A 56,385-nucleotide genomic window follows, 5' to 3' on the forward strand; every position below is an offset into this window, starting at 1 on the left:
CGATTCGCGGCGTGGCGGCGGGGTCGAGGGTGACAGGGGGGCGTGGGGGGGGCCCCCCCGCGACCCCCGGGGCGCCGCCGGCCGGGGGAGAACCGGGGGCCGGGGGGCGCCCGCCGAGGGCGACCCCGGCGGGGAAGGCGGGGCCTCCCCCCCTCCCCCCCGGGGGGGGGGGGGGGGGGGGGGGGGGGGGGGCCAGTGCCGCTCGGCGGGACGATGCCGGACAGAGCCCCGGCTTTGCGGCCCCCCACCCCAGCCCTCCCCACCGCAAGCGGGGGGAGGGGGAAGTAAGCACTCTCGTTAGGCAGTTCCGCCGGCTTTCGGGCGGCTGGTGCCGGCGGGCTTGAGGGGCAGCGGCAGCGGTGCGACCGGCCGATCGGTGCGGTACTGCCCGCGCGCAATGGCGCCGAACATCAGCACGACCGAGGTGAGCGTCATCAGCCACCAGGGCTGCAAGGTCGCAAAGCCCAGCGCGCTGAGCGCAAAGGCGGTGGTGAAGGCTGCAACGCCGCCGGCCGCCAGCGCGCCGGGCATCCGTCCCGCCGCGCGGATTGCGAAATACAGGCAAAACGAGGCAGCCGCCGCGCCGACGATACCCAGTTCATACCATGTCTCGAACAGCAGCGTCGTCGGCGTCGGTTGCGGCAGGGCGCCGATCATCCGGCCACGCAGCACCGTATCGAGCCCGTTTCCGGTGATGAGGCGGAAGGGTTCGCGGCTGACGACATCGGCCCAGATCGCCAGCGACTGCGCAAACTCGCTCGACCCCTGCGGAAAGCGCGAGACGATCGGCATCAGCAGGAAAGGCAGAAGCGGCGCGATCAGCATCAGCCCCGCGATGATTGCGGCGATGAGGCGCGAAGCCGTCTCGCGATTAGCGCTGACCGCCCCGAAGGCGATGGCCCCGCAGATCATCGCGACGGCCTCGCCATCCTCGAAACGCGTCAGCGCCAGCAGGCCGACGACGACCGCGAGCCCGACCGCGCTCAGGCCGCGCTCGCGCGACAAAAGCCAGGCCAGAGCCGGCCAGGCCATGATCAGGATGACGCTGATGCCGCGCTCGACGCTGCTGACCTCGGTGTCGGCATGACGAAGCGCGCTGACCACGAGCAGCGCCAGTGCGAAGGCGCCCGCGATGCCGGTGCCCAGCGCTACGAGGTTGAGGTTCGAGGCACGCATGCGCTCCGGCAGCGCCGCATTGCCGCAAAAGCCGAGCACGACGGCGAGCACGAGATTGCCGGCCTTTTCCGTCGCCGAGGCGGTGAAGGGGCTCCAGACCAGGGACAGGACCGCCCAGCCGGCCAGGCCGATCAGGATCATGCCCGGCAGGCTTAAAAGCGAGCGCTTCAGCAGCGAGACGAACCCGCCCGGGTCCTCGATCAGGGCCGCGATGATCAGCAGCACGACCCCGATCGGCGCCAGCACGACGGCGGCTCGGCGCGAGACCAGCGACGCGATCGGCAGGACGAGCGCCAGCGTGCCGAAGCCGATGCGGCGCAGCAGCAGGGCCGCGTCGGCGGCGGGGTCGAGCGGGGCCTGGGCGTGACGATGAGGCATGGACTGAAAGACCGGACGGGGCTCTCCACCGGAAAACCGCCGGAGTGAGGACGGTTTTACCGTAACCGGCCGGCGCGGGCGCGACTGTAGGGCGCGCGCAACACTGCGCCGGCATCTCGAAGGGCCTGCCTGCGACGAAAGCACTCCGGCTGCTGGCAAAAGTCACGCCCAATTCACTTTGCAGGCGCGTCGCTTTCATGGGATGACGGCGTCATGACGCTGTTGGCCGCCATTCCCTACACCTCCGGGTTCCAGATCGACGGCTTCATGGCCGCTCTCGCGGCGCGCCTGAAGGCGCGCGGCCTGAGGCTGGGCGGCGTCGTGCAGCACAATGACGGTGCCTGCGAGCAGGGCTGCCTGTCGATGGCGCTGGAGGATCTCGCCAGCGGGCACCGCTTTCCGATCAGCGAGAACCGCGGCGCCGCGTCCAGCGGATGCAGGCTCGATGCCAGCGGCCTCGCCGCCGCCGGCGGCGCGCTGACAGCGGCGCTCGCCAGCGGAGCCGACCTCGTCATCGTCAACAAGTTCGGCCGCCAGGAAATGCTGGGCCAGGGCCTGCGCCAGGAGATCGCTGCGGCGCTTATGGCCGGCGTGCCCCTGCTGATTGCGGTCAGGCTGGATTTCCTGGCCGCCTGGCGCGACTTCGCTGGCGACGACTGGACCGAGCTCCCCGGCGAGCCGGAGCGGATCGAGGCCTGGGCTCTGTCTCTGGCGCGCGCTGCCGCCTGATCGCCGCCTTCGGGAGCTGCCATCATGGCGCAGGATATGAGCTTTCTCGACGATTATCTCGTCCGGCCGGACCCGCAGGCGGCCCGCCTGGGCGCGACTGTCTCGGGTATCGACCAGACCGGTGCGACCGTCGAGACCCGCGTCGTCACCGAGCGCGCGCTGACGTTGTATCTCAACGCGCAGGAGATCGTCACGATGATGACGATCGGCGACCATCCCGACGCGCTGGCGCTGGGCTATCTCCTGAACCAGAACATGCTCAAGCGCGGCGATGTCGTCGACGCCGTGGACTATGACGAGGAACTCGAGGTCGTCGTCGTCCGCACGCCGGAGCGCACCAATTTCGAGGAGAAGCTCAAGAAGAAGACGCTGACCTCCGGCTGCGCGCAAGGCACGGCCTTCGGCGATCTCATGGAGGCGATCGACGAGATCGAACTGCCGAAGGCGGAGCTTCGGACGAGCTGGCTCTATGCCCTGACCAGGAAGATCAACACCACGCCCTCGCTGTATCTGGAGGCCGGCGCGATCCATGGCTGCGTGCTCTGCGAGGCCGACAAGCCCTTGGTCTATATGGAGGATGTCGGCCGCCATAACGCCGTCGACAAGGTCGCGGGCTGGATGTTCCGGCACGATGTCGATCCCGCCCGGATGATCTTCTACACCACCGGCCGGCTGACCTCGGAGATGGTCATCAAGACCGTTCGCATGGGCATCCCCGTGCTGGTCTCGCGCTCGGGCTTCACCGAATGGGGCGTCGAACTGGCGCGCAAGGCCGGGCTGACCCTGATCGGCCGCGCACGCGGAAAGCGTTTCGTGGCGCTGGCGGGAGAGGAGAACATCGTCTTCGATCAGGACCCCGACACGGTCGAGGAGGAGGGCGGCAGGAGCCGGCGCAAGGGGGCTGGGGGCGACGAATGAGCGGCCTTGTGCCCCGAGCGGATTTGCCGTGTCCCACGCATCTGCTTGATACCGGCGAACAGGCAATCTGGTGGGGTCGGCCTGATCCTTGGCGCTATGCCATACGCCTATCGTGGTGGAGGCTCACATTAGGTTTCATCATCGCGGTCACGATCGCATTTGTCGTCGGCCGCGCCCTGAAGTTTGAAACCACATACGATATGCTGCTGCTCATAGCCCTGCTGGTGGTTGGAGTGGCTTCGATCAGCCTGCCCTTTCGACGCTATGCCGAGGCCAAGATCGTCATCTATCTGCTGACAGACAAACGAGCTGTCGTCGTCAAGAAATATGCCGAAATGAGCACCCGTCTCGAACGCATTGCCCTCGTCGAATGGCGCGCGGCGGGTCGAAATCTCGGCGATGTGCTGTTCATGGATCACGAATTCACCACAGAGAATGGCGAACGTCGTATCGCCCGCGACGGCTTTGTCGGCATCGCCAACTCAAAAGAGATCGCCCAGGAAATGCGCCGCCTGCAGGCCGCTGCCTCATGATACCCCCAACCCTCGGCCTCCTTCTCGCCGGCGGCCTCGCCCGGCGCATGGGTGGCGGTGACAAGCCGCTGCGGCTGATTGCGGGGCGCACCATCCTCGCCCATGTCATCGAGCGCCTGGCGCCCCAATGCGAGAGCCTGCTGGTCAACGCCAATGGCGATCCCGCCCGCTTCGCGGCTTACGGCCTGCCGGTCGTCGCCGACAGCGTGCCGGATTTCGCCGGGCCGCTGGCCGGCATCCTTGCCGGGCTCGACTGGATGGCGGCGAACCGGCCTGAGCTGGAATGGCTGGTCAGCGTCGCCGCCGACACGCCCTTCATTCCGCATGATCTCGTCGCCCGCCTGCATGCGGCGCGCGAGGCGCAAAACGTGCCGCTGGCCTGCGCGGCGTCTGGCGGCTGGACGCATCCTGTGATCGGGCTTTGGCCGGTTCGCTTACGCGAGGCGTTGCGCCACGCCCTGACGGTGGAGGACGAGCGCAAGATCGACCGCTGGACCGCCCGCCATGGCTGCGCGAGCGCGGAATGGCCGACCGTGCCGGTCGATCCCTTCTTCAACGCGAACAAGCCCGATGATCTCGCCGAGGCGGAGCGCCTGTCCGCCAGCCTGCCGCCGGCTTGATCCCGCGCGCGCCCGTCGCTATCTCAGAGATAAGGGCAGGTTATCGCCGGGAAAAATCTGGGGGAACATCATGAAGTCATTCGTCGTCGCCATCTGCGTCGCCGCCATCCTCGCCTTCAGCGCGAGCGTCGTGCTCAACGATGTCTTCCAGAAGCCGGTCGAGGTTGCCTTCTCGACGGGTGGCGTCAGGCTCTGAGGTCTCGGCCTTCGGAGATCCGCAGGAGTCATCCCGGACAAGCGGCGAAGCCGCGCCGATCCGGGATCCATTCCTGAACCTCGCCTGCAGCGTTCCGGAATGGATCCCGGGTCTCCGCTCCGCTGCGCCCGGGATGACCGTCGCGGGTTTTCAGACGATAGCCCTCACTCAATGACGATGCGCGGCGCAGCCCTGACCGTCCCGCCTGCGAGTGAGGCCATCACCTGCCGCGCGATCGTGAGATAGGCCTTGGCATGGGCCGAGTCCGGATCGCTGGCGACGATCGGACGCCCCCCATCGGAGGTCTCGCGGATCGACATCGCCAACGGCACCTCGCCGAGGAACGGCACGCCCAGCCGTTCCGCCTCGTGCCGCGCGCCGCCATGGGCGAAGATATCCGACCGGTGGCCGCATTCCGGGCAGATGAAATAGCTCATGTTCTCGACGATGCCGAGGATCGGCACCTCGACCTTCTTGAACATCGCCACGCCGCGCCGCGCATCGAGCAGCGCCAGATCCTGCGGGGTCGAGACGATGACGGCGCCCGCCAGCGGCGTCTGCTGCGCCATGGTCAGCTGCGCGTCGCCGGTGCCGGGCGGCATGTCGACGACGAGCACGTCGAGCTCGCCCCAGGCGACCTCGCGCAGCATCTGGGTGATCGCGGAGATCACCATCGGACCTCGCCAGATCATCGGCGTCTCCTCGTCGATGAGGAAGCCGATCGACATGATCTTCAGCCCATAGGCCTCCATCGGCGCCAGCGTCCGGCCCGAGACCAGCCGCGGCTTGCCGGTGATGCCGAAGATCTTCGGCACGGAGGGGCCATAGATGTCGGCGTCGAGCACGCCGACCTTGAGGCCGAGCGTCGCCAGCGCCACGGCGAGATTGGCCGTGGTGGTCGACTTGCCGACGCCGCCCTTGCCGGAGGCGACCGCGATGATCTGCTTGACGCCGGGAATGCCCGCAGCCTTCGGCGTCGGCCCGCCGGGACCGGCGCCGGGAGAGGACCGCTGCGCCTGTTGGCGCGCCTGCGCGGCGGCGGAGGAGGGCGCCTTGTCTGCGGTCAGCCCGACCAGCACCTGCGTCACCCCTGGCAGGCCGGAAACGGCGCTCTCGGCCGCCTTGCGCACTGGCTCCATCGCGGCGGCCTCGGTCGCGTCGATGCCGATCGCGAAGATCACCTTGCCGCCGTCGATCAGGATATCGGTGACGCGGCCGGTGGCGGCGAGCGATTGCCCGCTCGCCGGCAGCTTCACCAGTTCGAGCGCGCGCAGGATGTCGGCTTGGGTCAGGGCCATGATGGCGCCTCCGGTGCTGCGGCTCAGGCCGTGGCTGCTTGCGGGGTGGCCTTGCGGATATGGAAGACGAGCAGGTCGCCCTCCCGGCCATGATGCTCGATCGCGTCTCCGGTCTCGCGCATCAGGTTGGGAATGTCGATCGCCGCCATCGGATCGGTGCATTCGACCAACAGCAAGGCGCCGGCCTCGGCGGATTTCAATGCCTTGCGAACGCGCAGCGCGGGCAGGGGGCATTTCAGGCCGCGCAGGTTGAGCGAGATCGAAGAGGTGAGAAAGGAAGACATGGGCCGCTTCGGTTCGAGTCCGGTCCGCTTCATATGATGGCTTTTTCGTCTGCGGCAACTGCGCGCTTTACCCTTCTCCCCTAGGGGGAGAAGGTGACGCCGCGAAGCCGGGTCGGATGAGGGAAGGATGGCTGTGCGGCGTTTATGTTTCCTGCTGGCCCTGGCGCTGATCTCTCCCGCCCCCGCCCAGGAATTGCGCGGACATGGCGGGCCGGTGCGCGCTGTCGCGGTCTCGGCCGATGGCCGCTTTGCCATGACGGGCTCCTTCGACCAGTCGGCGATTCTCTGGAGCCTCGCCGATGGCACGGCCGATGCCGTGCTGCGCTTCCATCAGGGCGCGGTGAATGCGGTCGTCGCCGTCCCCGGCCTCGGATTCGCGACCGGCGCCGAGGATGGCCGCATCGCGCTCTGGCGAGGCGAGGGCGCCGAACCGCTGCGCGTTCTGGAAGGGCATAAGGGGCCGATCGCGGCGCTCGCCGCATCGCTGGATGGCGGCCTGCTGGCGTCCGCCTCCTGGGACGAGACGGTCCGCGTGACCTCGCTGGCCGACGGCACCGCGCGCGTGCTGGAAGGCCATAAGGGACCGGTCAACGGCGTCGCTGTCCTGCCGGGCGGGAGCATCGTCAGCGCCGGCTACGACGCGACGCTGCGCATCTGGCCGGTGGATTCCGGCCCTGAACGCATCATCGCCCTGCCGACGCCGCTCAACGGCGTGGTCGTCGCACCCGATGGCGAAATCGCTGTCGCGGCCGCCGATGGCCGCTTGCGGCTGTTTGGCCCCGATGGCGAGGCGAGGGGCGAGATCGCGGTCGGCGAGACGCCGCTGATCGCGCTGGCGATCTCCGCGGACGGTGCGACGATCGCGGCCGGTGGCTTGCGCGGCCAGGTCGCTTTGGTCGACCGCAGGACGCGCGGCATCCGCGCGACGCTGGTCGGGCCGGGCCTGCCGGTCTGGTCGCTCGCCTTCCTGCCGGATGGCCGGCAGATGCTCTCGGGCGGGGCCGATCGGCTGGTCCGGCGCTGGAACGCGCTCACGGGCGAGCATGTCGGCACGGTCGTGCCGCGCGCGGGCACGGATGTGCTGGCGGCCTTCCAGGGCGAGCGGGGCGCAGAAATCTACCGCGCCTGCGCCGCCTGCCATACCTTGACGCCCTCCGATGGCAACCGCGCCGGGCCGACCCTGCACGGCCTCTTCGGCCGCAGGATCGCCAGCGCGCCGGGCTACGCCTATTCCGATGCCTTCAAGGCGATGGACATCGTCTGGACGAAGGAAACGGTGGCGAAGCTCTTCGAGATCGGCCCCACCGCCTACACGCCGGGCACCAAGATGCCCGAGCAGACCATCGGCAGCGCGCAGGACCGTCAGGCGCTGGTCGACTGGCTGGAGAAGGTAACGAAATAGGCGTCATTCTCGGGCTTGACCCGAGAATCTCTTCGACCAGATCGCTGGTGTCAGAGATGCTCGGGTCAAGCCCGAGCATGACGTAAGCTACTGCAGCGGGTCTTCCCCGCGTTCCCGGCGCTCGCGCAGGTAATCCTCGGTCGTGCGGACATTCGGGCGCTGTGGCGAGAGATGCGGGTCGAAGCTCTCGTTGACGACGACCTCGACGCGGCAATCCTCGCACATCCGGATCACCGAGATGCGCTTGGCCGCGTCGCCTGAGAACATCCAGTGCTTGTTCTCGAGCTTGGCTGCGATCTTTTCGATCGTGCTGCGGACGCCGAAGGGTTTTGCGCAGGAGATGCAGTGGAACGGCTCCTCCTGCTTCAGCACGCGCCTGCCGCCCTTCCAAGCCTCGAAATCGAGGCGCGGTTCGAGCGTGATGACGTTCTCGGGGCAGGTCGCCTCGCACAGCCCGCACTGCACGCAGAGATCCTCCTGGAAACTCAGAGTCGGCCGCTCGGGATCATCCGACAGCGCCTGCACCGGGCAGGCCGAGACGCAGGCGAGGCAGAGCGTGCAGCCCTCGGTCTCGACATGGACGGTGCCGAACGGCGCCCGCTCCGGCAGCGCCACGGAGGCGACGGGGGAGGGCGCGGCGGCATGGAGTTCGGTCAGCGTCTGGCGCAGCAGCGGGCGTCCGTCGCCCATCGGCCGGAAACGGGCAGGCAGGGGCGAGACGGTGCCGGGCGCGAGACGCGCCAGCGCGGCGGCGAGCTGGTCCGGGTCGTCGGTTTCGATCAGCCCGGCGCTGGTTGAGCCGAATCCGAGCGCGGCTGCCAGCGTGTTGGCATAAGCGAGGTTGCGCTGCAGGCCCGACAGATCGTGCTTCGGGCGGGCGCGCCCGAGCACCTGCACGGAAGCAGCGCCGAACGACAGCGCCGCCGCGAAGGTCTCGAGCCCGATCTGGGTGATCTCGTTGATGCGCAGCGGCAGCACGCGCGCCGGCAACCCGTCGCCGAACCGTGCGAGCGCATCGATCAGCGCCTCGCCATGCTCGCCGTCATGCAGCAGCACGATCGGATCGCGTCCGCCCGCCTCCGCATAGGTCGCCAGCAGCGTGCGCAGGCGGCGCAGCAGCGCGTCGGTCGGCGGCAGGGCATAGGTCACGGCGCCGGTGGGGCAGACGGCCGCGCAGGCGCCGCAGCCGGCGCAGATCTCGGCCGAGATCGCGACATGGTCGCCATTGGGCGTGATGGCGCCGGTCGGGCAGAGTTCGAGGCAGCGCGTGCAGCCGGTCTTCTGCGAGCGCGAATGCGCGCAGAGATCCTCGTTGAGCCTGACATAGGTCGGCTTGTCGAATTCGCCGACGAGATGGCCGGCCTCCGCGATCAGCTTTTCGATCGCCGCCGGGCTGCCGGGGTCGGCACGCAGATAGCCCGCGCGCAATTCGCCCGCCGGAAACAGCGACGTCCCGCCGGATACGTCGATGACGATGTCGCAATGCGAGGTCGCGCCGTTTCGCGGCTCGCCGAAGACGAGCTTCGCCCGCGAGGACGGGGCAGGCGCGGCATAGTCGTCGATCCGTAGCTCGAACGCGCCGAGCCAGCCGGTGGCGCCGGCGATGGTGCCCTTCAGCACCGGCGTCTCGTCGACGCGCGGCGGTGTGATGTCGCCGGGGCGGCTGAGCAGGATCGTGACGTCGAGATGCTCGGCCAGCCGCTTCCCGACCGACAGCGCGATCTCGTCGCGGCCATAGACCAGGGCGACGCCCTTGCTGGTCAGGGTGGTGAAGGAGACCGGCGGCATCGGCTCGGCGGCGGCGGCCAGCAGCGCCGCCATCTTCGGGCCGGCGGCCTTCGCCTCCCGCGCCCAGCCGGCGGTCTCGCGGATATTGGCGAAGGTGATCTCGCCGGCATAGTCGAGATCGGCGGCGATCTCCTCGAAGAGCGGAGCCTCCTGCGTGCAGCCGACGGTGATCTGCGTGCTGTCGCCAAGCGCCCGTGTAAAAAGCTCGGTCTGCGTCCGGCAGAGATGCCGCGCGGTCCGAATGTCGCCGCTCTGGCAGCCGCGCGCCAGCGCGCCCGGATCGAGCGGCATCGTGTCCTCGCACGAGCAGACCATCAGCGTGCGGGTGGCGTCTGGCATGGTGGGCGTGTTCCTCGGCGGGCGGCGTTGTGTCGCCTCTCTTGCGATAATCCATGCATATATGGAATTGGAGGTGTTCAAAAGAAGCGAACGTTGAGCACTTCGTCGCGCCCTTGGAGGATTTTGCGATCATGGCGGTGAGCGCCCAGCGCCCGGACGATCTGCGCCGCGAGCCGGTCCTGCCGCCGGGCTTCTCGCTCGTGGCGTTGCGCGAATCGGGCGACGCCTTCGCCCATGCCTGCAGCATCGCGTCCGAGGCCGGCGCCGCGACGCTGGTCTGGACACGCCGATTCGACATCATCGAGTTCGCCGTCGTGCTGGAGCCGGACAATCCGCTCCGTGAAGCGCGTCTTGCTCATTATCTCGCGATGAATGCGCTTGCCGATGCGCTCGCCGTCCACAGCCCGCCCGAGCGGCCGATCCTGTTCCGCTGGCCCGACGCGCTGATCTACGATCTCGGCCTCATCGGCGGCGGCCGGCTCGCCTGGCCGCAGGTCTGCGGCGAGGACGAGGTGCCAGACTGGATCGTGTTCGGGGCGATGCTGCGCGCGACCACGATGACGCCCTTCTCCCCCGGCGATGTCGGCGTCGGCATGGCCGAGGAGGGGTTCGAGGAGGTCGATGCGGTCGATCTGATCGAGGCCTTCGCCCGCCACCTGATGCTCGGCGTCACGCGCTGGCAGAGCGACGGCGCCAGGGCGACCGCACTGCGCTGGCTCGATCGGCTCGACAAGATCCCCGGCACGCGCCACGGCATCGAGCCCAATGGCGACCTCGTCGCGACCACCCAGGCCGGGACGCAACGCCGCAGTCTGGTCGAGGCGCTGGGCCGGACCGATTGGCTCGATCGCGAGAGCGGCGGGCCGAAGCTGTGAGCACCCGACCGTCATTGCGAGAAGGCGCAGCCGACGAAGCAATCCAGGGGAACGCCGAACGAGTCCTCCTGGATTGCTTCGCTGCGCTCGCAATGACGGGGAGGGCCTGAGTCATGGCCGCCCTGTTGAAACTCCCCCGCGCCATTCGGCTCGACCCCTCCGACACCTTCGTCTTCCGTCGCGCGGCCGAGCCCGGCGAATGGCTGGTCACGGGCTCCTTCCTGTTCGATCCGGCCGCCATCGCCGGGCTCGACGTCAAGGCGCGCACGGCCTTCCGCTCCGGCTTCCTCGGCGTCGGTAGCTTCGGCTGGAGCACGCTGGCGGTGGTGACGGAGGCGAGCGAGGCCGAGCGCGACACGGCCATCGCCCAGCTCGCCGATCAACTCATGGAGAAGCTGGGCGCCCCCGATCTCGCGACGGCCCGTGCGGCGGCAGCCGAGGAGGTCGCCTTCGCCGCCTCGCTCTGCGATCATCCCCCACAGATGCTGCTGGCCCTGCACCGGACGCTGGAGGATGGCGAGATTCGCGAGCGCTTCCGCACCCTGACGCCGCGCGACGCCAGCCAGAGCGAAGGCTTCCGCGCCTTCGAATTCCTCGAGGTCGCGGGCGATGATGACGTGACCGAGGAGGTCGATCTGCTCAGGCTCGGCGATCTCGCACAGACGGATAAGACCCGATGACGCATTTCTGGGCCACCTCCGGCCATCTCTTGTTGGACCGCGAACCCGGCGGCGGCCTTCGCGTCACCGACGATTTTCTGAAAGCCTATCTGGCCCGGCCCGAACTGCTGCCGCCGGAAGAGGCCTGCGCCGCCGAGCGGGCCTTGCATGCCAAGCTGATGGAGGCGCCGCAGGCGCAGATCGCGCCAGCCGAGATCGACGCCATCCTCGACGAGGATGCCCGCGCGAACTGGCTGTTCATGCTGGGCTGGCGCGAGCGCCTGCTGGCGGCGCCGACGCTGGAGGCGGCCTATGCCGGCGTCATCCGCGACGGCGTCAAGGACATCCCGCCTTTGTTCCTCGACCAGCTCGTCCACGTCATCCTGCGCGCGGCGCTGGACGAGGTTGACGACCCCTATGTCGTGCGCGCCGCCGAATGCCTGTTCCGGCCGCAGCGGGTCACCCATCACGAGAACACCATCCTCCTCGCCGATGCCGACATCATCGAGGGTCACGAGGCCGACCGGCACGCCTCGCCGCTGCTCGCCATGCTCGGCGGCCCGGCCGCGACCTCGCTCGACATCCTCAAAGCCTCCAATGCGGACCAGTACTGGCAGCGCTCGGACGGCTTCGACATGGTGCTCGACCTCGGCGGCACGCCCTCGGGTCGCGCCGCGCTCGGCCAGGCGCTGCGCCACTGGATCCGCCAGATCCACGGCTTCGATGTCGCCATCGAGCCGCTGGACAAGGTGAAGGATGCCGACTGGCGCTGGTTCGTCGGGCTCGACGCGCAGGCGACCGCCATCGGTAACGCGCTCTGGACCGGCGAGAGCGTCGGTGAGGAGGCGCTGTCGCGCGTGATCGCGCTCTACACGCTGACACTGCCGGCCGACGTCCCGGTCTTGCCGGCGGCCAGGGGCAAGCCGATCTATCTGGTCATGGCGATGACGCCGGACCGGATGCTGCGGCTGAAACCGCAGAACCTCGTCACCGGCCTGCCGCTCGCGCTCCGCGAAATGGCGAATTGAGGAGGGGGCGATGACCCAAAAGCATATCGAGGTCGGCATCGTCGTCGAGCGCCGCGCGGTCGATTCACCCTGGATCGACCATGCCTGGACGCCGCTCGCCGTCCTGCCCGAACCGCCGCCGCTGCCGCCCTGGACGGAGCTGCCGGGCACGCCCGAGCGGCGCAGCATCTATCTCGGCGCGGCGACGCTGACGCTGCATTCGGTCGATACCGCCCATTTTCGCGAGAACTTCCAGGCCGGCCGCGCCAAGCTCTGGGTTGCGATCCGGCCGACCGGCGTCGAGCCGGAGATCGAGTTCGTCGGCGTCACCGCCGACCCCTTCGAGGGCGAGGTCTATGCCGAGAATGTCGGCGACGTCGTCGAGGCTCTTCCGATGCCTCAGGCGGTCGCCGAGCAGGTGCTGGCCTTCTTCGAGGCAAACCATGTCGAGCGCGAATTCATCAAGCGCAAGCGCCAAGAGCATGATCCGCGCAAGGGCGGCGGGCCACGCCCGGAACCCGGCACGCGCCGGGGCGAGGGCGAGGCATGAGCGCCGGAACGCCCGAGGACGAAGGCTTCCTGAGCCGCTGGTCGCGCCGCAAGCGCGCGCTGGCCGAGCCCGAGGTTGCACCGGTCGAGCCGCCGCGCCCGGTCGAGCTGCCTGCCGAGGCGCAGGCACAGCCAGTCGAGGCACAAATTGCCGAACCCGAGATGGTCGAGCCGCCCTCGCTCGATCTGATCGACAAGGATTTCAACGTCGCGCACTGGCTCAAGCAGAATGTGCCCGAGAGCTGGAAGCTTGCCGCCATGCGGCGGGCCTGGGAGAGCGATCCCGCAATCGCCGGTTTCGAGAATCCGGCACGCGACTACGCCCTCGACTGGAACACGCCCGGCGGCGCCCCGGGCTACGGCCCCCTGACGGAATCGGACGATGTCGCGGCGATGGTGCGGGACATCTTCGGTGAGACGCCCGAGCCTGAAACGACATCGGGTGTGCCTGACGATGCGGCAGGCGACGCAATGTCGCATAAACTTTCGTCGTATGATGAAAGCGATGCCGAGGATGCTGCAGCGCAAGAATCAGGCGCGTCACAGGCGCAACCGGCCGCTGTCAGGTTGAGCGGCGCCGATGAGACCCCCGTGGATACCGGCATCGTCGCAACGGAAACACCTCAGCCGGTTTATGCGGCGGTGCAACATAGTCCCGAGGCGAGGGATGCTTCCGTGCGGATTCGCAAGCGTGGGGGTGGTGCAATTCCAGTCTGAATTCAGATTGGAATGATTGTATTTTTGAGTGATAAGCAGGCATTATCACCGACAGAAGAGGGGGGCGGCCACCTGCCACCTCTCACGAAAGACGATGGCCTGATACGAATGCGTGACGCGGCACTGGAAAAGGCGATCGGCAGCGCAGGCGGCGTCAGGGCCATGGCGCGCAGCCTCGGCATTTCGCAGCCGGCGATTTCCAGCTGGAGGCGCGTCCCGGCCGACCGCGTCCTGTCTGTCGAGGCGATGACGGGCATTCCGCGCAGCGACCTGCGTCCCGATATCTATCCGATCCATGATCAGGCCGTGATCGCTTCGCCTCAGGCGCTCGACGAGATCGACGAGGCGCGGGCTCGCGAGTGCGAGGTGATCGGCGCGCTGCTCTGGCGTGCGCCGACCGCCGACACGCTGGCCGTGCTGCGCAACCTCCAGGGCGATGCCTCGCCGCTGGGCATGGCGCATCTCGCTTTGGCCGAGGCCGCCGAAGAGGCGACGCCCGAGAGTCTGCGCGACGAGTTCTTCGAGCTCTTCATCGGCGTCGGTCGCGGCGAGTTGCTGCCTTACGCCTCCTATTACCTGACCGGCTTCCTGCATGAGCGGCCGCTGGCTCTGGTGCGCGAGGATATGGGCGCGCTCGGCCTGGCGCGCGACGAGCGGGCCGGCGAGCCGGAGGACCATATCGCGGTCCTGCTCGACATCCTGGCCAAGCTGATCCGCGGCGACGTCTCGGGCGAAGGCATCGATGCCGACCGTTTTTATGCCTGCCACATCGAGCCTTGGGGCGAGCGCTTCTTCGCCGATCTCGAGGTCGCGAAGGCGTCTACATTCTACAAGGCCGTCGGCCGGCTCGGCAGCCTGTTCCTGTCGATCGAGACGCAAGCCGCACGGCTGCCGGCATGACGAAGAGTACGACAATGACAATCGCGAACCAGAATACGCGGGAGACGAGGATGTCCAAGCCGACAAGCGAGGCCGGCAAGCCGGCCTTCGATCGCCGCAGCTTCTTCAAGGCGCTCGGCGCCGGAGCCACGCTGGCCGCGACGCCTGCGATGGTGGCGCCGGCAGCCGCCGTCGATCCCGGCAAGGAAGAGAGCAAGGCGCGCTACCGCGAGTCGGAGCACGTCAAGGATTTCTACCGCGTCAACCGTTACTGAGAGGCGGGACACCATGCTGATCAAGCGCAAAACGGCCGATGTGCAACGCGGCCGCCTCCAGTCCGCGATCGCCGGGCTGTCCTCCGGCGTGATGGATCGCCGGGCCTTCCTGCGCCGCTCCGGACTGGTTGCCGGCGGCATCGCCGCAGCCGGCGCTCTCCAGATCGGGTCGGTCCGCAAGGCGGAGGCTGCCGGCCTCGGTCCCGCGACGGGCACCAAGATCATCAAGAACATCTGCACCCATTGCTCGGTCGGCTGCACGGTCAAGGCCGAGGTCGCAAACGGCGTCTGGGTCGGCCAGGAACCCGCCTGGGAGAGCCCGATCAACCGCGGCTCGCATTGCGCCAAGGGCGCCTCGGTGCGCGAGCTCGTCCATGGCGACCGCCGCATCAAATATCCGATGAAGCTGGTCGACGGCCAGTGGCAGCGCATCTCCTGGGACGTCGCGATCAACGAGATCGGCGACAAGATGATGGAAATCCGGGCCAAGTCCGGCGCGGACTCGGTCTACCTGCTCGGCTCGGCCAAGTTCTCCAACGAGGGCTCCTATCTGTTCCGCAAGTTCGCGGCCTTCTGGGGCACCAACAACGTCGATCACCAGGCGCGCATCTGTCACTCGACCACGGTCGCAGGTGTTGCCAACACCTGGGGCTACGGCGCGATGACGAACTCCTACAACGACATCCGCAACTCCAAGACGATCATGTTCATGGGCTCGAATGCGGCGGAAGCCCATCCGGTCTCGATGCAGCATATCCTGTCGGGCAAGGAGCAGAACCGCGCCAATGTCATTGTCTTCGATCCGCGCCTGACCCGGACCGCCGCGCACGCCACCGACTACATCCGCATCCGTTCCGGCACCGACATCGCGGTGATCTGGGGCATGATGTGGCACATCTTCAAGAACGGCTGGGAGGACAGGGACTTCCTCGCCGCGCGCGTCTACGGCATGGACGACGTCCGCAAGGAGGTCGAGAAATACGACCCCAAGACGGTCGAGGACATCACCGGCGTGCCCGAGGCGCAGCTGAAGCGCGCCGCCGAGACCTTCGCCAAGGTCAAGCCCGCGACCTTCATCTGGTGCATGGGCGTGACCCAGCATTCGGTCGGCACAGCCAATGTCCGCGCCATCTGCAACCTGCTGCTCGCCACCGGCAATGTCGGCGGCATGGGCAACGGCGCCAATATCTTCCGCGGCCACTGCAACGTCCAGGGTGCGACCGACTTCGGTCTCGATATCTCGAACCTGCCTTGCTATTACGGCCTGGTCGAGGGCGCCTGGCGCCACTGGGCCCGCGTCTGGGACGTGCCTTACGACTATTTCGTCACCCGCTTCGACGCGGTGCCGGCCAAGGGCGGACGCCCGGCCCGCACGGCCAAGGCCAATATGGAGACCTCGGGTCACACCTCGACCCGCTGGTTTGACGCCGCCAATCTGCCGGCCGAACAGGTCGACCAGAAGGATAACCTCAAGGCCATGTTCGTCATGGGCCATGGCGGCAACACGATCCCGCGCATGCCCGATGCCGTGAAGGGCCTGGAGAAGCTCGATCTGCTGGTCGTCTGCGATCCGCATCCGACCAACTTCGTCTCGCTCGGCCAGCGCAAGAACGGCACCTATCTCCTGCCGATCGGCACGCAGTTCGAGTGCTCCGGCTCGCGCACCTGCTCCAACCGCTCGGTGCAATGGGGCGAGAAGGTCGTGGAGCCGATCTTCGAGGCCGCGAGCGACTATTTCGTCATCTACAAGCTGGCCCAGAAGCTCGGTTTCGCCGACGCGATGCACAAGAACCTGGAGCTGATCCAGGGCAAGTACGGCCCCGAGCCGTCGGCCGAATCCATCCTGAAGGAAATCAACAAGGGCGGCTGGTCGACCGGCTATACCGGGCAGTCGCCCGAGCGCCTGAAGCTGCACATGCAGCACCAGGACAAGTTCGACCTGGTCACTCTGCGCGGCGCCAAGGGCTCGCCTGTCGAGAACGACTTCTACGGCCTGCCCTGGCCGTGCTGGGGCACGCCGGAGCTCAAGCATCCCGGCACCCACATACTCTACAACACCTCGCTCGAGGCCAATAATGGCGGCGGCACCTTCCGTCCGCGCTTCGGCCTGACGCGCGAGCGCACGCTCGCCGATGGCAGCAAGGTCAACGATACGCTGCTGGCCGAGAACGGCTCCTACTCGCTGAACTCGGAGATCAAGGACGGCTATCCCGAGTTCACCATGGGCGTGCTGAAGAAGCTCGGCTGGGATGCCGACCTGACGCCGAAGGAACTCGAGACCATCACCTGGATCGGCGGCAACAACATCGATGCGGTGAACTGGGCCAACGATCTCTCCGGCGGCATCCAGCGTGTCGCGCTCAAGCATGGCTGCGTGCCCTATGGCAACGGCAAGGCCCGGGCGAACGCCTGGAACCTGCCCGACCCGGTTCCGACCCATCGGGAGCCGATCTACTCGCCGCGCGTCGATCTCGTCGCCAAATGGCCGGCGCGTCCCGACGAGCGCACCCTGCGTATCCCCAACCTGCACACCTCGGTCCAGAAGGCCGCGGTCGAGAAGGGCATCGCCAAGTCCTTCCCGATCATCCTGACCTCCGGCCGCCTGGTCGAATACGAGGGCGGCGGCGAGGAGACCCGGTCGAACCGCTGGCTGGCCGAACTCCAGCAGGACATGTTCGTCGAGATCAACCCGGAGGACGCCACCGCGCGCGGCATCAAGGACGGCGCCTTCGTCTGGGTATCGGGCCCCGAGAACAACTCGAAGGCCCGCGTCAAGGCTCTGGTCACCGAGCGCGTCGGCAAGGGCGTGGCCTTCATGCCCTTCCACTTCGGCGGCTTCTACCAGGGCCAGGACCAGCGCGGGAACTACCCGAAGGGGACGGACCCGATCGTGCTGGGCGAGTCGGTCAACATCGTCACCACCTATGGCTACGACCCGGTGACCGCGATGCACGAAGGCAAGGTCACGCTCTGCCAGATCGCAGCGGCGTAAGGGGGAACTGAAATCATGGCACGGATGAAATTCCTCTGCGACGCCGACCGCTGCATCGAATGCAACGCCTGCGTCACCGCCTGCAAGAACGAGAACGAGGTGCCCTGGGGCATCAACCGCCGGCGCGTCGTCACCATCAATGACGGCAAGCCCGGCGAGCGCTCGATCTCGATGGCCTGCATGCATTGTACAGATGCACCTTGCATGGCCGTCTGCCCGGTCGACTGCTTCTACAACACCGCCGACGGCGTGGTCCTGCACAACAAGGATCTCTGCATCGGTTGCGGCTATTGCTTCTACGCCTGCCCCTTCGGCGCGCCGCAATATCCCAAGGTCGGCAACTTCGGTTCGCGCGGCAAGATGGACAAGTGCACCTACTGCTCGGGTGGCCCGGAGGTCGACCTGTCGCCGGCCGAGTTCCAGAAATACGGCTCGAACCGCCTCGCCGAGGGCAAGCTGCCGCTCTGCGCCGAGATGTGCTCGACCAAGTCCCTGCTGGCCGGTGACGGCGACATCATCGCCCAGATCTACAAGGAGCGGGTGGTGAAGCGCGGCTACGGCTCTGGCGCCTGGGGCTGGCAGACCGCCTACAAGGAAACGATCGCGATCTGACGCGGGTCCGGGCGCGCTTCGGTGGCCCGTCATTGCAACGAACTGGCTCCTCGAAAAACGAGAGCCCGGAAAAGGATGCTCGCAATGCGTTTCGGCGCTGTCCTCCGTCTCCTCTTCGCAGCCCTGCTGCTGACATTCGCGGCCGCCTCGCTGGTTCCGGCCTCGGCGCAGCAGGTCAATCCCACCGCCAAGTCGGTGACGGAGCAGCAGTTCCTGGACGCGCTGAAGGGCAACCCCTCAGCCGAGCTGCAGGGACGCATTACCATCCCCGACCAGAAGGCCGCGACCCTGGAGCGGCCTGCCGGCCGCGAGTGGCGCGCCTTCCACCAGGGCACGATGCTGCGCATCGCCGCCATCGCCGTCCTCGGCACGCTGCTTGCGCTCGTCGCGTTCTATCTGATCCGCGGCCGCATCGAGATCGCAGCCGGCCCGGCCGGTCGCACCATCACCCGTTTCAACGGCTTCGAGCGCTTCATGCACTGGCTGACGGCGGCCTGCTTCCTCGTGCTGGCCCTGTCGGGACTGAACGTCACCTTCGGCAAGCTCGTGCTCCTGCCGCTGATCGGTCCGCAGGCCTTCACCAACATCTCGGTGGTGGCGAAGTGGGCGCATAATTTCCTCGCCTGGCCTTTCATGCTCGGCGTCGCCCTGATGTTCGTGGTCTGGATCAAGGACAACATCCCCAGCACGGTCGATCTGCGCTGGTTCGCGGCTGGTGGCGGCATCGTCGGCAAGGGCCATCCCCCGTCGAAACGCTTCAACGGCGGCCAGAAGATCGTGTTCTGGAGCGTCGTCCTCGGCGGTGCCGCACTGTCGGTCTCAGGCTTCTACCTGCTGTTCCCCTTCTATGCGGGGGGCGTCCTGAACCTCCAATTCTGGAACGTCGTGCACGGCATCGTCTCGGTGCTGATGGTCGCGATGATCCTCGGCCACATCTATATCGGCACGATCGGCATGGAAGGCGCCTTCGACGCGATGGGCTCCGGCGAGGTCGATCTCAACTGGGCCAAGGCGCATCATTCGCTCTGGGCTGAGGAGGAAATCCAGAAGGGTGAGGTCAATGGCGGGCCGAGGCTGCAGCCCGCGGAGTGACGTCGAACGCCTGCGTCGCGACGACATGCAGGCTTGACCGCGCCCGCCAATCCGAAAGATGACAGCCGGGCGCCCCTCGCGCCCGGTTTCTTTTTGGCCGGCATTGTTTTGGACAAAGGCTCTCGATGCGCGTGATCGGTTTGGCGGGATGGAGCGGCGCGGGCAAGACCACCGTCGTGACCCGCGTCATTCCCGAACTGGCCAGGCGCGGCGTCTTTGTCTCGACGCTCAAGCACGCCCACCACGCCTTCGATCTCGATACGCCGGGCAAGGATTCCCATGCCCATCGCGAGGCCGGCGCGCGGGAGGTGCTGATCTCGTCGGAGCGCCGCTGGGCGCTGATGCGCGAATTGCGGGAAGAGCCGGAAGCCTCGCTGTCTGAGCTGCTCGCGCGCCTGTCGCCGGTCGATCTCGTCATCATCGAGGGCTTCAAGCGCGAGGCCCATGCCAAGATCGAGATCCATCGCGCCGCCAACGGCAAGCCGCCGCTGCATCCCGGCGATGAGACGATCGTGGCCATCGCGAGCGACATCGCCTTCCCCGAAGCCGGCCGACCCGTCGTCGCCCTCGACGACATCGCGGCCATCGCCGATATCATGCTGGCGCAGGCCCAGCCGCTCGCCGCTGTACTGGCGCGGGCAGGCTCGCAGGAGTGACCGAGCCATGGCGCAACTGAGCCGGGACAGCGAGGCCTTCGGCGGCGCGCTGATGACGCTGGAACAGGCCGGCGAGCGGGTCGTGGCGCTGGTCCAGCCGGTCTCCGGCACGCAGGTCCTGGCGCTCGCCGACGCTGACGGCCGCGTCCTGGCGCAGGATGTCGTCGCCGGGCTCGACCTGCCGCCCTTCGCCAATTCGGCGGTGGATGGCTATGCCGTGCGCTTCGCCGATCTCGCCACCGCAGGCGAGACGCGGCTGCCCGTCGCGGGCCGTGTCGCGGCCGGCGCGGATGCCGGCGGCGTAACGACGAGCGGCGTCGCGGTTCGCGTCTTCACCGGCGCGCCGATGCCTGATGGCGCCGACACCGTCTTCATGCAGGAGGATGTCGCGCTCGACGAGGGCGTCGCGATCCTTCCCGCTGGCCTCGGGTCGGGCGCGAACGCCCGCCCGGCCGGCGAGGACATCGCGCGCGGAACCGTCGCGGCGATGGCAGGCCAGCGCCTGCGCCCGCAGGATCTCGCGCTGCTCTCGGCACTCGGCCTGATCGAGGTCACGGTCCGGCGCAGGCCGCGCGTCGCCGTGTTCTCGACCGGCGACGAGTTGGCGGAGCCGGGCGCGCCGCTGGCGCCGGCGGCGATTTACGATGCCAACCGTGCCTTGCTGCGCGCGATGATCGCCCGTGCGGGCGCGGAGGTGATCGATCTCGGCATCCTGCGCGACGAGCGCGACAGCCTGGCGCAAAATCTGGCGCGCGCGGCGGGCGATTGCGACCTCGTCCTGACCTCGGGCGGCGTCTCGACCGGGGAGGAGGACCACGTCAAGGCAGCCGTCGAGCGCGAGGGTGAACTCGCCTTCTGGCGCATCGGCATCAAGCCCGGCCGTCCGGTGGCGCTGGGTCGGATCGGCGCGACGCCCTTCATCGGACTTCCCGGAAATCCGGTCGCGGTGTTCGTCACCTTCGCCTTCGTGGCAAGGGCGCTGATCGCTCGGCTGGCCGGCACGCAGCCGGTCCGGCCGATGGCGCTGCCGGTCAGGCTCGGCTTCGCCTACCGCAAGAAGGAAGGCCGGCGCGAATATGTCCGCGTCTCGCTGGAGCCCACCGCTGACGGCGTGATGGTCGCGCGCAAGCATCCGCAGGACGGCGCAGGGGTGCTGACCTCGCTGACCCGCACCGACGGCCTCGTCGAATTGGCGGAGAGCCTCACTGCGATCCCCGAAGGCACGGTCGTGCCGTTCCTGGCCTATGGTTCGCTCGTCGGCTGAGCGGGTTTCGCCGTCAGTCCCGCCGGAAGACGACGCTGGCGAGCCAGCCGAGCAGCAGCGCCAGGATCACCGTGACGAGCCCGTAGAGCAGGGGCAGGTCGTGGGCGCCGGACGCGAGGCGCTGTTCCATGCCGCTCTTGACCACCTCGAAATTGGTGCTCTGGCGCGCCAGCGGCACGCCGCCGGCATAGAGCACGATGTCGATCTCGTAGGAGCCGGTCGGCGCGGTTGCGGGCACGTCGATCGGGGCGCTGAACATCGTGTTGGAGAGAAAGGTCACGCCCCGTTCTTCCGACGAATAGAGCCCCTTGTCGGAGAGGATGCGGATCAACCCATCCTGAAAGCGCGCCGTCGTCACGTCGAGATCGAGCGCCGCGTCCTTGCGCTGCTGGGCGTTCTCCAGCCCGATGCGCTCGCGCCGAGCGCTGTCTGCGCTGAGGATGTCGCTGAGCGGCCGGTTGCTCGCGACGGTCAGGAACAGGGAGGAGTCCGGGAAGCGGCGCTGGGTGCGGTTGATCCAGATCGGCCCGAGCCTCTCCTTTTCGCGCACGAGCAGCATGCGTTTTGGCCCGCGGACGGTGACGACGATGTCGTAGGGGTCGCCGCGGGCAACCGTGCGCCCGTCGCGCTCGACCACGCCGAAGACGGTGAGCTGGCTGCCCGTGTAGTTCGAGGTGATCTGGATCTGGTGGCTCGACATCGCCGCGATCAGCGTCTCGGCGTGCGCAGGGGCGGCCGCTCCGATCACGAGCGCCAGCATCGCGATGAACTGCATCAGCCGGTTCATCGCGCGCTGTCCGAGAGGATCACCGAGAACGGCTCGCTCGGCGGAATGAACAGCTCGATCGCGAAACGCAGACCGACGGAGAGGATCAGCAATGCCAGCAGGAGCCGGAAGGATTCGACGTTGAGGTTGCGCGCCGCGCGGCCGCCGAACTGGGCGCCGATGACGCCGCCGAGGAGCAAGAGGATCGCGAGGAGGATATCGACCGACTGGTTGGTCAGCGCGTGCAGGATCGTCGCGCCCGTCATCGTCATCAGGATCTGGAAGAGTGACGTGCCGACGACGACGGCGGTCGGGATGCGGAAGAAGTAGATCAGCGCCGGCACCAGGATGAAGCCGCCGCCGACGCCCAGCACCGCACCGATGAAGCCGATCACGACGGCCAGAAGCGCGATCGGGATCGCGCTGCAATAGAGCTGGGAGCGCGGGAAGCGCATCCGCCAGGGCAGGCCCATCCACCAGGGATGCGTGCCCGCACGGCGTCGCAGCCGTGCCGGCTTGCCGGCCCTGATGCGCAGCATGGCCCGCAGGGCTCCATAGAGCATCAGCCCGCCGATGATGGTGAACAGCGTCACATAGGACAAGGTGATGACGAGCTCGAGCTGGCCCAGCCGCCGCATCGAGTTGAAGAACAGCACGCCGAGCAGCGTGCCCAGAATGCCGCCCGCGACGAGGATGCCGCCGAGCTTGAAGTCGAGCGCCCGTCTTCGCCAGTAGGTCAGGACGCCGGTGGTCGAGGAGCCCGCGACCTGCGCCGCGACGGTCGCGACGGCGACGGCGGGAGGAATGTCGAGGAAGATCAGCAGGGGCGTCAGCAGGAATCCGCCGCCGACGCCGAACAGGCCGGATATGAAACCGACCGCGCCGCTGAGCGCCAGCACCGTGAGGATGCTGATCGGCAGTTCGGCGATCGGGAGGTAGATCTGCACCTCTGCTCCTCATGCGCCGCTGCGCTGGACGACAGGCCGACGGCGGCTGACGCCACTATGCACCGATCCCGTTAAGGCAAGATGCCGAGGCGGAGAGGCGATCGCGAACGCCGGCGACGATAGCTTGTCCTGATGGCGCGCCAACGCGTCGAAACCATGACGGCCGCCCCCGTCGCGAGGCTTGGGTTGCGAACGCCGCGTTGCAGTCGCTTCCCGGCCCGGCCCATCAGCTCCGGGCCGGCTTGGCTGGCTTCTTCACTGCGGCGGTCGGCGTTTCGTCCCAGCCCTTGGCGGGCGGCGTGACCTCGTTGGCGGCGTTGTCCGTTGGCTTCGGCTTCCAGGCGGCGGCCTCGGCCCTGGCTGCGGCGAGGTCGGTGGCGCCGAGCCGCTGGGCGACATCGTCGCGCTTCTTGGCCGCGTCGTCGTCACCCTGGCTCGCGGCGACGGAGAACCAGAGATAGGACTGGGCCAGGTCGGCCGGTGCGCCCAGACCGCGTCCGAGCAGCACCGCGAGGTTATACTGGCTGTCGCGGACGCCGAACTGGGCGGCGCGGCGGAACCATTCCGTCGCCGTCGCATAATCGGGCTTGCCGGAGACGCCCTCGGCATGGAGCACGGCGAGATTGTGCATCGCCTTGGCGTTGCCGCGCTCGGCGGCGCGCGTGTACCAGACGCGGGCCAGCGAGAGGTCGCGGGCGGTGCCGATGCCCTTCTCGAACATGTTGCCGAGGCGGAACTGAGCGGGCGCGAGGCCCGCGACCCCGGCTCGCTCGAACAGCCGCAAGGCGAGCTTGGGGTCGCGCGAGGCGGTCGGGCCGTCGGCGGCGCGGCTGGCGAGTTCGTAGACGGCGCGTGCGTCGCCGTCGAGCGCGGCCTTGCGCAGGCCGGCGCTGCCGAGGCCGGCGGGAAGCTCGCCGAGCTGGGTGACGGCCTGGACGGGATCGGGCACGAGCGGCGCAGCGACAGCAGCGGGCGCAGCGGGCGCAGCGGTTTGCAGCGGCTGGGTGGTCGAGCCGGTGACGTCCGCGGCAGGTGCAGCGGGGGTTGGCGCTGCCTGCAGCGCCGAGGTCTGGTCCTTGGCCGGTGCCTCGGCGGGAGCCTCCTCCTTCGGGACGATCGGGCTCTGCACGGCGTCGCCGGTCGCAGCTGTGCGCGTGCCTTTGAACGCGCCGGTGACGAGATGGGCCGTGCCCATCGCCAGCACGAGCGCGGCCAGGCCGAGCAGCAGCGGCCGCTTCCGCTTCTCCATGATCTCCCTGAGCCGGCTGGTGCCGCTCTTGGCGGCTTCAGGAGTGGCCGCGGGAGCAGCAGACGCCGCCTCGGTGGCGGCCTTGGCAGACCGCCTGGCGGCGGCGATCAGGTTCTGGCGGATCGACTGCTGGTCGTGCCCTCCGGCCAGCACCGCATCGGCACGCGGACGACCTGAGCCCGGCTCGAGCGGCAGATCCAGCGCGGCGTTGATCTGCGCGGTGGCGGTGCCAGCTGCCGGAGCCTCGGCCCTGACAGGCGCACCCGCCTTGGGAGCCGCGCGCTCGGGAGCGGCAATCCGGTCCTCCATCGCCAGGCTCATGGCGGCGGGCATCGCCGGTGGCTTTCCCTTGCTGGGCTCGGCCGCAGCCGCGCGCGGCGGCATCGGGGTGCGGGCCGGGGTCGCGATCGGGGCGCTCTGCCGGTCGGCAGCCAGTTCGGCCTCCAGGCTCGACAGCCGGGAGATGATGGTTTCGAGCGTCTGATGGACGGCGCCGATGGCGTCCTGCGTCTCGCGCCCGGTCGAGGCGTGGCTCTCGTGCAGCCCCGAAAGCAGCGTGCTCAGTTCGGCGATGCCGCTTGCGGGCTGCGCAACCTGGCCGAGATGGTCCGACATCGCGGCGCGTGCCGCCCGCTCGGCGGTTTCCGCCGTTTCCTCGCGCAGCGAGCGCAGATGGACGACGAGGTCTTGCAGCGTGCGTTCCATGCCGGTCTCGGCCGAACGGGTCGCGGCGGCAGCGTCGAGCCGCTGGGCAAGCCCCGAAATCTGCTGTTCGAGCGCATCGAACGCCCCCGAATCAGCGCCGGGGCGGCCCGCCTCGTCGATCTTGTCCGCGAGTTTCCGCAGCATCTCTTCGACAGGACTCAGATCGACCTGTGCGACGGGGGCGAGCTGCGGCGGGACATGGCCGTCGCTGACGAGATGGGCGAGGCTGCTCGAGGCTGCGAGGTTCTCGATGCGCCCTGCCAGAGCCTCGATCTGCCGTGTCACGGCAGTCGGCCCCTTCTCGGCCAGCGTCTCGATGCGGGCCTGCAGCGCGTCGATCCGGTCCTCGATGAAGCTGTTCTGCCTCGGGTCGATCTTGCCTGCCAGGCTTTCGATCTGCTGCGAGAGCGCGGCCAGCGGTTCGAGGTCGGCGAGCCGCGCCTGTCCGCGATCGGCGAGGATGGAGTCGCGGATGTCGTCGACAGCTTGGGTCAGGCTGCGGAGTTCTCGCCCGTCGGGTTGCGTATCGCGGAGCCGGTTGATCTCGAAGGACAGGGCCGAGACCTGCTGCGACAGCTCGCCGAGCCGCGGGTCGCCCGCGCTCGACGCGAGCATGTCGCGCAGCTCGGCGATGTCGCGCTGCACCGGCGCGAGGATCGCGCGGTCGCCGCCGCGGGCGGCAAGGGCATCGACCTTGGCCGCCAGATGCGAGATCTCCAGTTCGAAGCGCTGGTAGCTCTCGCTGGAGCGGTCCTGCGAGAGGCGCGACACCTCCGACTCGATCCGCGCCAGCGGCTTCAGGATCGGCTCCATCCGGTCTCGGTTGTCGAGGCGGTCGAAGCGCCCGGCGAGATCGGCCAGCATGACCTCGATCTGGCGCAGCTGCGGGTCGCGCTCGGCGGGTGCCTGAGGCACAGGCGCCGCTGGCCGCTCGGCACGGGCAGCGGCCACGGGCGCGATCCGGGCAGTGAGCTGGCGCAGATCGTCGCGCAGCGCCGAGATGCGGCTCTCTGCCGTCGCGGGCTGGCGCATGGGCGCGGCTTCGTCGTCGTCGAGCATGCGCTGGCGGGTGCGGATGTCGCTCACCGCGGCGGCGAGACCGTCGCGGCTGAAAGCGAGCCGGGGCGCGTGCTCTGGGCGGACACGGTCCACGTTGAGGGGGGAGGGCGGTGCTTCTCTCGACCTGTTTCCGATCTCCGATTTGCGCTCCAGATCGGATTTTCGTTCCATATCGGATTTGCGCTCGATATCGGCCAGGCGCTCGCCCATCGTCTTGATGGCCTCGACGATGACGCTGGTCGCCCGCTCCTGGCGTTCCGCCGCAGCGCGTTCGCCCGAGCTCATGCGCGTCTCGGCGTTCTCGATCCAGCGCGCGATCGAATCGAGCGCGCCGACGGTCTTGGCACTGGAGTCGCGGGTCAGCCTCTCGATGCTGGCGGCCTGGGCAAGGACGGCGTCGATCTCGCCCCGCGACGGCGCGGGCGCGCTTCCAGGCGCGCTGACGGGCTGCTGCGGTGCCGTGTCCATCTGTCCCTGCGAGAGCCGGGCGAGGCGTTCGGAGAGCGCGGCGATGTCGAGCTGTTCGGGCGGCGCGGACTGCGACGGCTCTTCCTCGCGCAGCTTATGGTCGAGCCATTCGCCGAGCGTCATCCCGGCACGCCTTGCAGCGGCCTTCGCGGCGTCGCGGGTGCGGGGATCGACGCCCTTGACGCTCCAGGGCAAGCTAGTGGCCATATTGACGCTCGCCTACGGGGCTTGTCCTTGGTGGGAAGGCGCAGGCCCCTGAACGCGCTGCCTTCCTCGCGGGCTCGGCGACGCCTGAAGATTGCGTTTCCGTGGTGGCGATGCCGATCCGCAAGCCCGACCTTTTGGCCGGCGTGGTAAACAGCCGGTTAACATCGGAGCGCCATCCGTTAATTTTCTGCGAACGGCCCGCTGGGCCGGCCGTCAGGCCCTCCGTCTAACCGTAACTTACCTAGCGGCGCGTCGGCATTACCTGACGCTAGGACAGGTCAGACGCTATCTCGCCGGCAAGCCATTTTTCGCCGCAAGCATTTTTCGCCGCAAGAATGCCGGCGATGTGTCACACGCTCCTCAAGGATTGAAAACCGATGTCTCGCCAAAGCAATGCTCTGGCGGCCGCTCCGAATCATGACGGCCGTGTTTCCCCATCCGACCCTGCAGCGTCGGAGTCTCCCGCCGGCTTCACCATCAGCGATCTCGCCAGGGATTTCGGCGTCACGCTGCGCACGCTGCGCTTCTATGAATCGCGCGGCCTGATCGCGCCGGCTCGCTCGGGAATGACCCGAATCTATTCGGGCCGTGACCGTGCCCGCCTCGCCCTGATCCTGAAGGGCAAGCAGCTCGGCTTCACCCTGGTCGAGATCCGCGCCATGCTGGCCAATGAAGAGAAGAAGGGCGGTGCCGATGCCGGTTCGGCGTCCGTCGGCGGCCTGCAGCTCAGCCGCGAGCAGGTGGTCGAGCAACTCGAGCTGCTGCGCACCCAGCGCGCCGAGATCGACAGTGCGATCGCCGAACTCGAAGCCTCGGCGGCTCGTTTCCCCAAGGCCTGAGCGTCGCCAAGGCCTGGCCCGTCTCGCAAGGTCTGCCAGCGTCAATCCATCCCAAAACGCCCCGGCTGGAAGCCGGGGCGTTTTGCTTTTGTCGGGTGGCCGCGCGAATGTCATTGTCGTGAGGTGTGTAGGAAAATCCCGCCGACCCCTTTGCAAGACCGGGAATGATAGTTTATATATGAACTATTCGGAGCCCTCGCTGTCAGGCGGGTGGCCTCGCGACGAGAGGGAGGAACGCATGCCGGTTTACAAGGCGCCCGTCGAAGATACGCTTTTCCTGCTGAACGACGTCTTCAACATCGAGCGCTACAACAACCTCCCGGGCTTCGCCGACGCGACCCCCGATGTGGTGGAGGCCGTGCTCGGCGAGGGCGCGAAGCTCTGCGAGGAGGTGCTCCAGCCGCTGAACCATTCCGGCGACCAGGAGGGTTGCACCCGCAACGCCGATGGCAGCGTCACCACGCCCAAGGGCTTCAAGGCCGCGCACAAGGCCTATGCCGAGGGCGGCTGGATCGGCCTTGCCATGGATCCCGAATATGGCGGGCAGGGCCTGCCCTATACGCTGGGCGCCGTGATGAACGAGTTCGCCTCCTCCGCGAACATGGCCTTCGCGATGTATCCGGGCCTGACCATGGGCGCGATCGCCGCGCTCAACGTCCACGGCTCGGACGACCAGAAGCGCACCTATCTGCCCAAGATGATCGAGGGCGTGTGGTCGGGCACGATGAACCTGACCGAGCCGCATTGCGGCACCGATCTCGGCCTGATCAAGACCAAGGCCGTCCCCAATGGCGACGGCTCCTACGCCATCACCGGCACCAAGATCTTCATCTCGGCTGGCGAGCAGGACATCACGGAGAACATCATCCATCTCGTCCTCGCCCGCATCGAGGGTGCTCCCGCCGGCGTCAAGGGCATCTCGCTCTTCGTCGTTCCGCGCAACAGCATCGGCGCGGATGGCTCGGTTGGCGCGAACAACCACGTCTCCTGCGGCTCGATCGAGCACAAGATGGGCATTCACGGCAACGCGACCTGCGTCATGAACTATGACGGTGCCAAGGGCTGGCTCATCGGCACGGAGAACAAGGGCCTCAACGCCATGTTCGTGATGATGAACGAGGCGAGGCTCGGCGTCGCGATCCAGGGGCTGGCCCAGTCCGAGGTCGCCTATCAGAACGCTGTCGCCTACGCCAAGGACCGCGTCCAGGGCCGCTCGCTGACCGGCGCGAAGAGTCCCGACAAGGCCGCCGACCCGATCATCGTCCACCCCGACGTGCGCCGCACGCTGATGTCGATCAAGGCCTTCAACGAGGCGGCGCGCGCCTTTGTCATCTGGAACGCGCTGAAGTCGGACATCGCCCACCGCTCGGGCGACGAAGCCGAGCGCCAGGCCGCAGACGACCAGCTCGGGCTGATGACGCCGGTGCTCAAGGGCGTGCTGACCGATGTCGGCTTCGACAATGCCGTGAAGGCCCAGCAGATGTTCGGCGGCCATGGCTACATCGCCGAATGGGGCATGGAGCAGTTCGTCCGCGATGCCCGCATCGCCATGATCTACGAGGGCGCCAATGGCGTGCAGGCGATGGACCTCGTCGGCCGCAAGCTCGGCCGCGACGGCGGCCGCGCCATCATGGCCTTCTTCAACGAGGTCGGCGGCTTCATCCAGGAGAACGGCGAGGACGAGGCGCTCAAGCCGTTGCTGACGCCGCTTGCCGCCTCGCTCGGCCATCTCCAGCAGGCGACGATGTGGTTCATGAACAACGCCATGGCCAGGCCTGACAATGCCGGCGCCGGCGCGACCGATTTCATGCATCTGCTCGGCCTCGTCTCGCTCGGCTATATGTGGGGCAAGATCGCCAAGGTCGCTCAGGGCAAGCTCAAGGCCGGCGCCAATGGCGCGACCGAGCGGATGAACACCAAGCTGGTCACGGCTCGCTTCTTCATGGAGCGCAGCCTGCCTGAGACGGCGGCGCATCTGGCGCGGATCACCAGCGGCGCGGATTCGACGATGGCGCTGAGCGCGGACCAGTTCTGAAGATGGCGTGTCATGGTCGGGCTTGGCCCGACCATCTCTCGCAGACCTTGCACACACCGCTGGATGACGAGATGGTCGGGTCAAGCCCGACCATGACGTCCGGCACGAAAACGAGCCGCCTCGCTGCGGCCAGCCCGGGAGGCCCCTGATGGCAGACGCATTCATCTACGACCATGTCCGCACGCCGCGCGGCAAGGGCAAGGCCGACGGCTCTCTTTACGAGGTCACGGCGATCGAGCTCGGCACCACGACGCTGCGCGCGATCCGGGACCGCAACGACCTCGACACCGGGCTGGTCGAGGACGTCGTCTTCGGCTGCGTCGATCCGGTCGGGGAGGCCGGCGCCGACATCGCCCGCACCTGCGCCCTCAAGGCCGGCTACGGCAAGGAGGTGCCCGGCATCCAGATCAACCGCTTCTGCGCCTCGGGGCTCGATGCGGTGAACCTTGCCGCCGCGCAGGTCATGTCCGGCCAGAAGGAGATGGCGATCGGCGGTGGCGTCGAGAGCATGAGCCGCGTCGGCATGGGCGCCTCTGGCTTCGGCATCGCCTTCGACCCCTCCGTCGCCATCGACACCTGGTTCATGCCGCAGGGCGTCTCGGCTGATCTGATCGCCACGAAATACGGCTTCTCGCGCGACGACGTCGACGCCTTCGCGGTTCGCTCGCACAAGCGCGCCCATGCCGCCTGGGAGGCCGGGCGCTTCAAGAACTCGGTGATCCCGGTCACCGACGTCAACGGCCTCACCATTCTGGATCGTGACGAGACCATCCGGCCAGGCACCGACATGCAGACGCTGGCCGCGCTCAAGGCCTCCTTCGTCCAGATGGGCGAGATGGGCGGGTTCGATGCGGTCGCGACCGCCGCCCACCCGGATGTCGAGTTCGTCAACCACGTCCACCATGCCGGCAACTCCTCGGGCATCGTCGATGGCGCGGCCGCCGTGCTCATCGGCTCGAAGAAGGGAGGCAAGGCAGCGGGCCTGAAGCCCCGCGCCCGCATCAAGGCCTTCGCCACCATCGGCTCCGATCTCGCGCTGATGCTGACCGGCCCCGTCGATGTCACCGAACTGGTGCTGAAGAAGGCGGGCATGACCACTGGGGATATCGACCTGTTCGAGCTGAACGAGGCGTTTTCCTCGGTCGTGCTGCGCTTCCAGCAGGCTTTCGACATCGACGACGAGATCCTGAACGTGAATGGCGGCGCCATCGCCATGGGCCACCCGCTCGGCGCCACCGGCGCGATGATCCTGGGCACCGTGCTCGACGAGCTGGAGCGCACGGACAAGAACACCGCCCTGGTGACGCTCTGCGTCGCCGCCGGCATGGGCGTCGCCACCATCATCGAGCGGGTTTGAGGAGAACGATCATGGACCTCACCAATTTCCGCTTCGAAACTGATTCCGACGGCATCGCGACCGCGACCTGGGACATGCCCGGCCGCTCGATGAACGTCATCACGCCCGAGCTGATGGCCGAACTCGACGCGATCATCGACACGGTGGCCTCGACCGAGGCCATCAAGGGCTGCGTCATCACCTCCGGCAAGGCGGCCTTTTCGGGCGGCGCTGACCTGACCATGCTGCAGGGGCTGCGCGACCTCTATGTCGGCCTCGCCAAGGAGAAGGGCGAGCAGGTCGCCATGCAGAGCTTCTTCGACGAGAGCCGCAAGCTCAGCCAACTCTACCGCAAGCTCGAGACCTGCGGAAAACCCTTCGCCGCCGCGATCCACGGCGTCTGCCTCGGCGGCGCCTTCGAGCTCGCGCTCGCCTGCCAGTACCGCGTCGTCTCCGACGATGCCTCGACCCGCGTCGGCCTGCCCGAGATCAAGGTCGGGCTGTTCCCCGGCGCTGGCGGCACCCAGCGCGTCGCCCGGCTGCTGCAGACCGGCGACGCCCTGCAGATGATGTTCAAGGGCGAGCAGGTGAAAGCGCTGCCGGCCCGCAACACTGGCCTCGTCCATGCCGTCGCGGCCCGTGCCGACATCGTCCAGAATGCCAAGGACTGGCTCAAGGCCAACCCGACCGCGACCGCGCCCTGGGACCAGAAGGGCTTCAAGCTTCCCTCCAACAAGGTCTATTCGCCGGCCGGCATGCAGATCTGGCCGCCGGCCAACGCGATCTATCGCCGCGAGACCAACGACAACTACCCGGCGGCGCGGGCCATCCTCTCGGCGGTCTATGAGGGGCTTCAGCTCCCGATCGATCTCGGGCTGAAGGTCGAGAGCCGCTACTTCGCCAAGATCCTGCGGACGAAGGAGGCGGCCTCGATGATCCGCTCGCTCTTCGTGTCGATGCAGGAGCTCAACAAGGGCGCACGCCGCCCGGCCGACGTGCCGCCCTCGAAGCTCAAGAAGGTCGGCGTCGTCGGCGCGGGCTTCATGGGCGCCGGCATCGCCTATGTCACGGCGCAGGCCGGCCTCGAGGTCGTGCTGGTCGATCGCGACCAGGAGGCCGCCGACAAGGGCAAGGCCTATTCGCACAAGCTGGTCTCCGACCAGATCATGAAAGGCCGCGCCAAGACCGCCGACCGCGACGCGCTGCTGTCCCGCATTACCGCGACCGCCGACTATGCCGCGCTCAAGGGCTGCGACCTCGTCGTTGAGGCCGTCTTCGAGGATCCCAAGGTCAAAGCCGAGGTCATCGCCAAGGTCGAGGCGGCCGTCGGCCCCAAGACCATCTTCGGCTCCAACACCTCGACGCTGCCGATCACCGGGCTGGCCACCACCAGCCAGCGGCCGCAGAACTTCATCGGCATCCATTTCTTCTCGCCGGTGGAGAAGATGCTGCTGGTCGAGGTCATCATGGCCAGAAAGACCGGCAAGAAGGCGCTCGCCATGGCGCTCGATTTCGTCCGCGCCATCAAGAAGACGCCGATCGTCGTGAATGACACGCGCGGCTTCTACGCCAATCGCTGCGTCGGCAACTATCTGCGCGAAGGCCACCTGATGCTGATGGAGGGTGTGCCCCCGGCGATGATCGAGGCGGCCGGCAAGCAGGCCGGCATGCCGGTCGGCCCGCTCTCGCTCAACGACGAGGTCGCGGTCGATCTCGCCTTCAAGGTGCTGAAGGCGACCAAAGTCCAACTCGGCGATGGCGCAGTGGATCCGGCGCAGGAGAAGCTGCTCTCGGACATGGTCGAGAAGCACGGCCGCCTCGGCCGCAAGAACAAGAAGGGCTTCTACGACTATCCGGAAGCCGGGCCCAAGCGCCTCTGGCCGGGTCTGGCCGATCTCGTCGGCAAGCGTCTGGCGCCGGAACAGGTCGACATGGAGGAGCTGCAGCACCGCCTTCTGGTGACGCAGGCGCTGGAGGCTGCGCGCACCTATGAGGAGGGCGTCGTCACCGATCCGCGCGAGGCCGATGTCGGCTCGATCATCGGCTTCGGCTTCGCGCCCTATTCGGGCGGCACGCTCTCCTTCATCGACAATATGGGTGCGGCTGCCTTCGTGAAGCTCTGCGAGGGTCTCGCCAAGAAGCATGGCGAGCGCTTCAAGCCCAACCGGCAGCTCAAGCGCATGGCCAAGACCGGCGAGAGCTATTACGGCGCAGCGGCGGCCAAAGCCGCCGCCTGAGGCGGCTATGGCGATCCTGCCGATCGTCGCCTATCCCGATCCGCGCCTGCGCGCGGTCGCGGAGCCGGTCGAGCGCTTCGACGCCGATCTGCGGCAGCTCGCCGCCGATCTGCTCGACACGATGCGCGCCGCGCCCGGCGTTGGCATCACCGCACCACATGTCGGCGTGCCGCTCCGCCTTGTCGTGCTGGAGCTGACGCCCGGCGAGGTGCGGACCTATGCCAATCCGCAGATGCTCTGGGCCTCGCCGGAAACCGCCCGCGCCACCGAGGGCAGCGTCTCGATGCCGGGCGTCACCGAGGAGATCGAGCGGCCGGCGAGAGTGCGCGTTGGCTGGCGCGATCTCGACGGCGCCGCCCATGAGGAGGAGGCCGAAGGCTTCCTCGCCACCTGCCACCAGCACGAAATCGATCAGCTCGATGGTGTCTTCTGGCTGCAGCGCCTGTCGCGGCTCAAGCGCGAGCGGGTGATCGCGCGCTATGGGAAGCTGCGGCGGGGCTGAACACTCTCATAGCGAACTTGTCCCATATCTGGTACAAACCGCCCATGAAAGTCGTGACCTACTCCCATCTGCGTGCCAACCTCGCCAAGATCATGGATCAGGCGGCGGATGACCATGACCCGGTCATCGTCACCCGCGCCAACGGCAAGACGGCGGTGCTGCTCTCGCTCGAGGATTTCGGCTCCTATGAGGAGACCCGCTATCTTCACGCCAGCCCAGCGAACGCGAAGGCTCTCGAAGAGTCGATCGCAGAGCTTGATCGGGGCGAGGGGATCACCTTCGAGACGCCTGACGATCTGAAGGTCTTCGTCGAGAAGGCGGTTTCGGGGCGGCAAGACGCTGCCGAATGATAGTCGTCATCTCGCGCCGCGCCATGAGCGAACTCGTGTCGCTGGCGTCTGACGAGCCCAAATTGGCGTTAAAGGCGCTCCAGCTTATCGACGAATGCTGTCGTACGCCCTTCACCGGTCGCGGCAAACCCGAGCCGCTGAAACACGACAAGTCCGGCTGGTGGTCTCGTCGCATCACCGACGAGCACCGTCTGGTTTATCGCGTCATCGAGGACCGGCTCAAGATCGCGCAGTGCCGCTATCACTACTGACCGCAAGGGCCTCGCCGCCGGAAAGGGGCGAGGCCCTTTGGTTCAGTTGGCGACCGCCCTGATCACCCGCCGCGTCTTCTCGACGATCTCGCCGATCTGGTCTTCGGTCACGATCAGCGGCGGGGTCAGGGCGAGCGTGTCGCCGGTCAGGCGCACCATCAGCCCCTCCTCGTGGAAGGCGTGCTCCATCGCGTCATAGCCGCGCTTGCCGACGCCGTCGGGGCGTGACGCGAGGTCGATGCCGGCGACAAGCCCGAGCGTGCGGATGTCGAGCACGTTGGGCTCCTCCTTCAGGTCCATGACGGCATCGGCCCAGATCGGCTCCAGCATCTTGGCCCGCTCGAACAGGCCCTCGTCGCGATAGATGTCGAGCGTCGCCAGCGAGGCCGCCGCCGCCAGCGGATGGCCGGAATAGGTGTAGCCGTGGAACAGCTCGATGGCGTTGTCGGGGCCGTTCATGAAGGCGTCGAAGATCGGCTTGCGCACGATGACGCCGCCCATCGGCACGGCACCCGAGGTCACGCCCTTGGCGAAGGTGATCATGTCGGGCACGACGTCGTAGCGCTCGGCGGCAAATGCGCTGCCCAGCCGCCCGAAGCCGGTGATGACCTCGTCGAAGATCAGCAGGATGTTGTGCTTGGTGCAGATCTCCCGCAGGCGCTTGAGATAGCCCTTGGGCGGCGGCAGCACGCCGGTCGAGCCCGACATCGGCTCGATCATCACGGCGGCGATGGTCGAGGCGTCGTGCAGGGTGACGATGCGCTCGAGCTCGTCGGCGAAATGGGCGCCATACTCCGGCTCGCCCTTGGTGAAGCGCTGCTTCTCGCGGTCATAGGTCGCCGGCATATGGTCGGAGCCGGCCAGCAGCGAGCCGAAGAACTTGCGGTTCGAGACGATGCCGCCGACGGAAATGCCACCGAAGCCGACGCCGTGATAGCCGCGCTCGCGCCCGATCAGCCGGGTCTTCGAGCCCTTGCCGAGCACGTTCCAGTAGGCGATCGCGATCTTCAGCGCGGTGTCGGCGGCTTCCGAACCGGAGCCGGCGAAGAAGACATGGTCGAGATCGCCCGGGGCCAGCGCCGCGATGCGGGCAGCCGCCGCGAAAACCTTGGGATGGCCGAACTGGAAGTTCGGGGCGAAGTCGAGTTCCTCGGCCTGGGCCTGGATAGCCTCGATGATCGGGCGGCGCTTATGGCCGGCATTGCAGCACCACAGGCCCGCCGTGCCGTCCATGATCGGCTTGCCCTCGGGGGTGTAATAATACATCCCGTCCGCCCGCGCGATCATGCGCGGCCGCTTCTTGAAAGCCCGATTCGCCGTGAACGGCATCCAGAAGGCTTCGAGGTCGTTGGGGCTGGCGATCGGGGACGGTGCTGGGGTCATCGGGGCGGTCCTGTGGATTAATCTTCCCTCAACCTAACAGCACGATGCGGGGTGTAAATCTCCACCGCATCGCGGCATCCCTGCGCCGGGCGGGATTCGGCACAACGAGCATCGCGGCAGGTGACCTAGCGTCGCCTTTGGCGTAGGTTGAAAAAGGGGGGCGCAAACTGGACCGGACCCCGATGGACCACAGTAGCGCAGCGTCCGACCGAGCGGAGGGCGAAACCTCCGCAGCGATTCGCGCGGGCCTCGCGCGCGTGCTGGATTCGGACGCTTTTCGTGCCGCTCCGCAATTATCGGCCTTTCTCGGCTTCGTGGTCGAACGCGTTCTCGCGGGGCGTGGGGCGGAGTTGAAGGGTTATACGATCGCCGTCGAAGCGTTCGGCCGCCCGTCCGATTTCGACCCGCAGGCCGACCCCATCGTGCGCGTCGAGGCCGGTCGCCTGCGACGGACACTGGCGCAATATTATGCGGGTGAGGGCGCCAGCGATGCTGTCCGGATCACAATGCCGGTAGGTGCCTATGTCCCGGTCTTCGAGCTGGCCGAGCATGGGCCGGCCGAGACCGCCGCTCCGGTTCGTCCGATGGACGAAAAATCCATGGCGATTCCTTCGCCTACGCCTGGCGGACTGCGCGAGTCGCAGTCGCGGCAGGAGCGTCAGATCGCCAGGCGTTGGCCCGTGATGGCCGGCATGGCCCTTTGCCTCGGATTGCTGTCGCTGACGGCGTGGTATCTAGGCCTGATCCATGGAGCGCCAGGGCCGGGGGCCGGAACCCTGCCTGAGTCGTCGGCGCGCATGGCGGTCATGGGCGCCGGCCCTGCCTTTCAGGACGTGCCGCTGGAGCCGACGGTCGTGGCGGTTTCGATGCCCGACCTGCCCGACGATCCCGCGATCACCGCGCTCGGGCGCCGGTTTTCCGGCGTTCTGGTCGATGCACTGTCGCGCTTTGACGATCTTGTGACCGTCAGGGTCCCCCCTGTCGGCCAGGCCCCACCGGCCAACATCGACTACATCTTCGAAACGATGGGCCAGAGAATCGACGGCAGCATCGAGAGCTTCGGCCGCCTCCGGTCGGTCCGCGATGGCCGCATCGTCTGGTCGGCGTCGTCGACGCGGGCGCTGGCAGCGGAAGACGGCGACCTGCCCGACATCGCCCGGCGCCTGGCGACCCGGCTGGCCGAGCCCTTCGGCATCATCCATGCCGATATCCGCCAGAATCCTACGTCCGGGCCGATGCGGTGCATCTATCAGGCCATTGATGCGCGCAGCACGATGACGTCCGAGGACCATCTCGCGGCCCGCAAATGCGTTCAGGAGCTGATCGACCGGGACCCGACCTTCTATCCCGCCTGGATCCAGATGACCTTCCTCAGCCTGGGCGAATACACCTCCGGCCTCAATCCCCAGGCGGGCTCGCCGCTCGATCGGGCGCTCTCGGCCGCGCTGACGGCGGTCCGTCTGGCTCCGTCGAGCGGCAGGAGCATGCAGGCGATGATGGAGGCGCTTTTCGCGCGCGGCGCGACGGATGAAGCGATCAAGGCCGGGCGCGAGGCCCTGACCCGAAACCCCTTCGATTCCGATATCATGGCCAGCCTCGGTGGACATTACATCCAGCTCAACCGTCCCGCCGAAGGACTGCCGCTTGTGCAGCGAGCGATCGAGCTGAGCGCCGGGCGCCCGCCGGCTTATGATTTCTTCGCTCTCCTCGGCGCGCATCTGCTGGGCGCGCGACAGCTTGCAAATGGGCATGGCGCGTTTCTGGCAGCCGACGAAAACCTTTATGCGCTGCTGGGGCGCGCGATTCAGGGGATGCAGGATGGCAACGAAGCGGGCAAGGCTGAGGCGATCGCAACGCTGCGAAAGCGTTTTCCGCTCTTCGAGACGCAGCCGCGACTCTGGCTCATGCGTCGCGGCTTCGGCAGCGAGGTCATGGACCGCATCCTCGCAGACCTCGGCATCCTGCATCCCTGAATCCCGTTGAAGGCCGGACAGTGCGGTCATCGGCCCGGTGATGGGCGTGTCAGGCATCGAACGAGGCAAAAGCTCGCTTGCGGGCTGGCGTAAGGGTACTCTCGGCGAAATGGTGTGATTCGCCGTCTCGTCCCGATCAACCCCTCGCGCGATCGCTGCCTTGGCCCCTTTCCAACGCAATGCCCTCCACCCCCTCGCCAGCGCCGTCACCGGGCTGTCGGTGGGCGCGATCGCGGCCCTTCTCCTGCCCGCGCCGTTGAGCACGGCGCTCGGACTGCTTCTCGCCGGCGGCGGCTGGCTTGGCTCGGCCTGGCTGCTCGAACGGCGCGGCCTGGCGCAGCGCGAACAGGTTCTCGCCGCCATCGGCGAGGTCAAGGTCAGGCTTGCCACCAATGCGATACGGCTCGACGCCCTGTCCAAAAGGGTGGAGCAGATGCCGATGCGCGATGTCGATGCCGCACCGGCGCGAGCCGCCATCAACGAGCTGACCGCCGAGGTCGGGCTGCTCGGCGATCTCATCCATCAGGTCGCGACGACGCTCGCCGACCACGATGCCGCCATCGCCGCGGTCCAATCCCGGGCGCCGTCATCCGCGCCGCCTCCTGCACCTGCGCCTGTCGTGGTCGTCGACCCTGAGGCCGCCCGCCAGGAGCGCCTGCGCGTGCTGGCCGCCGAGCGTGCCGAGGCCGCCCGCCAGGCCGAGGAACAGGCGGCGGCGGAACGTGCCGCCGTCATCAGCGCCGCACTCTCGGAAGGGCGGGTCGAGGTCCATCTGCAACCGATCGTGCAGTTGCCGCAACGCCGCACGCGCGGCTACGAGGCGCTGGTGCGGCTGCGGCTCGACGAGCACACGCTGCTGCTGCCGCACGAATTCCTGTCCGTCATCGAGGAACGCGGCTTCGGCCCGACGCTGGATGCACTCGTCCTGACGCGCGCGCTCGCCATCGCCCGCCATCTCGGCTCGAAGGAGGGAGATCTTTTCGTCTCCTGCAACTTCAGCGCGGCGACATGGAGCTCGTCGAAGGCGCTGGCGACCTTGTCGCGCATCCTCGAAAAATACCGGGAGCATACCGGTCACCTGATCATCGAGATGCCACAGAGCGTCTTCCGTGGGCTCGATCCGACGAGTCTCGGGCTGCTCGGGGCGATGTCAGCCAATGGCGTGCGCTTCGCGCTCGACCAGCTCGTCGATCTCAGGCTCGATCCGACCTCGCTGTTCGACCGCGGCATCCGCTTCGTCAAGGCGCCCGCCACGCTCCTGATGGAGCACGCCGAGGGCGCGACGACGGACATCGCCGCAGGCGATCTCTCGACCTTGCTGGCGCGTGCCTCGGTGGTGCTGATCGCCGACGAGGTCGGGGACGATCCGACGGTCGCGGACATGATCGATCTCGGAGTCATGATGGCGCAGGGGCTGGTCTTCTCGCCGCCGCGGCCGGTCAAGCCCGATGTCTTCGCCGAGCCCGCCCCGCCGGCCGCGGCGCCTGAGCCGAGCCCGGAACCGCCGCGTCAGGCCGCCGAGATCGTCGGCTATCCCGCGCCGCCTGCTGCGCCTGTGCCGGAGGCTGCCCCGCAGCGCCAGTCGTTCCGCTCGGTCCTGCGTCGCGCCAGCGCCTGATCCATCCCTGTCGATCGGTTCCGGTTGCTGCGGCAGACCCATGGCGCAGCATGCGGCGGAGCTTCGTCGGAAGGCTGTTTCGTGGCGGGCAGCTTCGTAGCGAGAACAGGCCCGATGCTGTAGAGCCGACCGCACCCAGCCAGAGGGAGTGACACGTCTTGCCGTCATCCAAGCTCACAGCCACCTTGCCCCTGTCCGGCTTTTCCGAGATCGCGGACCGCTTCGATCTCTGCCTCTGCGATGTCTGGGGTGTCGTTCATAACGGCGTCGCGGCCTTCGGCGAGGCGGTCGAGGCGCTGGTTGCGATGCGCCAGCGCGGCATCACCGTGGTTCTGGTCACCAACGCGCCGCGCCCCAATGCGGGGATCGCGCTCCAGCTTGCGGGCCTCGGCGTCCCCGAATCGGCCTGGGATGCGATCGTGACCTCGGGCGATGTCTGCCGCGCGCTGATCCAGGCCCGCGCCGGCCAGCCAATGTTCAGGCTCGGCCCCGATCGCGACCTTCCGCTGATCGCGGGGCTCGATGCACCCGAGGTCGGCCCCGAGCAGGCCGGCTATGTGTTGTGTACCGGCCTGTTCGACGACGCGACGGACACCGCCGGGACCTATGCCGATCTGCTGGCCGGTTTTGCGGCGCGCGGCCTCGAGATGATCTGCGCCAATCCCGATCTCGTGGTCGAACGTGGTGGCCTGATCGTGCCCTGCGCCGGCTCGGTGGCGCTGGCCTATGAGGAGATCGGCGGCAGGGTGGTCTATGCCGGCAAGCCGCATGCGCCGATCTATGAGGCGGCGCTCGCCCTGGCGGAGGCGAAGCGCGGAGCGCCGATCGCGCGCGGGCGAATCTGCGGCATCGGCGATGCGATCCGCACCGACATCGCAGGCGCGGATGCCTTCGGGGCGACCGGCATCATGGTGCTGGCGGGCATCCATGCCCAGGATTTGATGGAGGCGTCATGGGACCAGCGTCATGGCTGGTTCGCGCGACAAAGCCATCGCCCGGACTATGCGCTGCCGCATCTGGTCTGGTGAGCGCAGCCGCCCGGGCTCTCAGACGGCGCAGACGGATTCGATCTTGGAACGCAGCGTCTGGGCGTTGAACGGCTTGACGATGTAGTTGTTCACGCCGGCCTTCTTGGCGGCGACGACGTTCTCGGTCCGGGACTCGGCGGTGACCATGATGAAGGGAGTTGCCGAGAGGGCGTCTTCCTCGCGCACGCGCTGCAGCAGCTCGAAGCCCGTCATCGGCTCCATGTTCCAGTCGGAGATCACGAGACCGTACTGCTTGTCGCGCATCTTGGCGATCGCGGCCTGACCGTCGGAGGCATCGTCGACATTCTCGAAGCCGAGCTGCTTCAGGAGGTTGCGGATGATCCGGACCATCGTCTGGTAATCATCGACCACCAGGATGGGCATGGACGGGTCGAGAGCCATTGTGGTGCTCCAATTCAGACGTGAAGACACGGAAACGATGGCCCGTGTCGCGCCGCCTTGATCTGGCAGCGGTTGTTGATCGACCTCATAGCGCGCCCGTGTTTCAAAGCCGTTAATCCTATGCTGGAGTGACGCAGCGGAATTCGTCTTCCGGCGAGGCCACCAAAGTCCAATGGCCCGCTTGCCGCTGCTGTGACAGGTTCGGTCGGAGACTGATCGATCCCGGCTGCGAGCCTTGGTGCAGCGCCGCAGGCCAAGGCAATCCCCCCGATGCGCAGCGCCCTCTACACCGTCCACGCCTTCGAGGACCTGGCCATCGGCCAGAGCGAAAGCCTCATGCGCACGGTGATGGAGCGCGACGTCTCGCTCTTCGCAGAGCTCTCGGGCGACGCCAACCCGATCCATCTCTGCGACCGCTACGCCGCCTCGACCAAGTTCGGCCAGCGCATCGCGCACGGCATGCTGACCGCGAGCCTGGTTTCGGCCCTGCTCGGAACCAGGCTGCCTGGGCCTGGCGCCGTCTATCTCTCGCAGACCCTCACCTTTCTGGCACCGGTGAAGATCGGCGATGTGGTCATGGCCAGGGTCGAGGTGATGGAACTCGTGGCCGAGCGCCGTCGTGCTCGCCTGTTCTGCGAATGCCTGGTCGATGGCAAGGCGGTTCTGGAGGGCGAGGCCTGGGTGGCGCTGCCGCGGTCCGCGCCGAAGGACTGAGACGCCGATATCACTGGAAGGCAAGGCGCGTCCGCTTCCTCCGAAAGCGGGGGGAGGGGACGAAAGCGGTGCGCCTCTGTGACGCCCTGCCTTCGCCCGGTGGATTGAACGCCCGGCTTGACGCCTCGCCGCGTCTGGCCAATGACGGGGCCGGCCCGGCGCGCGTCCGGGCGCCCGGATAGCCCTGCCCGATGACCTCGTCCGCCGACCTTCCCTCGAGCTTCGTCCTCGACATCGACAAGCCGATCCCCGACACGCTGCGCGGTGCGGTTCTGGCGATTGGCAATTTCGACGGCGTGCATCGCGGCCATGCCGAACTCGCCCGCGTCGCGCGGGAGATGGCGGCGCAGCGCGGCACCACGGCCGCCGCGCTCACCTTCGAGCCGCATCCGCGCAGCGTCTTCCGGCCCGACCAGCCGGTCTTCCGCCTGACGCCGCCGGCTGTGAAGGCCGAGCTTCTGGCGCAGGCCGGCCTGCCGCTGACCTTCGTGCTGCCCTTCAACCGCGAGATCGCCGCTGTTCATGCCGAGGCCTTCGTCGACGAGCTATTGCTCGACAAGCTTGGCGCCGCAGGCCTCGTCTGTGGCTTCGATTTCCATTTCGGCCAGGGGCGCAGCGGTTCTCCCGAGATGATCGAGGCGCGGGCGATGGCGCGGGCCATTCCCGCAGTGGTCGTGCCGCCCTATTCCTGGGCGGGCGAGCCCGTCTCCTCGACCCTGATCCGCACCGCCCTGGAGCAGGGTGACGTCGCCCGCGCTGCGGCGTTTCTCGGCCGGCCGTGGTTCGTGCGCGGGGTCGTCGCCCATGGTGACAAGCGCGGGCGCGATCTCGGCTATCCCACCGCCAACCTGCATCTCGCCCGCGACTGCCGTCTGGAATACGGCATCTATGCCGTCAGGATGAAGATCGACGGCATCTGGCATGACGGCGTCGCGAGCTTCGGCAGCCGGCCGACCTTCGACGATGGCGCGCCGCGCCTGGAAACCTTCGTCTTCGATTTCTCGGGCGATCTCTACGGCAGGCAGGTCGATGTCGCCCTGGTCGAATGGCTGCGCGGCGAGGCGAAGTTCGACTCGCTTGAAGCCCTGATCGCGCAGATGGATGCCGACAGCCTGCGCGCACGCGACATCCTTCGCCAGACGCCGCCCTTCCTTCCGTAACTGGGCTTTGCTAGAGCACCCTCGCGTTCGAAAAAGCGCGCCGTCATCCCGGGCGACCGCAGGGAGACCCGGGATCCATTCCTGACCCGTTCCGGAATGGATCCCGGCTCTGCGCTTCGCTCCGGCCGGGATGACCGTGGTGGTTCCTGCGACGAGATTTTTGCTCTAGAAGCCGATCATGATCATGGTGCGCATCTTCCGCTTCATCAGGCTCCGGCGAATTACGGGCCCGGCTGCCGCCCCGCGCTAGAGGCGCGGGCGCTCGCGCAAGCCGGGTGAGCGTCGTATTTCTTCCAGTTTCACCGCGGACAGCGCCACGCCAGACGATGATGGCAGGCCAGCCCGCCTTGCCCGAGCCGGACCATGACCGACAAGACCACCGAACAGACCGCCGCCGTCGACTATTCCCAGACGCTGTTCCTGCCGCAGACCGAGTTCCCGATGCGGGCAGGCCTGCCGCAGCGCGAGCCGGAACTGCTCGCCCGCTGGGCCAGGATGGACCTCTACCGCAAGTTGCGCGAGGCCGGCAAAGGCCGCGACCGTTTCGTCCTGCATGACGGCCCCCCTTACGCCAACGGCAACATCCATATCGGCCATGCGCTCAACAAGGTCCTGAAGGACCTCGTCACGCGCTCGCAGCAGATGCTGGGCTTCGATTCCAACTACGTCCCGGGCTGGGACTGCCACGGCCTGCCGATCGAGTGGAAGATCGAGGAACAGTACCGCGCCAAGGGCCTGAACAAGGACGATGTCGATGTCGTCGAGTTCCGCAAGGAGTGCCGCACCTTCGCCGAGCACTGGGTCTCCATCCAGCGCGAGGAGTTCAAGCGGCTCGGCGTCGAGGGCGATTGGGACGACCCCTATTTGACCATGGCCTACCCGGCCGAGGCGCAGATCGCCCGCGAGATCATGAAATTCGCCGAGACCGGCCAGCTCTATCGCGGCTCCAAGCCCGTGATGTGGTCGGTGGTCGAGAAGACCGCGCTCGCCGAGGCCGAAGTCGAGTACGAGGAGCACACCAGCGACACGGTGTTCGTTGCGTTTCCGGTGCTGCCTTCGGGATACGTTCTGCCCATCGCCCACGACAACACTCCTGCGGCGGTCCCCCCTGAGACCGTCACTCTCCAAGGAGCTTCGGTCGTCATCTGGACGACAACCCCTTGGACGATGCCGGGAAACCGCGCGATCTCGTTCCACAACAAGATTGCCTATGGCCTTTATCGGATCACCGCAGCGCCCGAGCAGAACTGGGCCAAGGTCGGGGCGACCTACATCCTCGCCAAGAATCTGGCGGAGGGCGTCTTCAAGGCCGCCAAGGTCGAGGCCTTCGAACTCGTGATGGACGTGCCCGCCGACCAACTCGCCGGCCTCACCGCAGCCCACCCCCTGCGCGGCCACGGCTATGATTTCGACGTGCCCCTCCTCGACGGCGACCATGTCACCGACGAGGCCGGCACCGGCTTCGTCCACACCGCGCCCGGCCATGGCCGCGAGGACTTCGACGTCTGGATGAGCAATGGTCAGAAGCTCGCTAAAGCCGGCATCGACACGCATATCCCATACACCGTCGATGCCGATGGCCGCTTCACCAAGGATGCGCCGGGCTTCGAGGGCGCGCAGGTCATCACGGACAAGGGCGAGAAGGGCAACGCCAACGAGGTCGTCATCAAGGCGCTGATCGCGTCCGGCAACCTCGTCGCGCGCGGCCGTCTCAAGCACCAGTATCCGCATTCGTGGCGCTCGAAGAAGCCGGTGATCTTCCGCAACACGCCGCAATGGTTCATCGCGATGGACAAGGGCGTCGACACGCTCGGCAACCGCACCCTGCGCGAGGTCGCGCTCGGCGCGATCAAGGACACGCAATGGGTGCCCGCAGCGGGTGAAAACCGCATCAACGGCATGATCGCCAACCGGCCGGACTGGGTGGTCTCGCGCCAGCGCGCCTGGGGCGTGCCGATCGCCGTCTTCGTCGAGAAGGAGACCGGGAAGCTCCTGGTCGATGCCAGGGTCAACGCCGCCATCGCCGAGGCGTTCGAGGCCGAGGGCGCCGATGCCTGGTTCACCGACACGGACGGCGCCCGCTTCCTGAAGCCCTTCGGCTACGACCCGGCGCAGTATGAGCGCGTCACCGACGTGCTCGACGTCTGGTTCGATTCAGGCTCGACCCATGCCTTCACGCTGGAGAAGCGCGCCGATCTGCGCGCGCGTCGCCGCGGCGACGGCGGCAATGACCGGGTGATGTATCTCGAAGGCTCGGACCAGCACCGCGGCTGGTTCCACTCCTCGCTGCTCGAAAGCTGCGGCACGCGCGGCCGCGCGCCCTACGACATCGTCCTCACCCATGGCTTCTGCCTCGACGAGAAGGGCGAGAAGATGTCGAAGTCGAAGGGCAACGTCACCGCCCCGCAGGACATCATCAAGGATTCCGGCGCCGACATCCTGCGCCTCTGGGTCGCGGCGGCCGACTATTCCGACGATTTGCGCATCGGCAAGGAGATCCTCAAGACCTTCGTCGAGACCTATCGCAAGCTGCGCAACACCCAGCGTTGGATGCTCGGCACGCTCGCTCATTTCAGCGAGGACATCCGCGTCGCCGAAATCCAGACCATGCCGGAGCTGGAGCGGCTGATGCTGCATCGGCTGGCCGAGCTCGGCCCGCAGGTCGAGGAGGCCTATCGCACCTACGACTACAAGAAGGTGGTGACGCTGCTCTCGCAGTTCATGAACACCGAGCTCTCGGCCTTCTATTTCGACGTTCGCAAGGACGCGCTCTATTGCGATCCGCTCTCCAGCCATGTCCGCAAGAGCGCGCTCACCGTCGTCGACCATCTCTTCCGCTGCCTGACCACCTGGCTCGCGCCGATCCTGGTCTTCACCGCCGAGGAAGCCTGGCTCGAGCGCTATCCCGACCAGAAGACGCTCGACGGTTCGGTACATCTCGAGCTCTTCGCGCAGGCCCCCGCCGACTGGCTCGATCCTGAACTCGCCGAGCGCTGGAGCAAGATCCGCCGGGTTCGCCGCGTCGTCACCGGCGCGCTGGAGCTGGAGCGCGCCGCCAAGCGTCTTGGCTCCTCGCTGGAAGCGGCCCCGCAGGTCTTCATCAGTGACCCCGATCTGCTGGCGGCCCTGTCCGGCGCCGATCTCGCCGAGATCAGCATCACCTCCGCCATCCGCATCGAAAGCGGGGAGGGGCCCACGGAGGCGATCCGGCTGCCCGACGTTCCCGGCGTAGCCGTCGTCCCGCACCGCGCCGACGGCGTCAAATGCGCGCGCTCCTGGAAGTATTTCGATCCCGCGATCGCCGACCCGGCCTATCCCACGGTGACGCCGCGCGACGCCAAGGCACTGCGCGAACTCGGCCAGGCGGCGCGATGAGTCCTGCCCGTCGTCTCGGCGTCGCGGTCGTCCTGGTCGTTTTTCTTGCCGACCAGGCGCTCAAGCTCTGGCTGCTCTTCGGCCTGCGCCTCGCCGAGACCGGCCCTTATGCGGTCACGCCGTTCATGGACATCGTCCTCGCCTGGAATCGCGGCATTTCCTACGGGCTGTTCCAGCAGGGCACCGACATCGGCCGCTGGGCGCTGGTGATCGTTTCCTTCGTCGCGGCGGTCTGGCTGGGGCGCTGGATGTGGCGCGAGCAGCGCCCGCTGACTGTCGTCAGCCTGGCGCTGATCGTCGGCGGTGCGCTCGGAAATGGGCTCGACCGCGCCGTCTACGGCGCCGTGGTCGACTTCGTTCACCTGCATTGGGGCAGCTTCAGCTGGTACATCTTCAACATCGCAGATGCGGCCATCGTTGTCGGGGTGGCCGGGCTGCTGTATGAGTCCTTTCGCCCGGGCGCGGAAAAGTCGGCATAACATCCGGCTTCGCCATCGTTTCGCCGTTCGTCTGGGGTTTGAGACGGGGAAGATATTTCCTCGAGGGAGGTTTGACATGGCTCATCGCATCCGCGTGACGCATCTGCTTCTGGCCGGCGGCCTTCTGCTCGCGGCCCAGCCCGCGCTGGCCCAGGAAGGCATCCTCTTCAAGAATCTGGTTGAGGGCGTCATCGGCGGTCGGCCGGGCGACGATATCGAGTATCGGCAGCGTCCGCCGCTCGTCGTCCCCCCGGGCTCGACCCTGCCGCGTCCGCAGGAGCCAGCAAGCGCGCGCAATGCGGCCTGGCCGAACGATCCCGACGTCGCAGCACGCCGCGCCGAGGCGCAGGGCGCCCGCGCGCCTGCCGGCTCCAATCCCAATTGGCGCAACAATCCCCTGCTCAGCCAGGAGGAGCTGCGCCGCGGCCGCACGACACGCGACGCCGGCCGTCCGGAGGTTGCCGAGGACCACAACAACTACAACAACCAGATCGCCCCGATCCGTATCGGCCGCGAACTCGCGGCCCGCACCAACCAGGCCGCTGCCGATCAGCTGGTCTATGGCGAGGAGCCGCCGCGCCGTCTGCTCTCCGAGCCGCCGGTGGGCTACCGTCGCCCGGCCGGAACGGCTCCGGTCGGTCCCGGCAAGGGAGGCCCGGTCGAGGACAAGCAGGCCGTCGGCCAGCGCGAGTTCCTGACTGGCCAGATCCCGCTGCAGTGAGCGATTCCGGTCGTGACCGCATGACGGGACGACGGCGGGCTCGCCAAAACACGCGGCTCTGGCGTTTCGCGTCGAGCCGCCCTATCTCCTGAGCTTCGGACAGTCCGGCGCGGCCCCGCTTCCGCGCCAAAATCCTTGCGCGCGATGCATCCGCGCCAGTCATGGAGACGGCCTCAGGTGAACATGCATTCGCAGCCCCAGGCCGCCCAGCAGGTCGAATCCTTCAAGCTCGACAACGGCTTGGATGTTGTCGTCGTTCCCGACCGGCGCGCCCCGGTCGTCACTCATATGGTCTGGTACCGCAACGGCTCGGCCGATGATCCGGCGGGCAAGTCGGGCATCGCGCATTTCCTCGAGCATCTGATGTTCAAGGGCACGGCCAAATGGCCGGCGGGCGAGTTCTCCAAGATCGTCGCCGGTTTCGGCGGGCAGGAGAACGCCTTCACCTCCTTCGACTACACCGCCTATTTCCAGCGCGTGCCGAAAGAGCACCTGCGCGCGATGATGGACTACGAGGCCGACCGGATGACCGGGCTGGCCTTCGACGAAAGCGTCGTCGGGCCAGAACGCGACGTGGTCCTCGAAGAGCGCAAGATGCGCGTCGATTCCGACCCGGCCGCCCAGCTCGGCGAGGAGTTCTCCTCGGCGCTCTTCGTGCATCACCCCTATGGCACCCCGATCATCGGCTGGGAGCACGAGATCGAGGAGCTCAACCGCGACGACGCCTTCGCCTATTACCAGCGCTTCTACACGCCCGAGAACGCCATCCTGGTCGTCGCCGGTGACACCGATGCGCAGACCGTGCGCCGCCTTGCGCAGGAGACCTATGGCGCGATTCCCGCGCGCGGCGAGACGCCGGTTCGCAAGCGCCCGGCCGAGCCCGAGCCGCGTGCCGCGCGCCGCATCACGCTAAGCGATCCGCGCGTGCGCCAGCCCTCGCTGCGGCGCGGCTGGCTGACGCCGACCTATCGCAGCGGCGACACCAACGAGGTCTTCGCGCTCGAGATCGCAGCCGAAATCCTGGGCGGCGGCACGACCTCGCGGCTCTATCGCAGCCTCTGCGTCGAGCAGGACCTCGCTTCGGGCGCCAGCGCCTATTTCATGGGCTCGATGGTCGACCGCTCCGCCTTCCAGGTCTCGGCCAGCCCGCGCCCCGGCGTGACCATGGCCGATCTCGAGGCCGGTCTCGACGCCGCGCTCGCGACGTTCCTCAGCGAGGGGCCGAGCGACCTCGAACTCGCCCGCGCCCGTACCCGCCTCGTCGCCGAGACGATCTTCTCCCGCGACAGCCAGTCCTCGCTCGCCCGCATTTTCGGCGCATCGCTGGCTGTCGGCGAAACCGTCGAGGACGTGCTGGCCTGGCCGGACCGGATCGAGGCGGTGCCGCGCGAGGCTGTCGTCGAGGCCGCCCGCCGCTATCTCCGGCCCGACCGCTGCGTCACCGGCCTGCTGCTGCCCTCGGCCTGAGCCCGCTTACCCCTTCTCGACAGGGCAGGGCCGGATTTCCGATCGGAACTTGGCCCGCCGTCAGGACATGACATGAACGCATCCGTTGCCGCCGTCTCCAGCCTGTCTGGCCCCTCCGTCGCCGTCCAGAAGGTGCGCTCGCCGGCTGGCGTCGAGGCCTGGCTGGTCGAGGAGCACAGCCTGCCGCTGATCGCGGTCGATTTCGCCTTCGACGGCGGCGCCACGCGCGACCCCGACAACGCCGCCGGCAGCGCCTATCTGATCTCTGGCCTGCTCGACGAGGGCGCCGGCGACCTCGATGCCGAGGCCTTCCAGGGCAAGCTCGCCGCCCCCGCCATCAGCCTGGGCTTCGACGCCCGCCGCGACGATTTCCACGGCCATCTCCAGACCCTGTCCGGCCATCGCGACACGGCCTTCGAGCTTTTGTCGCTCGCCGTCAACGCGCCGCGCTTCGACGCCGACGCGGTGGAGCGGGTGAAGGGGCAGGTCATCTCCGGCCTGCAGCGCCAGGCGCAAAACCCCGAGACGCTCTGCCGTAACGCGCTCTATGCCGCAGCCTTCGCCGGCCACGCCTATGCCCGCCCCGACAAGGGCGACGTCGACAGCGTCTCGCGGCTCGAGGGCTCTACGCTGAAGACGCTGACGCGCGACCTGCTCACCCGCGCCGGTCTGAAGGTGGTCGTCGTCGGGGACATCACCGCCGACGAGCTCTCGCGCCGCCTCGACCAGATCTTCGGCGCGCTGCCGGAAGGCCTGCCACGCGCTGTGCCGCGCGAGCCGCTGCCGATCCAGGGGCTGGGCCAGACCCATGTCATCGATCTCGACGTGCCGCAGACCGTGATCCGCTTCGTCGGCCCCGGCCTGATGCGGCACGACCCCGATTTCATCGCCGGCAGCGTGCTGAACCACATCCTCGGCGGCTCGGCCTTTACCTCGCGCCTGTTCATGGAGGTGCGCGAGAAGCGCGGCCTCGCCTATGGCGTCTCGTCGAGCCTGATGCCGCTGCGCGAGAGCGCCATGCTGGTCGGCGGCACCGCGACCAAGAACGAGCGCGCCGCCGAGTCCATGAGCGTGATCCGCGAGGAGATGGCCAAGCTCGCCGATGAGGGCCCCAGCGAGCACGAGGTCGCCGAGGCCAAGCGCTACATCATCGGCTCCTACCCCTTGCGCTTCGACACCTCGCCGAAGATCGCCTCCGAACTGCTCAGCCTTGCGACCAACGGCTTCGAGCCGGAGTTCCTGTCCGAGCGCAACCAGCTCTTCGCCGCCGTGACGCTGGCCGACGTCAAGCGCGTGGCGGAACGCCTCTTCGGCGATTCGCGCCTGCTGGTGCAGGCGGTGGGCCGGCCGGTCGGGCTGATGTGAAGCCTGAGGCCACCCGGATTTGTGTGGAAACACCGTCATCCTGGGCGACCGAAGGTCGTCCGGGATCCATCCTAGGACGCCACGGAGCCCTATGATGGATCCCGGCCAGCGCCGCTGCACGGCGTGTCCAGGATGACGCCGCGTTTCTGAGGGAAACCGCTACGCTCTATCCGTCGGGCTCGGCCCGATTCGCCGCGCCTCCCGCCACCACGGAAACACCATGTCCGTCCGCCGTCTCGATCCCGTTCTGGTCGACCGCATCGCCGCCGGCGAGGTGATCGAACGGCCGGCTGCGGCGGTGAAGGAGTTGGTTGAAAACGCCATCGACGCCGGCGCGCGCGCCATCGCCGTCACGATCACGGCCGGCGGGCGCGAACTCATCCGCGTCGTCGACGACGGCTCCGGCATGACGCCGGACGACCTCATCCTCGCCGTCGAGCGCCACGCCACCTCGAAGCTGCCCGACGGCGATCTCTTTGCCATTCGCTCGCTGGGCTTCCGCGGCGAGGCCTTGCCCTCGATCGGCTCTGTGGCGCGGCTCTCAATCACGACACGACGGCACGACGCGGCACAAGGCTCCGGCCTCGTGGTCGAAGCCGGCGAGAAGGGCGTCGTGCGCCCGGCCGCGGCCGCCATTGGCACGCGCATCGAGGTCAGCGACCTCTTCGCCTTCACCCCGGCGCGCCTGAAATTCCTCAAGAGCGACCGCGCCGAGGCGCAGGCCGTCTCGGAGATGCTGCGGCGCCTCGCCATCGCCCATCCCACGATCCGCTTTTCGCTCGCAGGCGAGCATGTCTCTCCCTTCGACTGGCCGGCCGAGACGGACGGTGAGGAGGGGCAATTGCGGCGGCTCGGCCGCGCGCTCGGCCGCGACTTCCCGGAGAACGCCTTGCGGCTCGATGCGGCGCGCGAGGGCTTCCACGTCACGGGCTTTGCCGGCCTGCCGACCTTCCATCGCGGCACCTCGGCCGGCGTGCATCTGGCCGTCAACGGCCGCCCCGTCCGCGACAAGCTGCTGCTGTCGGCGGTGCGCGGCGCCTATGCCGACGTCGTGCCGTCAGACCGGCATCCCGTGCTGTTCCTCGATGTCTCCTGTGATCCGCGCCTCGTCGACGTCAACGTCCACCCGGCCAAAAGCGAAGTGCGCTTCCGCGATCCCGCCTTGGTGCGCGGCCTCGTCGTCTCCGGCCTGAAGGCGGCTCTGGCCGAAGCCGGCCACCGCGCCACCACGACCGGCGGCGCCCGCACGCTGGAGGCCTTCCGCGCGGTCTTCGCCGGCACCGGCAATAACGCGTCTCCGCTGCGCCCGAACCTGCCCGAGACCCCGACCTGGGGTTCGCCCGCAACCGGCTTCGACGCCCGCCCGCAGCAGGGCTTCGCCGGCTTTGAAGCCTCCTCGGCCGACGCCCGCGCGCATCTCGCGGAGCCCGCTTCCGACGCGCTCGACCGCCCGCTCGGCGCCGCTCGCGCCCAGCTCCACGAGACCTATATCGTCGCGCAGACCCGCGAGGGCGTGGTTATCGTCGACCAGCACGCCGCCCATGAGCGCCTGGTCTATGAGCGACTGAAGGCCGAGCGCGCCAGAAACGGCATCGCGACGCAGCCTTTGCTCCTGCCGGAGGTCGTCGAGCTCGATCCCGTCGATGCCGACCGGCTCAACGCGGCCGCCGACGATCTGGCGACGCTGGGCTTGAGGCTCGAACCCTTCGGGCCGGGCGCCGTGCTGGTCCGCGAGGCACCCCAGCAACTTGCGGGCGGCAACCTCCAGAAGCTCGTCCGCGACGTCGCCGATGCGCTCGCCGAGCACGGAACCGCAGGCTCGCTGGAGCGCCGCCTCGACCATGTCCTGGCGACGATGGCCTGCCACAACTCCGTCCGCGCCGGCCGCCGCCTGCGCCCCGAGGAGATGGACGCGCTGCTCCGCGAAATGGAGATCACGCCCAATTCCGGTCAGTGCAACCACGGCCGTCCGACCTATGTCGAGCTGAAGCTGAGAGATATCGAGCGGTTGTTCGGCCGAAAGTAAATACCTAAATATTCTCTACTATTATCGGCTTCATCATTCCAAAAAAATCATGGTTGTTATATTTTTAATTAGAAAGTGGCCTTAGGCGCAAAACATCAATCTCATCGCCGACCTTGTGATCAGCAAACGGCTTTTTAATTTCGACCTTTATCTTCTGAATTATTCCCAAATGTGAATCTATGTCGTGGCCTTCAAATTCACTGGATAGTATTATATCGCCCGGCTGCGCTATTGCTTCAAGTCGTGCTGCGCGATCTACAGTCAGGCCTTCTATATCCGTTCGGCCGATCGCCGGATTATAGTGAACTTTGACATTGCCCCACGCCATGCCAATCCGTGCTTCGAGCTGCTCGACTCCTAAATGACGTAAGAATTTGACTGCTGCACCAACTGCTTGATTGACATCAGAAAACACCGCAACGATGCCGTCACCCCACATATTTACCTGCCTCGCGCCATTCGCGGTTAGAAGGGGAGGGACAAGGCTTCTTATAAGTTCTACTACGCGTCGTTTCTCTTCTTCAGACAATACGGAAAAACCCTTAATATCGATAAATGATACAGCATATAAATCGGACAATGAACTAAGGTTGTTTTGACTATTTCTTAAAAAACTTAAATATTCGCCCTTAATCTGATTGAGTTCTTCGTTTAACGAGCGAACACGGTCGCTCGCGTTAAGATATTTCTCTTGCAGGATAGCAGTTTTTGATATTTCTTTCGCAAGCTTTTGAGAAAGTTCAAGGTATGGTCCTTTATCGACAGGTTTATCTCCCAAAAATTTTTCGTAGGAGAACACCAGAGTGACCGGATTTGAATTTTTAAAATCGTTATTAGATATCGATTTGTGATCATAACGAAGGCCGATATCCTGAAACTGATTTCTTAAGTGTTCGGCAACTGCCGAATACAAAGTATCGTCAATTTGAACGCTATTCGGTAGTCGTACGCGAACTACCACTCTGTCATTAAAATGTCTGTCGAGAATAATTTCGTCGCATACCGAGCTGCATTCATTGCATATGAATACGGTTGGTCCAGCTATCAGGGTTTCAACTTCATATTGCGATTTATCACAAAAAGAACAGTATAGTGTCGATTTCCTATTGTTTCTAGTATCTAGTGCATTCGCAGATCCAATAGGAATTTGATCTTTAGGCTTTCTCATAAGTATGAATCCTGGGAATAATTGTCCATATTTTTCATCTAGCGCCTGACCGGAACGCTAATTGGCGTGCCACCCAAGCGTTGCGGTTCGCAGGATTGCTGGTTGCATACGATAAGTCAAGACTAAAGCATTTACAAGTAATTATCGCAAACAATGTTTCGTTGAGCCGTTACTGCATATAATAATGATACTAATAATTGATATTTAGATAACTCGCTATAATTATTTTAGCGTGATGACTATATAAATCAAATTTTCTAAATGAAATGATGTCTTTATATTATATTATAATTTCATTGCGTATAAATACAATTCACTAATCACATTTTACAATTTGTATTTGTGTTTATGTACTAGTATATAATTGCGCATAGGCTTGTGCTTGTCTGTTGGCGTTGAGCCGTCGGTCACGTCAAATACTATGAAGACTTTCAACTTCGGCTTCATATCTACTGTAGCGCAGGCAGCAGAATCTATCTGGAGGCCACGATCATCGGCGCGAGACTTAACGTGTCCCTGGGCCGCGCTCGCCCAGCAGCGCCAGTGGTTCAAGAATACCGACAGCGGGCGCTATAAGGCGCCAGTAGAGGCGGAGCCGTCGGATACTTCGCGGTTACGAAAGAAAGTCTTATCATATTGAAGTAATGAGATATTTAGTTGAAATGGAGGCAGTTTCGAGTGCCCCGCTCCGTATACGGTAGCTATTTACCCTCTGTTAACCATCCCCGCCCTACACAGAATCAACCGAAAATTTACCAAGATGACCAGCGTGTTAACCCAACCCAGGCCCATTCGCCTCAAGGGGCGCAGCTTCCTTGCGCTGTCGCTGTCGCCCGAGCTGCCCTTCGCGGACTGGCTCTCGCGGCTCGATGATCTCGCCTCGCGCTCGACCGGCTTCTTCATGCGCCGGCCGGTGGTGCTGGACATCGCGGGGCTGGAGATCGACCGCGCGGAGCTTCGCGACCTCGTCGAACTGCTCGCGGCCCGCCATGTCAGGATCATGGGCATCGAGGGCGCGCGCCCCTCGCTGCTCGATGCGAGCCTGCCGCCGGCCATGACCGACGGCCGCACGACCGGCGATATCGAGGTGCCGGCCGCATCCGAAGGGGTGAAGGCAGCGACCGACGCCGCCGCTCCCAAGCCAAGCGCCCCTGCCTCGATCGCGCTTCCGGCGAAGGCGGTACCCTCGCTGGTCGTGACGGAGCCGGTGCGCTCCGGCCAGTCGCTGATCTTCATCGAAGGCGACGTGACCATCGTCGGATCGGTCGCCTCGGGCGCCGAGATCGTCGCCGGCGGATCGATCCATGTCTACGGCACGCTGAGAGGCCGGGCACTCGCCGGCACCATGGGCAATGCCGGCGCGCGCATCTTCTGCCGCAAGATGGAGGCCGAACTGGTCGCCATCGACGGCTACTACAAGGCGGCCGAGGACCTCGATCCCGGTTTGCGCGGCAAGGCCGTCCAGTTCTGGCTGGAAGGCGACACCTTCAAATTCGGATCGCTCGCCTGATCCGACGGCAGTTTCGACATCAACGGGAGAGGTCTATGGGCAAGGTCATCGTGGTCACATCAGGCAAGGGCGGCGTCGGCAAGACGACCTCGTCCGCCGCGCTCGGCGCCGCTCTCGCGCATGACGGCGCCAAGGTCTGCGTCGTCGATTTCGACGTTGGTCTGCGCAATCTCGACCTGATCATGGGCGCCGAGCGGCGCGTGGTCTACGACCTCGTCAACGTGATCCAGGGCGAGGCCAAGCTGACCCAGGCGCTGATCCGCGACAAGCGGCTGGAGACGCTCTATCTGCTGCCGGCCTCGCAGACGCGCGACAAGGACAACCTCACCGCCGAAGGCGTCGAGAAGGTCATCAATGCGCTCAAGAGCGTCTTCGACTGGGTGATCTGCGACAGCCCGGCCGGCATCGAGCGCGGCGCGACGCTGGCCATGCGCCATGCCGACATCGCCATCGTGGTGACCAATCCGGAGGTCTCCTCCGTGCGCGATTCCGACCGCATCATCGGCCTGCTCGATTCCAAGACGGTCAAGGCCGAGAGCGGCGAGCGCATGGAGAAACACCTGCTCCTCACCCGCTACGATCCGGCCCGCGCCGAGCGCGGCGACATGCTGAAGGTCGAGGACGTCCTCGAAATCCTCTCGATCCCGCTGCTGGGCATCATCCCCGAGAGCATGGACGTGCTGCGCGCCTCCAATCTCGGCACGCCGGTGACGCTCGCCGACCAGCGCAGCGTGCCCTCCGTCGCCTATTTCCAGGCGGCCCGCCGGCTCAACGGGGAGAACATCCCGATGATCGTCCCCGGCGAAAAGCGCGGCTTCTTCGGCAAGATGTTCGGAAGGAAAGCGGCATGAACCTGCGTCGTCTCTTCTCCCGCACCTGTTCGGCGCCGGCCGCGCGGGACCGCCTGCAACTGCTGCTGGCTCATGAGCGCGCCGCCGTCGGCGGATCGGACCTGCTGGCCAAGCTGCGCGACGAGATCCTGGGTGCCATCGCCAAGCACGTCCAGATCGACGGCGACAAGGTCAGCATCAAGATGGAGCGCGGCGATCAGGTCTCGACGCTGGCCGTCGACATCGAGATCCCGTTCGAGGCCGCGAAGAAGGCGGCCTGAGGCTTTCTCATCAGCCTGCCGGGGCAATGGCGGGCGCGGCTGGCAGCAACAGCACCTGCGCCTCACCATGGTCCCGGCGTTTCGACATCACGATCTTGCGCGACGAGGCAAAATCTCGGCTCACGAGGCGCCCGCCGGCCTCTCCGTGCGTCCAGCCTCGCAGCGGACAGTCTCGTGAAGGGAAGGCCAGGCGGTTCAGCACGCGGCCGTCAGAGCGGAGGCTCGAACGAAAACCATCGAAGACAATCGTCTTCCGACATACCCAGCGAAAGCTTGCCCGAAGGGCGCGCCTTGAAGAGGAAGTAATGTCTGGAGCTTGCATCCGGATGCGCCTCGATGCGGACGAACGGTGCCAGCCTGCTCTCCACCGTCGCCACGTTCACGCACCCTCCGTCGAGCCGAAACAGCATGAACGTCAGATAGCGTCCGTCTTTCTGTTTGCGACGACGCAGAACGATTTCGGTGATCGCGATTCCATCGCGCAAGATCGGTCCCGAACCCTTGAGATCGTCGGAAAGCTGACCGTCTGGATCAACCGGCGATAGCGTCGTCCCCAGGAGCCGCCCCACATCCTGAGGCAAAAACGATGGCATGGCCTCCACTTGAGCGATGACATCGAAAACGTCGTTGTCACCGCGAGCGCTCGTGGGTGTCCATATCCACGCGCATGCCGCGAAGAACGCGACAGCGGCGGAC

At 66.8% G+C, this 56,385-nt stretch carries 49 protein-coding genes and 1 pseudogene (1 of these 50 only partly in view); 39 read left to right on the plus strand and 11 right to left on the minus strand.

Annotation, left to right across the window (positions count from 1 at the left end; all coding sequences use genetic code 11):
* Nucleotides 1–297: 297 nt before the first annotated feature.
* Entirely contained in the window at nt 298–1,554 is a 1,257-nt protein-coding gene (locus AE618_RS01465) for a hypothetical protein (RefSeq protein WP_054207291.1), read from the minus strand.
* A gap of 213 nt (nt 1,555–1,767) precedes the next feature.
* On the opposite strand from AE618_RS01465, the gene AE618_RS01470 reads away from it, so the two are divergent.
* The 5 genes from AE618_RS01470 (at nt 1,768) to AE618_RS29005 (ending at nt 4,550) form a co-directional block, all read left to right on the plus strand.
* Entirely contained in the window at nt 1,768–2,283 is a 516-nt protein-coding gene (locus tag AE618_RS01470) for a DUF2478 domain-containing protein (protein WP_054207292.1), read from the plus strand.
* Between the two features lie 24 nt (nt 2,284–2,307).
* Nucleotides 2,308–3,201 carry a formate dehydrogenase accessory sulfurtransferase FdhD gene (locus AE618_RS01475; RefSeq protein ID WP_248310711.1) on the plus strand — a complete coding sequence of 298 codons (894 nt, stop codon included), beginning with the start codon at nt 2,308–2,310 and terminating at the stop codon, nt 3,199–3,201.
* Nucleotides 3,198–3,734 carry a hypothetical protein gene (locus tag AE618_RS27735; RefSeq protein ID WP_156330045.1) on the plus strand — a complete coding sequence of 179 codons (537 nt, stop codon included), beginning with the start codon at nt 3,198–3,200 and terminating at the stop codon, nt 3,732–3,734. Before AE618_RS01475 ends, AE618_RS27735 begins: the two co-directional genes overlap by 4 nt.
* Nucleotides 3,731–4,354 (plus strand): molybdenum cofactor guanylyltransferase MobA, encoded by a 624-nt coding sequence (gene mobA, locus AE618_RS01485; protein ID WP_054207294.1) that lies wholly within the window; start codon nt 3,731–3,733, stop codon nt 4,352–4,354. The genes AE618_RS27735 and mobA overlap by 4 nt, the downstream gene beginning before the upstream one ends.
* A gap of 70 nt (nt 4,355–4,424) precedes the next feature.
* The gene (locus AE618_RS29005) at nt 4,425–4,550 is read left to right on the plus strand and encodes a hypothetical protein (protein ID WP_282568480.1); all 126 of its coding nucleotides are present in this window, start codon (nt 4,425–4,427) and stop codon (nt 4,548–4,550) included.
* Nucleotides 4,551–4,714: 164 nt separating this feature from the next.
* Here AE618_RS29005 and AE618_RS01490 read toward each other — a convergent pair whose 3' ends face one another.
* Both AE618_RS01490 and AE618_RS01495 read right to left on the minus strand, forming a co-directional pair.
* Complete coding sequence (locus AE618_RS01490) at nt 4,715–5,848, minus strand: Mrp/NBP35 family ATP-binding protein (protein ID WP_054207295.1); 1,134 nt, start codon at nt 5,846–5,848, stop codon at nt 4,715–4,717.
* Between the two features lie 23 nt (nt 5,849–5,871).
* A complete protein-coding gene (locus AE618_RS01495; RefSeq protein WP_054207392.1) occupies nt 5,872–6,132 on the minus strand; it encodes a sulfurtransferase TusA family protein in 261 nt (86 codons plus the stop codon).
* Between the two features lie 127 nt (nt 6,133–6,259).
* Here AE618_RS01495 and AE618_RS01500 point away from each other — a divergent pair, with 127 nt between their 5' ends.
* A complete protein-coding gene (locus tag AE618_RS01500; RefSeq protein WP_054207296.1) occupies nt 6,260–7,534 on the plus strand; it encodes a c-type cytochrome in 1,275 nt (424 codons plus the stop codon).
* 87 nt (nt 7,535–7,621) lie between these two features.
* On the opposite strand, the gene AE618_RS01505 is transcribed toward AE618_RS01500, so the two are convergent.
* The gene (locus AE618_RS01505) at nt 7,622–9,661 is read right to left on the minus strand and encodes a 4Fe-4S binding protein (RefSeq protein WP_054207297.1); all 2,040 of its coding nucleotides are present in this window, start codon (nt 9,659–9,661) and stop codon (nt 7,622–7,624) included.
* 131 nt (nt 9,662–9,792) lie between these two features.
* Here AE618_RS01505 and AE618_RS01510 point away from each other — a divergent pair, with 131 nt between their 5' ends.
* From AE618_RS01510 to AE618_RS01565, 12 genes are all read left to right on the plus strand, one after another.
* Nucleotides 9,793–10,536 carry a biotin/lipoate--protein ligase family protein gene (locus AE618_RS01510; RefSeq protein ID WP_054207393.1) on the plus strand — a complete coding sequence of 248 codons (744 nt, stop codon included), beginning with the start codon at nt 9,793–9,795 and terminating at the stop codon, nt 10,534–10,536.
* Nucleotides 10,537–10,649: 113 nt separating this feature from the next.
* Nucleotides 10,650–11,216, plus strand: a complete 567-nt coding sequence (locus AE618_RS01515) for a DUF6505 family protein (protein WP_156330046.1) — start codon at nt 10,650–10,652, stop codon at nt 11,214–11,216.
* Nucleotides 11,213–12,223, plus strand: coding sequence for a DUF6352 family protein (locus tag AE618_RS01520; protein WP_054207298.1), 1,011 nt, complete (start codon nt 11,213–11,215; stop codon nt 12,221–12,223). The genes AE618_RS01515 and AE618_RS01520 overlap by 4 nt, the downstream gene beginning before the upstream one ends.
* Nucleotides 12,224–12,233: 10 nt before the next feature.
* A complete protein-coding gene (locus AE618_RS01525; RefSeq protein WP_054207299.1) occupies nt 12,234–12,752 on the plus strand; it encodes a DUF3305 domain-containing protein in 519 nt (172 codons plus the stop codon).
* Nucleotides 12,749–13,468 carry a DUF3306 domain-containing protein gene (locus tag AE618_RS01530; protein ID WP_054207300.1) on the plus strand — a complete coding sequence of 240 codons (720 nt, stop codon included), beginning with the start codon at nt 12,749–12,751 and terminating at the stop codon, nt 13,466–13,468. Before AE618_RS01525 ends, AE618_RS01530 begins: the two co-directional genes overlap by 4 nt.
* Nucleotides 13,469–13,576: 108 nt before the next feature.
* Entirely contained in the window at nt 13,577–14,368 is a 792-nt protein-coding gene (locus AE618_RS01535) for a Cro/CI family transcriptional regulator (RefSeq protein ID WP_054207301.1), read from the plus strand.
* Between the two features lie 50 nt (nt 14,369–14,418).
* Complete coding sequence (locus tag AE618_RS01540; RefSeq protein ID WP_054207395.1) at nt 14,419–14,622, plus strand: hypothetical protein; 204 nt, start codon at nt 14,419–14,421, stop codon at nt 14,620–14,622.
* Nucleotides 14,623–14,635: 13 nt separating this feature from the next.
* Nucleotides 14,636–17,614 (plus strand): formate dehydrogenase subunit alpha, encoded by a 2,979-nt coding sequence (locus AE618_RS01545; RefSeq protein WP_054207302.1) that lies wholly within the window; start codon nt 14,636–14,638, stop codon nt 17,612–17,614.
* A 15-nt stretch (nt 17,615–17,629) separates the two neighbouring features.
* Entirely contained in the window at nt 17,630–18,226 is a 597-nt protein-coding gene (fdh3B, locus tag AE618_RS01550) for a formate dehydrogenase FDH3 subunit beta (protein WP_054207303.1), read from the plus strand.
* Nucleotides 18,227–18,310: 84 nt separating this feature from the next.
* On the plus strand, nt 18,311–19,318 hold the full coding sequence (locus AE618_RS01555; protein WP_054207304.1) for a formate dehydrogenase subunit gamma: 1,008 nt from the start codon (nt 18,311–18,313) through the stop codon (nt 19,316–19,318).
* A gap of 125 nt (nt 19,319–19,443) precedes the next feature.
* Nucleotides 19,444–19,974 (plus strand): molybdopterin-guanine dinucleotide biosynthesis protein B, encoded by a 531-nt coding sequence (mobB, locus tag AE618_RS01560; RefSeq protein ID WP_054207305.1) that lies wholly within the window; start codon nt 19,444–19,446, stop codon nt 19,972–19,974.
* A gap of 7 nt (nt 19,975–19,981) precedes the next feature.
* Nucleotides 19,982–21,238 (plus strand): molybdopterin molybdotransferase MoeA, encoded by a 1,257-nt coding sequence (locus AE618_RS01565; protein WP_054207306.1) that lies wholly within the window; start codon nt 19,982–19,984, stop codon nt 21,236–21,238.
* A 13-nt stretch (nt 21,239–21,251) separates the two neighbouring features.
* Here the strand turns inward: AE618_RS01565 and AE618_RS01570 are convergent, their stop codons facing one another.
* From AE618_RS01570 to AE618_RS01580, 3 genes are all read right to left on the minus strand, one after another.
* Nucleotides 21,252–22,025, minus strand: coding sequence for a TIGR02186 family protein (locus tag AE618_RS01570; RefSeq protein ID WP_054207307.1), 774 nt, complete (start codon nt 22,023–22,025; stop codon nt 21,252–21,254).
* Complete coding sequence (locus AE618_RS01575; RefSeq protein WP_054207308.1) at nt 22,022–22,951, minus strand: sulfite exporter TauE/SafE family protein; 930 nt, start codon at nt 22,949–22,951, stop codon at nt 22,022–22,024. Before AE618_RS01575 ends, AE618_RS01570 begins: the two co-directional genes overlap by 4 nt.
* A 226-nt stretch (nt 22,952–23,177) precedes the next feature.
* The gene (locus AE618_RS01580) at nt 23,178–26,639 is read right to left on the minus strand and encodes a tetratricopeptide repeat protein (RefSeq protein ID WP_156330047.1); all 3,462 of its coding nucleotides are present in this window, start codon (nt 26,637–26,639) and stop codon (nt 23,178–23,180) included.
* Nucleotides 26,640–27,016: 377 nt separating this feature from the next.
* Here AE618_RS01580 and AE618_RS01585 point away from each other — a divergent pair, with 377 nt between their 5' ends.
* The 7 genes from AE618_RS01585 to AE618_RS01615 all read left to right on the plus strand — a co-directional run bounded on the left by AE618_RS01585 (nt 27,017) and on the right by AE618_RS01615 (nt 34,189).
* Complete coding sequence (locus AE618_RS01585; RefSeq protein WP_082364911.1) at nt 27,017–27,478, plus strand: MerR family transcriptional regulator; 462 nt, start codon at nt 27,017–27,019, stop codon at nt 27,476–27,478.
* Nucleotides 27,479–27,716: 238 nt separating this feature from the next.
* Complete coding sequence (locus AE618_RS01590; RefSeq protein ID WP_054207397.1) at nt 27,717–29,513, plus strand: acyl-CoA dehydrogenase C-terminal domain-containing protein; 1,797 nt, start codon at nt 27,717–27,719, stop codon at nt 29,511–29,513.
* A 148-nt stretch (nt 29,514–29,661) separates the two neighbouring features.
* Nucleotides 29,662–30,870 (plus strand): acetyl-CoA C-acetyltransferase, encoded by a 1,209-nt coding sequence (locus tag AE618_RS01595; protein ID WP_054207310.1) that lies wholly within the window; start codon nt 29,662–29,664, stop codon nt 30,868–30,870.
* An 11-nt stretch (nt 30,871–30,881) separates the two neighbouring features.
* Nucleotides 30,882–33,086 carry an FAD-dependent oxidoreductase gene (locus tag AE618_RS01600; protein WP_054207311.1) on the plus strand — a complete coding sequence of 735 codons (2,205 nt, stop codon included), beginning with the start codon at nt 30,882–30,884 and terminating at the stop codon, nt 33,084–33,086.
* 7 nt (nt 33,087–33,093) lie between these two features.
* Nucleotides 33,094–33,588, plus strand: coding sequence for a peptide deformylase (locus tag AE618_RS01605; RefSeq protein ID WP_054207312.1), 495 nt, complete (start codon nt 33,094–33,096; stop codon nt 33,586–33,588).
* A 44-nt stretch (nt 33,589–33,632) separates the two neighbouring features.
* Complete coding sequence (locus AE618_RS01610) at nt 33,633–33,938, plus strand: type II toxin-antitoxin system Phd/YefM family antitoxin (RefSeq protein WP_082364912.1); 306 nt, start codon at nt 33,633–33,635, stop codon at nt 33,936–33,938.
* Between the two features lie 23 nt (nt 33,939–33,961).
* Complete coding sequence (locus AE618_RS01615) at nt 33,962–34,189, plus strand: Txe/YoeB family addiction module toxin (RefSeq protein WP_248310712.1); 228 nt, start codon at nt 33,962–33,964, stop codon at nt 34,187–34,189.
* Nucleotides 34,190–34,231: 42 nt separating this feature from the next.
* On the opposite strand, the gene AE618_RS01620 is transcribed toward AE618_RS01615, so the two are convergent.
* Nucleotides 34,232–35,572: an aspartate aminotransferase family protein gene (locus AE618_RS01620; RefSeq protein WP_054207314.1), complete on the minus strand. Its 1,341-nt coding sequence runs from the start codon at nt 35,570–35,572 to the stop codon at nt 34,232–34,234.
* A 182-nt stretch (nt 35,573–35,754) separates the two neighbouring features.
* Here AE618_RS01620 and AE618_RS01625 point away from each other — a divergent pair, with 182 nt between their 5' ends.
* The 3 genes from AE618_RS01625 (at nt 35,755) to AE618_RS01635 (ending at nt 40,191) form a co-directional block, all read left to right on the plus strand.
* Nucleotides 35,755–37,545, plus strand: a complete 1,791-nt coding sequence (locus AE618_RS01625; RefSeq protein WP_054207315.1) for a tetratricopeptide repeat protein — start codon at nt 35,755–35,757, stop codon at nt 37,543–37,545.
* 160 nt (nt 37,546–37,705) lie between these two features.
* Nucleotides 37,706–39,163, plus strand: coding sequence for an EAL domain-containing protein (locus AE618_RS01630; RefSeq protein WP_054207316.1), 1,458 nt, complete (start codon nt 37,706–37,708; stop codon nt 39,161–39,163).
* Between the two features lie 158 nt (nt 39,164–39,321).
* Nucleotides 39,322–40,191 carry a TIGR01459 family HAD-type hydrolase gene (locus tag AE618_RS01635; RefSeq protein ID WP_054207317.1) on the plus strand — a complete coding sequence of 290 codons (870 nt, stop codon included), beginning with the start codon at nt 39,322–39,324 and terminating at the stop codon, nt 40,189–40,191.
* Nucleotides 40,192–40,209: 18 nt separating this feature from the next.
* Here the strand turns inward: AE618_RS01635 and AE618_RS01640 are convergent, their stop codons facing one another.
* A complete protein-coding gene (locus AE618_RS01640; protein WP_054207318.1) occupies nt 40,210–40,593 on the minus strand; it encodes a response regulator in 384 nt (127 codons plus the stop codon).
* A 270-nt stretch (nt 40,594–40,863) separates the two neighbouring features.
* Between AE618_RS01640 and AE618_RS01645 the strand changes: the two genes are divergently transcribed.
* The 8 genes from AE618_RS01645 (at nt 40,864) to mutL (ending at nt 51,900) form a co-directional block, all read left to right on the plus strand.
* Nucleotides 40,864–41,307 (plus strand): MaoC family dehydratase, encoded by a 444-nt coding sequence (locus AE618_RS01645; protein ID WP_054207319.1) that lies wholly within the window; start codon nt 40,864–40,866, stop codon nt 41,305–41,307.
* A 191-nt stretch (nt 41,308–41,498) separates the two neighbouring features.
* Nucleotides 41,499–42,467, plus strand: a complete 969-nt coding sequence (locus AE618_RS01650) for a bifunctional riboflavin kinase/FAD synthetase (RefSeq protein ID WP_054207320.1) — start codon at nt 41,499–41,501, stop codon at nt 42,465–42,467.
* A gap of 363 nt (nt 42,468–42,830) precedes the next feature.
* Nucleotides 42,831–45,842 carry an isoleucine--tRNA ligase gene (ileS, locus tag AE618_RS01655; RefSeq protein WP_054207321.1) on the plus strand — a complete coding sequence of 1,004 codons (3,012 nt, stop codon included), beginning with the start codon at nt 42,831–42,833 and terminating at the stop codon, nt 45,840–45,842.
* Nucleotides 45,839–46,321 (plus strand): signal peptidase II, encoded by a 483-nt coding sequence (lspA, locus tag AE618_RS01660; RefSeq protein WP_054207322.1) that lies wholly within the window; start codon nt 45,839–45,841, stop codon nt 46,319–46,321. The genes ileS and lspA overlap by 4 nt, the downstream gene beginning before the upstream one ends.
* Nucleotides 46,322–46,397: 76 nt before the next feature.
* Complete coding sequence (locus AE618_RS01665) at nt 46,398–47,042, plus strand: hypothetical protein (RefSeq protein WP_054207323.1); 645 nt, start codon at nt 46,398–46,400, stop codon at nt 47,040–47,042.
* A gap of 183 nt (nt 47,043–47,225) precedes the next feature.
* Complete coding sequence (locus AE618_RS01670; protein WP_248310716.1) at nt 47,226–48,509, plus strand: M16 family metallopeptidase; 1,284 nt, start codon at nt 47,226–47,228, stop codon at nt 48,507–48,509.
* 72 nt (nt 48,510–48,581) lie between these two features.
* Nucleotides 48,582–49,874, plus strand: a complete 1,293-nt coding sequence (locus AE618_RS01675; protein WP_054207324.1) for a M16 family metallopeptidase — start codon at nt 48,582–48,584, stop codon at nt 49,872–49,874.
* A 220-nt stretch (nt 49,875–50,094) separates the two neighbouring features.
* Nucleotides 50,095–51,900, plus strand: coding sequence for a DNA mismatch repair endonuclease MutL (mutL, locus tag AE618_RS01680; RefSeq protein WP_054207325.1), 1,806 nt, complete (start codon nt 50,095–50,097; stop codon nt 51,898–51,900).
* 1,002 nt (nt 51,901–52,902) lie between these two features.
* On the opposite strand, the pseudogene AE618_RS29210 reads toward mutL, so the two are convergent.
* Nucleotides 52,903–53,068 (minus strand): annotated as a pseudogene (locus AE618_RS29210) (ClpX C4-type zinc finger protein); the annotation flags it as partial.
* A gap of 760 nt (nt 53,069–53,828) precedes the next feature.
* On the opposite strand from AE618_RS29210, the gene minC reads away from it, so the two are divergent.
* Genes minC through minE form a run of 3 tightly spaced genes read left to right on the plus strand, consistent with a single transcriptional unit; the run spans nt 53,829 to nt 55,689 of the window.
* Nucleotides 53,829–54,578: a septum site-determining protein MinC gene (gene minC / locus AE618_RS01685; protein ID WP_054207326.1), complete on the plus strand. Its 750-nt coding sequence runs from the start codon at nt 53,829–53,831 to the stop codon at nt 54,576–54,578.
* 35 nt (nt 54,579–54,613) lie between these two features.
* Entirely contained in the window at nt 54,614–55,429 is an 816-nt protein-coding gene (minD, locus tag AE618_RS01690; RefSeq protein ID WP_054207327.1) for a septum site-determining protein MinD, read from the plus strand.
* A complete protein-coding gene (minE, locus tag AE618_RS01695) occupies nt 55,426–55,689 on the plus strand; it encodes a cell division topological specificity factor MinE (RefSeq protein WP_054207328.1) in 264 nt (87 codons plus the stop codon). Before minD ends, minE begins: the two co-directional genes overlap by 4 nt.
* Before the next feature lie 209 nt (nt 55,690–55,898).
* Here minE and AE618_RS01700 read toward each other — a convergent pair whose 3' ends face one another.
* Nucleotides 55,899–56,385 carry the 3' portion of a hypothetical protein gene (locus AE618_RS01700; protein WP_054207329.1) on the minus strand. Its footprint extends 50 nt past the window's final position, so only the last 487 of its 537 coding nucleotides appear in the window; its start codon lies off the right edge, out of view; its stop codon occupies nt 55,899–55,901.

This window comes from Allobosea vaviloviae, assembly GCF_001298265.1.
In the GTDB taxonomy this organism is placed as follows: Bacteria; Pseudomonadota; Alphaproteobacteria; order Rhizobiales; family Beijerinckiaceae; genus Allobosea; species Allobosea vaviloviae_B.

What these genes read in the sequence shown, in the direction of transcription:
- AE618_RS01465 (WP_054207291.1), bottom strand. Translation starts at nt 1,554, where the DNA reads ATGCCTCATCGTCACGCCCAGGCCCCGCTCGACCCCGCCGCCGACGCG.
- AE618_RS01470 (WP_054207292.1), top strand. Translation starts at nt 1,768, where the DNA reads ATGACGCTGTTGGCCGCCATTCCCTACACCTCCGGGTTCCAGATCGAC.
- AE618_RS01475 (WP_248310711.1), top strand. Translation starts at nt 2,308, where the DNA reads ATGGCGCAGGATATGAGCTTTCTCGACGATTATCTCGTCCGGCCGGAC.
- AE618_RS27735 (WP_156330045.1), top strand. Translation starts at nt 3,198, where the DNA reads ATGAGCGGCCTTGTGCCCCGAGCGGATTTGCCGTGTCCCACGCATCTG.
- mobA (WP_054207294.1), top strand. Translation starts at nt 3,731, where the DNA reads ATGATACCCCCAACCCTCGGCCTCCTTCTCGCCGGCGGCCTCGCCCGG.
- AE618_RS29005 (WP_282568480.1), top strand. Translation starts at nt 4,425, where the DNA reads ATGAAGTCATTCGTCGTCGCCATCTGCGTCGCCGCCATCCTCGCCTTC.
- AE618_RS01490 (WP_054207295.1), bottom strand. Translation starts at nt 5,848, where the DNA reads ATGGCCCTGACCCAAGCCGACATCCTGCGCGCGCTCGAACTGGTGAAG.
- AE618_RS01495 (WP_054207392.1), bottom strand. Translation starts at nt 6,132, where the DNA reads ATGTCTTCCTTTCTCACCTCTTCGATCTCGCTCAACCTGCGCGGCCTG.
- AE618_RS01500 (WP_054207296.1), top strand. Translation starts at nt 6,260, where the DNA reads ATGGCTGTGCGGCGTTTATGTTTCCTGCTGGCCCTGGCGCTGATCTCT.
- AE618_RS01505 (WP_054207297.1), bottom strand. Translation starts at nt 9,661, where the DNA reads ATGCCAGACGCCACCCGCACGCTGATGGTCTGCTCGTGCGAGGACACG.
- AE618_RS01510 (WP_054207393.1), top strand. Translation starts at nt 9,793, where the DNA reads ATGGCGGTGAGCGCCCAGCGCCCGGACGATCTGCGCCGCGAGCCGGTC.
- AE618_RS01515 (WP_156330046.1), top strand. Translation starts at nt 10,650, where the DNA reads ATGGCCGCCCTGTTGAAACTCCCCCGCGCCATTCGGCTCGACCCCTCC.
- AE618_RS01520 (WP_054207298.1), top strand. Translation starts at nt 11,213, where the DNA reads ATGACGCATTTCTGGGCCACCTCCGGCCATCTCTTGTTGGACCGCGAA.
- AE618_RS01525 (WP_054207299.1), top strand. Translation starts at nt 12,234, where the DNA reads ATGACCCAAAAGCATATCGAGGTCGGCATCGTCGTCGAGCGCCGCGCG.
- AE618_RS01530 (WP_054207300.1), top strand. Translation starts at nt 12,749, where the DNA reads ATGAGCGCCGGAACGCCCGAGGACGAAGGCTTCCTGAGCCGCTGGTCG.
- AE618_RS01535 (WP_054207301.1), top strand. Translation starts at nt 13,577, where the DNA reads ATGCGTGACGCGGCACTGGAAAAGGCGATCGGCAGCGCAGGCGGCGTC.
- AE618_RS01540 (WP_054207395.1), top strand. Translation starts at nt 14,419, where the DNA reads ATGTCCAAGCCGACAAGCGAGGCCGGCAAGCCGGCCTTCGATCGCCGC.
- AE618_RS01545 (WP_054207302.1), top strand. Translation starts at nt 14,636, where the DNA reads ATGCTGATCAAGCGCAAAACGGCCGATGTGCAACGCGGCCGCCTCCAG.
- fdh3B (WP_054207303.1), top strand. Translation starts at nt 17,630, where the DNA reads ATGGCACGGATGAAATTCCTCTGCGACGCCGACCGCTGCATCGAATGC.
- AE618_RS01555 (WP_054207304.1), top strand. Translation starts at nt 18,311, where the DNA reads ATGCGTTTCGGCGCTGTCCTCCGTCTCCTCTTCGCAGCCCTGCTGCTG.
- mobB (WP_054207305.1), top strand. Translation starts at nt 19,444, where the DNA reads ATGCGCGTGATCGGTTTGGCGGGATGGAGCGGCGCGGGCAAGACCACC.
- AE618_RS01565 (WP_054207306.1), top strand. Translation starts at nt 19,982, where the DNA reads ATGGCGCAACTGAGCCGGGACAGCGAGGCCTTCGGCGGCGCGCTGATG.
- AE618_RS01570 (WP_054207307.1), bottom strand. Translation starts at nt 22,025, where the DNA reads ATGAACCGGCTGATGCAGTTCATCGCGATGCTGGCGCTCGTGATCGGA.
- AE618_RS01580 (WP_156330047.1), bottom strand. Translation starts at nt 26,639, where the DNA reads ATGGCCACTAGCTTGCCCTGGAGCGTCAAGGGCGTCGATCCCCGCACC.
- AE618_RS01585 (WP_082364911.1), top strand. Translation starts at nt 27,017, where the DNA reads ATGTCTCGCCAAAGCAATGCTCTGGCGGCCGCTCCGAATCATGACGGC.
- AE618_RS01590 (WP_054207397.1), top strand. Translation starts at nt 27,717, where the DNA reads ATGCCGGTTTACAAGGCGCCCGTCGAAGATACGCTTTTCCTGCTGAAC.
- AE618_RS01595 (WP_054207310.1), top strand. Translation starts at nt 29,662, where the DNA reads ATGGCAGACGCATTCATCTACGACCATGTCCGCACGCCGCGCGGCAAG.
- AE618_RS01600 (WP_054207311.1), top strand. Translation starts at nt 30,882, where the DNA reads ATGGACCTCACCAATTTCCGCTTCGAAACTGATTCCGACGGCATCGCG.
- AE618_RS01605 (WP_054207312.1), top strand. Translation starts at nt 33,094, where the DNA reads ATGGCGATCCTGCCGATCGTCGCCTATCCCGATCCGCGCCTGCGCGCG.
- AE618_RS01610 (WP_082364912.1), top strand. Translation starts at nt 33,633, where the DNA reads ATGAAAGTCGTGACCTACTCCCATCTGCGTGCCAACCTCGCCAAGATC.
- AE618_RS01615 (WP_248310712.1), top strand. Translation starts at nt 33,962, where the DNA reads ATGAGCGAACTCGTGTCGCTGGCGTCTGACGAGCCCAAATTGGCGTTA.
- AE618_RS01620 (WP_054207314.1), bottom strand. Translation starts at nt 35,572, where the DNA reads ATGACCCCAGCACCGTCCCCGATCGCCAGCCCCAACGACCTCGAAGCC.
- AE618_RS01625 (WP_054207315.1), top strand. Translation starts at nt 35,755, where the DNA reads ATGGACCACAGTAGCGCAGCGTCCGACCGAGCGGAGGGCGAAACCTCC.
- AE618_RS01640 (WP_054207318.1), bottom strand. Translation starts at nt 40,593, where the DNA reads ATGGCTCTCGACCCGTCCATGCCCATCCTGGTGGTCGATGATTACCAG.
- AE618_RS01645 (WP_054207319.1), top strand. Translation starts at nt 40,864, where the DNA reads ATGCGCAGCGCCCTCTACACCGTCCACGCCTTCGAGGACCTGGCCATC.
- AE618_RS01650 (WP_054207320.1), top strand. Translation starts at nt 41,499, where the DNA reads ATGACCTCGTCCGCCGACCTTCCCTCGAGCTTCGTCCTCGACATCGAC.
- ileS (WP_054207321.1), top strand. Translation starts at nt 42,831, where the DNA reads ATGACCGACAAGACCACCGAACAGACCGCCGCCGTCGACTATTCCCAG.
- lspA (WP_054207322.1), top strand. Translation starts at nt 45,839, where the DNA reads ATGAGTCCTGCCCGTCGTCTCGGCGTCGCGGTCGTCCTGGTCGTTTTT.
- AE618_RS01665 (WP_054207323.1), top strand. Translation starts at nt 46,398, where the DNA reads ATGGCTCATCGCATCCGCGTGACGCATCTGCTTCTGGCCGGCGGCCTT.
- AE618_RS01670 (WP_248310716.1), top strand. Translation starts at nt 47,226, where the DNA reads ATGCATTCGCAGCCCCAGGCCGCCCAGCAGGTCGAATCCTTCAAGCTC.
- AE618_RS01675 (WP_054207324.1), top strand. Translation starts at nt 48,582, where the DNA reads ATGAACGCATCCGTTGCCGCCGTCTCCAGCCTGTCTGGCCCCTCCGTC.
- mutL (WP_054207325.1), top strand. Translation starts at nt 50,095, where the DNA reads ATGTCCGTCCGCCGTCTCGATCCCGTTCTGGTCGACCGCATCGCCGCC.
- minC (WP_054207326.1), top strand. Translation starts at nt 53,829, where the DNA reads ATGACCAGCGTGTTAACCCAACCCAGGCCCATTCGCCTCAAGGGGCGC.
- minD (WP_054207327.1), top strand. Translation starts at nt 54,614, where the DNA reads ATGGGCAAGGTCATCGTGGTCACATCAGGCAAGGGCGGCGTCGGCAAG.
- minE (WP_054207328.1), top strand. Translation starts at nt 55,426, where the DNA reads ATGAACCTGCGTCGTCTCTTCTCCCGCACCTGTTCGGCGCCGGCCGCG.